The 55,789-nt window shown below is 72.3% G+C and carries 44 protein-coding genes and 2 pseudogenes; 20 read left to right on the top strand and 26 right to left on the bottom strand.

Features of this window, described 5'->3' with window-relative positions; translation table 11 throughout:
• The 9 genes and pseudogenes from AB0N76_RS23715 to dnaA form a co-directional block, all read right to left on the bottom strand.
• A pseudogene (locus AB0N76_RS23715) lies at positions 1-445 on the bottom strand (SAM-dependent methyltransferase); the annotation flags it as partial.
• A 272-nt stretch (positions 446-717) separates the two neighbouring features.
• Positions 718-1,452 (bottom strand): DUF3566 domain-containing protein, encoded by a 735-nt coding sequence (locus tag AB0N76_RS23710; protein ID WP_363560000.1) that lies wholly within the window; start codon positions 1,450-1,452, stop codon positions 718-720.
• 155 nt (positions 1,453-1,607) lie between these two features.
• Positions 1,608-4,244 carry a DNA gyrase subunit A gene (gene gyrA / locus AB0N76_RS23705; protein WP_363559998.1) on the bottom strand — a complete coding sequence of 879 codons (2,637 nt, stop codon included), beginning with the start codon at positions 4,242-4,244 and terminating at the stop codon, positions 1,608-1,610.
• 73 nt (positions 4,245-4,317) lie between these two features.
• A complete protein-coding gene (gene gyrB, locus AB0N76_RS23700; protein ID WP_363559996.1) occupies positions 4,318-6,339 on the bottom strand; it encodes a DNA topoisomerase (ATP-hydrolyzing) subunit B in 2,022 nt (673 codons plus the stop codon).
• Between the two features lie 258 nt (positions 6,340-6,597).
• Positions 6,598-7,137 (bottom strand): DciA family protein, encoded by a 540-nt coding sequence (locus AB0N76_RS23695; RefSeq protein ID WP_363559994.1) that lies wholly within the window; start codon positions 7,135-7,137, stop codon positions 6,598-6,600.
• Positions 7,138-7,423: 286 nt separating this feature from the next.
• Positions 7,424-8,557 carry a DNA replication/repair protein RecF gene (gene recF, locus AB0N76_RS23690; RefSeq protein ID WP_363559992.1) on the bottom strand — a complete coding sequence of 378 codons (1,134 nt, stop codon included), beginning with the start codon at positions 8,555-8,557 and terminating at the stop codon, positions 7,424-7,426.
• Between the two features lie 55 nt (positions 8,558-8,612).
• Positions 8,613-9,542: a phosphogluconate dehydrogenase (NAD(+)-dependent, decarboxylating) gene (gene gnd, locus AB0N76_RS23685; protein WP_363559990.1), complete on the bottom strand. Its 930-nt coding sequence runs from the start codon at positions 9,540-9,542 to the stop codon at positions 8,613-8,615.
• A gap of 121 nt (positions 9,543-9,663) precedes the next feature.
• Positions 9,664-10,794 carry a DNA polymerase III subunit beta gene (dnaN, locus tag AB0N76_RS23680; protein WP_350543088.1) on the bottom strand — a complete coding sequence of 377 codons (1,131 nt, stop codon included), beginning with the start codon at positions 10,792-10,794 and terminating at the stop codon, positions 9,664-9,666.
• Positions 10,795-11,749: 955 nt separating this feature from the next.
• Complete coding sequence (gene dnaA, locus AB0N76_RS23675; RefSeq protein ID WP_363559987.1) at positions 11,750-13,627, bottom strand: chromosomal replication initiator protein DnaA; 1,878 nt, start codon at positions 13,625-13,627, stop codon at positions 11,750-11,752.
• Positions 13,628-13,981: 354 nt separating this feature from the next.
• Between dnaA and rpmH the strand changes: the two genes are divergently transcribed.
• The 9 genes from rpmH (at position 13,982) to AB0N76_RS23630 (ending at position 20,761) form a co-directional block, all read left to right on the top strand.
• Positions 13,982-14,119: a 50S ribosomal protein L34 gene (rpmH, locus tag AB0N76_RS23670; RefSeq protein WP_030059672.1), complete on the top strand. Its 138-nt coding sequence runs from the start codon at positions 13,982-13,984 to the stop codon at positions 14,117-14,119.
• 18 nt (positions 14,120-14,137) lie between these two features.
• A complete protein-coding gene (rnpA, locus tag AB0N76_RS23665; RefSeq protein ID WP_363559985.1) occupies positions 14,138-14,566 on the top strand; it encodes a ribonuclease P protein component in 429 nt (142 codons plus the stop codon).
• Positions 14,563-14,934 (top strand): membrane protein insertion efficiency factor YidD, encoded by a 372-nt coding sequence (gene yidD, locus AB0N76_RS23660; protein ID WP_363559983.1) that lies wholly within the window; start codon positions 14,563-14,565, stop codon positions 14,932-14,934. The genes rnpA and yidD overlap by 4 nt, the downstream gene beginning before the upstream one ends.
• Positions 14,931-16,109: a membrane protein insertase YidC gene (yidC, locus tag AB0N76_RS23655; RefSeq protein ID WP_363559981.1), complete on the top strand. Its 1,179-nt coding sequence runs from the start codon at positions 14,931-14,933 to the stop codon at positions 16,107-16,109. The genes yidD and yidC overlap by 4 nt, the downstream gene beginning before the upstream one ends.
• A 96-nt stretch (positions 16,110-16,205) precedes the next feature.
• Positions 16,206-16,736 (top strand): R3H domain-containing nucleic acid-binding protein, encoded by a 531-nt coding sequence (locus AB0N76_RS23650; protein WP_363559979.1) that lies wholly within the window; start codon positions 16,206-16,208, stop codon positions 16,734-16,736.
• 178 nt (positions 16,737-16,914) lie between these two features.
• On the top strand, positions 16,915-17,730 hold the full coding sequence (gene rsmG, locus AB0N76_RS23645) for a 16S rRNA (guanine(527)-N(7))-methyltransferase RsmG (RefSeq protein WP_363559977.1): 816 nt from the start codon (positions 16,915-16,917) through the stop codon (positions 17,728-17,730).
• A 238-nt stretch (positions 17,731-17,968) separates the two neighbouring features.
• Positions 17,969-18,946 carry a ParA family protein gene (locus AB0N76_RS23640; RefSeq protein ID WP_363559975.1) on the top strand — a complete coding sequence of 326 codons (978 nt, stop codon included), beginning with the start codon at positions 17,969-17,971 and terminating at the stop codon, positions 18,944-18,946.
• Positions 18,943-20,019 carry a ParB/RepB/Spo0J family partition protein gene (locus AB0N76_RS23635; protein ID WP_363559973.1) on the top strand — a complete coding sequence of 359 codons (1,077 nt, stop codon included), beginning with the start codon at positions 18,943-18,945 and terminating at the stop codon, positions 20,017-20,019. The genes AB0N76_RS23640 and AB0N76_RS23635 overlap by 4 nt, the downstream gene beginning before the upstream one ends.
• 124 nt (positions 20,020-20,143) lie before the next feature.
• The gene (locus tag AB0N76_RS23630) at positions 20,144-20,761 is read left to right on the top strand and encodes a GNAT family N-acetyltransferase (protein WP_363559971.1); all 618 of its coding nucleotides are present in this window, start codon (positions 20,144-20,146) and stop codon (positions 20,759-20,761) included.
• 90 nt (positions 20,762-20,851) lie between these two features.
• Here AB0N76_RS23630 and trxA read toward each other — a convergent pair whose 3' ends face one another.
• From trxA to AB0N76_RS23595, 7 genes are all read right to left on the bottom strand, one after another.
• Positions 20,852-21,178, bottom strand: a complete 327-nt coding sequence (trxA, locus tag AB0N76_RS23625; RefSeq protein ID WP_363559969.1) for a thioredoxin — start codon at positions 21,176-21,178, stop codon at positions 20,852-20,854.
• 157 nt (positions 21,179-21,335) lie between these two features.
• Positions 21,336-22,301, bottom strand: coding sequence for a thioredoxin-disulfide reductase (gene trxB / locus AB0N76_RS23620; protein WP_363559967.1), 966 nt, complete (start codon positions 22,299-22,301; stop codon positions 21,336-21,338).
• A gap of 188 nt (positions 22,302-22,489) precedes the next feature.
• Positions 22,490-23,485 carry a hypothetical protein gene (locus tag AB0N76_RS23615; protein ID WP_363559965.1) on the bottom strand — a complete coding sequence of 332 codons (996 nt, stop codon included), beginning with the start codon at positions 23,483-23,485 and terminating at the stop codon, positions 22,490-22,492.
• Positions 23,482-24,243, bottom strand: coding sequence for an RNA polymerase sigma factor SigM (gene sigM, locus AB0N76_RS23610; RefSeq protein WP_363559963.1), 762 nt, complete (start codon positions 24,241-24,243; stop codon positions 23,482-23,484). The genes AB0N76_RS23615 and sigM overlap by 4 nt, the downstream gene beginning before the upstream one ends.
• 40 nt (positions 24,244-24,283) lie before the next feature.
• Positions 24,284-26,212: a protein kinase family protein gene (locus AB0N76_RS23605; RefSeq protein WP_363559961.1), complete on the bottom strand. Its 1,929-nt coding sequence runs from the start codon at positions 26,210-26,212 to the stop codon at positions 24,284-24,286.
• A 246-nt stretch (positions 26,213-26,458) separates the two neighbouring features.
• A complete protein-coding gene (murJ, locus tag AB0N76_RS23600; protein WP_363559959.1) occupies positions 26,459-29,041 on the bottom strand; it encodes a murein biosynthesis integral membrane protein MurJ in 2,583 nt (860 codons plus the stop codon).
• Between the two features lie 58 nt (positions 29,042-29,099).
• Positions 29,100-31,610, bottom strand: coding sequence for a DUF6049 family protein (locus AB0N76_RS23595; RefSeq protein ID WP_363559957.1), 2,511 nt, complete (start codon positions 31,608-31,610; stop codon positions 29,100-29,102).
• Positions 31,611-31,994: 384 nt separating this feature from the next.
• Here AB0N76_RS23595 and AB0N76_RS23590 point away from each other — a divergent pair, with 384 nt between their 5' ends.
• A complete protein-coding gene (locus AB0N76_RS23590) occupies positions 31,995-33,416 on the top strand; it encodes a CCA tRNA nucleotidyltransferase (protein ID WP_363560004.1) in 1,422 nt (473 codons plus the stop codon).
• 66 nt (positions 33,417-33,482) lie between these two features.
• On the opposite strand, the gene AB0N76_RS23585 is transcribed toward AB0N76_RS23590, so the two are convergent.
• From AB0N76_RS23585 to AB0N76_RS23565, 5 genes are all read right to left on the bottom strand, one after another.
• Positions 33,483-34,259, bottom strand: a complete 777-nt coding sequence (locus AB0N76_RS23585; RefSeq protein WP_363559955.1) for a hypothetical protein — start codon at positions 34,257-34,259, stop codon at positions 33,483-33,485.
• A 47-nt stretch (positions 34,260-34,306) separates the two neighbouring features.
• Positions 34,307-34,963: a hypothetical protein gene (locus AB0N76_RS23580; protein ID WP_363559953.1), complete on the bottom strand. Its 657-nt coding sequence runs from the start codon at positions 34,961-34,963 to the stop codon at positions 34,307-34,309.
• Between the two features lie 97 nt (positions 34,964-35,060).
• A complete protein-coding gene (locus tag AB0N76_RS23575; RefSeq protein ID WP_363559951.1) occupies positions 35,061-36,398 on the bottom strand; it encodes an MFS transporter in 1,338 nt (445 codons plus the stop codon).
• Positions 36,399-36,515: 117 nt separating this feature from the next.
• Positions 36,516-37,598, bottom strand: a complete 1,083-nt coding sequence (locus AB0N76_RS23570; RefSeq protein ID WP_313764715.1) for an inositol-3-phosphate synthase — start codon at positions 37,596-37,598, stop codon at positions 36,516-36,518.
• 126 nt (positions 37,599-37,724) lie between these two features.
• Complete coding sequence (locus tag AB0N76_RS23565; RefSeq protein ID WP_363559950.1) at positions 37,725-38,423, bottom strand: helix-turn-helix transcriptional regulator; 699 nt, start codon at positions 38,421-38,423, stop codon at positions 37,725-37,727.
• Between the two features lie 353 nt (positions 38,424-38,776).
• On the opposite strand from AB0N76_RS23565, the gene AB0N76_RS23560 reads away from it, so the two are divergent.
• Positions 38,777-41,530 carry a transglycosylase domain-containing protein gene (locus AB0N76_RS23560; RefSeq protein WP_363559948.1) on the top strand — a complete coding sequence of 918 codons (2,754 nt, stop codon included), beginning with the start codon at positions 38,777-38,779 and terminating at the stop codon, positions 41,528-41,530.
• A gap of 157 nt (positions 41,531-41,687) precedes the next feature.
• On the top strand, positions 41,688-43,226 hold the full coding sequence (locus AB0N76_RS23555; protein WP_363559946.1) for a glycosyltransferase 87 family protein: 1,539 nt from the start codon (positions 41,688-41,690) through the stop codon (positions 43,224-43,226).
• A 3-nt stretch (positions 43,227-43,229) separates the two neighbouring features.
• On the opposite strand, the gene AB0N76_RS23550 is transcribed toward AB0N76_RS23555, so the two are convergent.
• The 3 genes from AB0N76_RS23550 to AB0N76_RS23540 form a co-directional block, all read right to left on the bottom strand.
• Positions 43,230-44,264, bottom strand: coding sequence for an alanine racemase (locus AB0N76_RS23550; protein ID WP_363559944.1), 1,035 nt, complete (start codon positions 44,262-44,264; stop codon positions 43,230-43,232).
• Between the two features lie 61 nt (positions 44,265-44,325).
• Positions 44,326-45,444 (bottom strand): peptidoglycan bridge formation glycyltransferase FemA/FemB family protein, encoded by a 1,119-nt coding sequence (locus AB0N76_RS23545; protein WP_363559942.1) that lies wholly within the window; start codon positions 45,442-45,444, stop codon positions 44,326-44,328.
• A gap of 166 nt (positions 45,445-45,610) precedes the next feature.
• Positions 45,611-45,910: a hypothetical protein gene (locus AB0N76_RS23540; protein ID WP_363559940.1), complete on the bottom strand. Its 300-nt coding sequence runs from the start codon at positions 45,908-45,910 to the stop codon at positions 45,611-45,613.
• A 300-nt stretch (positions 45,911-46,210) separates the two neighbouring features.
• On the opposite strand from AB0N76_RS23540, the gene rpsF reads away from it, so the two are divergent.
• The 4 genes from rpsF (at position 46,211) to rplI (ending at position 47,980) form a co-directional block, all read left to right on the top strand.
• Positions 46,211-46,501, top strand: coding sequence for a 30S ribosomal protein S6 (gene rpsF, locus AB0N76_RS23535; RefSeq protein ID WP_329884829.1), 291 nt, complete (start codon positions 46,211-46,213; stop codon positions 46,499-46,501).
• A gap of 96 nt (positions 46,502-46,597) precedes the next feature.
• Positions 46,598-47,200, top strand: coding sequence for a single-stranded DNA-binding protein (locus AB0N76_RS23530; protein WP_363559938.1), 603 nt, complete (start codon positions 46,598-46,600; stop codon positions 47,198-47,200).
• Positions 47,201-47,279: 79 nt separating this feature from the next.
• Complete coding sequence (rpsR, locus tag AB0N76_RS23525) at positions 47,280-47,516, top strand: 30S ribosomal protein S18 (protein WP_030304537.1); 237 nt, start codon at positions 47,280-47,282, stop codon at positions 47,514-47,516.
• A 17-nt stretch (positions 47,517-47,533) separates the two neighbouring features.
• Complete coding sequence (rplI, locus tag AB0N76_RS23520) at positions 47,534-47,980, top strand: 50S ribosomal protein L9 (RefSeq protein ID WP_363559936.1); 447 nt, start codon at positions 47,534-47,536, stop codon at positions 47,978-47,980.
• Positions 47,981-48,073: 93 nt separating this feature from the next.
• Here rplI and AB0N76_RS23515 read toward each other — a convergent pair whose 3' ends face one another.
• Positions 48,074-49,399 (bottom strand): MATE family efflux transporter, encoded by a 1,326-nt coding sequence (locus tag AB0N76_RS23515; RefSeq protein WP_363559934.1) that lies wholly within the window; start codon positions 49,397-49,399, stop codon positions 48,074-48,076.
• 592 nt (positions 49,400-49,991) lie between these two features.
• Between AB0N76_RS23515 and dnaB the strand changes: the two genes are divergently transcribed.
• Complete coding sequence (gene dnaB, locus AB0N76_RS23510) at positions 49,992-51,488, top strand: replicative DNA helicase (protein ID WP_363560002.1); 1,497 nt, start codon at positions 49,992-49,994, stop codon at positions 51,486-51,488.
• Between the two features lie 4 nt (positions 51,489-51,492).
• Here the strand turns inward: dnaB and manA are convergent, their stop codons facing one another.
• Positions 51,493-52,692: a mannose-6-phosphate isomerase, class I gene (manA, locus tag AB0N76_RS23505; RefSeq protein ID WP_363559932.1), complete on the bottom strand. Its 1,200-nt coding sequence runs from the start codon at positions 52,690-52,692 to the stop codon at positions 51,493-51,495.
• 338 nt (positions 52,693-53,030) lie between these two features.
• On the opposite strand from manA, the gene AB0N76_RS23500 reads away from it, so the two are divergent.
• From AB0N76_RS23500 to AB0N76_RS23490, 3 genes and pseudogenes are all read left to right on the top strand, one after another.
• Positions 53,031-53,792, top strand: a complete 762-nt coding sequence (locus AB0N76_RS23500) for a polyprenol monophosphomannose synthase (RefSeq protein ID WP_363559930.1) — start codon at positions 53,031-53,033, stop codon at positions 53,790-53,792.
• 166 nt (positions 53,793-53,958) lie between these two features.
• Entirely contained in the window at positions 53,959-54,918 is a 960-nt protein-coding gene (locus tag AB0N76_RS23495; protein WP_363559928.1) for an MBL fold metallo-hydrolase, read from the top strand.
• A gap of 23 nt (positions 54,919-54,941) precedes the next feature.
• Positions 54,942-55,789, top strand: a pseudogene (locus AB0N76_RS23490) (NTP transferase domain-containing protein); the annotation flags it as partial.

Here is a 55,789-nt window from a genome sequence, read left to right as displayed (position 1 = left end):
GGTGCTGCGCGGCGTCGCGCACTTCACCGAGCTGCCGGAGATCCGCCTGCTCCGGCTCGGCCGGCGGGGCGGGCTCGGGGCCCAGCGCGCCGGCCCGCAGCAGGGCGCCGAGCGCCCGGCGGCCCCTGGCCCCCAGCACGTCGCCCGGGCCGAACCGGAGCAGGCGGATCTCCGGCAGCTCGGTGAAGTGCGCGACGCCGCGCAGCACCTCGTAGAGGTCGCTGCCGGGGGCGACCTCCAAGTCCCCCGCGACGTAGGCGCGGGCCAGGCCCAGCTCGCTCGGCCGCCAGAGCAGCCGGCGCAGCGCCCGGCGGTTGCGCAGCACCACCGTGGGCGCCCCGGGCGGCCCGGCGACGCTGCCGTCCCAGACCTGCACGCGCAGCGGTGCCGGGACTCCCAGCAGCCCCTCCAGGGCCTCGACCAGCCGTCCCGCGAGCTCCGCCATCGCCGTCTCCGTCCTGCCGTACCTGCACAGCCCTACCGGACCCGGCCGGTTGGGGCCGGGGAGGCCCGTGGCGGTCGGCGACTCGGAACGAGCGGACCAAGCCAAGCCCACCGCGGCGCGGGCCCGTCCGGGCGGCACGCCACGGGGACCGGCTGTCACTCGAACGCCGACGGGCCCCACCGGCTGCAACAGCCGGTGGGGCCCGTCCATTCCGTCCGCGGACGAAAATCCGTCCGGACGAGGGGAACTGATTCCCGGTCAGGTCCGGTGGATCAGTCCTCCTCGGCCAGGGTCAGCTCGATGCCGCCGGTGAAGCCGGCCGCCGCGTTGTAGATGAACGCCGAGAGCGTGGAGAGCGCGGTCAGCAGCACCACGTCGACCACGGCGATCAGCGAGGTGAAGGTCATCACCTTGCCGAAGCCCACGTAATCCATCAGGTTGATGCCACCGGTGGTGTCCGAGCCGGTGACGTCCTTCAGGGTCTTGGTCAGCGAGTCGAAGACGCCGAGCGAGTCCAGCGTCATCCACAGCACCGCGGCCGCGACGATGATGATGATCCCGACCGCCAGCGACAGCAGGAAGCTGACCTTCATCACCGACCACGGGTCGGCCTTGGTGATCCGCAGCCGGGCCTTCCTGGTCCGGCCGAGACCGCCGGCCGGGGCGGCCTGCGGGGGAGCCGGACGGCGGGTGCCGCCGGCCGGGGTCCCGCCGGGCGGCGTGTTGCCGCCGCCGACCCGGGTGCCCCGGGGCGGGGTCGGCTGCCCCTTGGCGTAGGTGGTCGGCTGCGAGAACCCGCTCGGCGCCGGTGCGCCCGGCGGCGGGGGCGTCTGCTGGCCGCCGTACGTCGCCCCGCCCTGACCCGCCGCGCCGACCGGGGGCATCAGCGAGGTGGACGCGGCCGGGTGCTCGGCCGGCGGCTGCGGCACGCCGTACGCCCCGCCGCCCTGTGCCGCGCCCGGACGGCCGCCGCCGGCTCCTCCCGCAGCACCCGTGGCTCCACTCACTGGTCCTCCCGCACTTCCCACCAGGGCGGCCACCGCCCTGCTTCGTCACTCGTCTTCCAGCACCCGGCGGGATTGCCCGGAACTGGTCGGCGGCCGGTACCGGCACGCCGCGCACGGATGCACGGACGTGACGGTACCGGCCGACGCGGTACGACTCAGCCCTGGGCGGTCTCGCCGCCCGGTGCCGTCCCCGTACCCTCGGCCACGTCTGCCACCTCGGTGGTCTCGGTGGTCCCGGTGGCCTCGGTGGGTGCCACCTCGTCCTCCGCCGACTCCTCGTCCTCCGCCTCCGCGTTGCGGGCCATGCCCACCACCGCGTCGCGCTTTCCGAGGTTGATCAGTTGGACGCCCATGGTGTCACGTCCGGTTTCACGAACCTCGGAAACCCTCGTGCGGATCACCCCGCCGGACAGGGTGATCGCCATGATCTCGTCGCTCTCGTCGACGACGAGGGCGCCGACCAGCGAGCCCCGGCCCTCGACGATCTTCGCCGCCTTGGTGCCGAAACCGCCGCGTCCCTGGACACGGTACTCGTCCACCCCGGTCCGCTTGGCGTAGCCGCCGTCGGTCGCGGTGAAGACGAAGGTGCCGGGCCGGACCACGTTCATCGAGAGCAGCTCGTCGTCCTCGCGGAAGGCCATGCCCTTGACGCCGGAGGTGGCGCGGCCGGTGGACCGCAGCGCCTCGTCGGTGGCGGTGAACCGGATCGACTGGGCCTTCTTGGAGACCAGCAGCAGGTCGTCCTCGGCGGAGACCAGCTCGGCGCCGATCAGCTCGTCGTCCCGGCCCTCCTCGTCCTGGCGCAGGTTGATCGCGATCAGGCCGCCGGAGCGCGGGGAGTCGTAGTCCTTCAGCGGGGACTTCTTCACCAGGCCGGCGCGGGTGGCGAGGACCAGGTACGGCTTGTCCTCGTAGGTGCGGACGGCCATCACCTGGGCGATGTGCTCGTCCGGCTGGAAGGCCAGCAGGTTGGCCACGTGCTGGCCGCGGGCGTCGCGCCCGGCGTCCGGCAGCTCGTAGCCCTTGGCGCGGTAGACCCGGCCCTTGTTGGTGAAGAACAGGATCCAGTTGTGGGTCGTCGTCACGAAGAAGTGGTCGACGATGTCGTCCTGCTTCAGCTGGGCCCCGCGCACGCCCTTGCCGCCGCGCTTCTGCGAGCGGTAGAGGTCGGAGCGGGTCCGCTTGACGTAGCCGCCGCGGGTGATCGTGACGACGATGTCCTCCTCGGCGATGAGGTCCTCGATCGAGAGGTCGCCGTCGGAGGGGATCAGGGTCGAGCGCCGCTCGTCGCCGTACTTGTCGACGATCGCGGTGAGCTCCTCGGAGATGATCTCCCGCTGGCGGGTCGGCGAGGCCAGGATCGCGTTGTACTCGTCGATCTTGCGCTGCAGCTCGTCGTGCTCGTCGGTGATCCGCTGGCGCTCCAGGGCGGCCAGCCGGCGCAGCTGCATCTCCAGGATCGCGTTGGCCTGGATCTCGTCGATCTCCAGCAGGCCCATCAGGCCGGTGCGGGCGGCGTCGGCGCTCTCCGAGGCCCGGATCAGCGCGATGACCTCGTCGATCACGTCCAGCGCGCGGAGCAGCGCGCGCAGGATGTGGGCGCGCTCCTCGGCCTTGCGCAGGCGGAAGGTGGTGCGCCGGACGATGACCTCGACCTGGTGGTTGACCCAGTGCCGGATGAAGGCGTCCAGCGACAGGGTGCGCGGCACACCGTCGACCAGGGCCAGCATGTTGGCGCCGAAGTTGGTCTGCAGGTCGGTGTGCTTGTACAGGTTGTTCAGCACGACCTTGGCGACCGCGTCGCGCTTGAGCACGATCACCAGGCGCTGGCCGGTGCGCGAGGAGGACTCGTCGCGGACGTCGGCGATGCCGGCGACCCGGCCGTCCTTGACCAGGTCGGCGATCTTCAGCGCGAGGTTGTCCGGGTTGACCTGGTACGGCAGCTCGGTGATCACCAGGCACTGGCGGCCCTGGATCTCCTCGACCTCGACCACGGCGCGCATGGTGACCGAGCCGCGGCCGGTGCGGAAGTAGTCGTCGATGCCGCGGCGGCCGACGATCAGGGCGCCGGTCGGGAAGTCCGGGCCCTTGATCCGCTCGACCAGCGCCTCCAGCAGCTCCTCGTTGGAGGCCTCCGGGTGCTCCAGCGCCCAGAGCGCGCCGGAGGCGACCTCGCGAAGGTTGTGCGGCGGGATGTTGGTGGCCATGCCGACCGCGATGCCGGTGGCACCGTTGACCAGCAGGTTGGGGATGCGCGCGGGCAGGACGGTCGGCTCCTGCGAGCGGCCGTCGTAGTTGGGCGCGAAGTCGACGGTCTCCTCGTCGATGTCGCGCATCATCTCCATGGCCAGCGGCATCATCTTGCACTCGGTGTAGCGCATGGCCGCGGCCGGGTCGTTGCCCGGGGAGCCGAAGTTGCCGTTGCCGTCCACCAGCGGCATCCGCAGCGACCACGGCTGGGCCAGGCGGACCACGGTGTCGTAGATCGAGGTGTCACCGTGCGGGTGGTAGTTGCCCATGACGTCGCCGACGACGCGGGCGCACTTGTAGTAGCCCTTCTCGGGGCGGTAGCCCCCGTCGTACATCGCGTACAGCACGCGGCGGTGCACCGGCTTGAGGCCGTCGCGCACCTCGGGCAGCGCGCGGCTGACGATGACGCTCATCGCGTAGTCGAGGTACGAGCGCTGCATCTCGGTCTCGAGCTCGACCGGCTCGATCCGCAGGGTGGTGCCCGCGACGGCGGACTCGGGGGTCTCGGGCTGCTCGCCTTCGGGACGGTTGTCGTCGACCACTGGTGGTCAGTTTCCTTTCACGCGGACTGGTACGTGCGGGGCCTGCGGGCGGCGCGGGGCCGGCCCGCGGGCGTCACACGTCCAGGAAGCGGACGTCCTTGGCGTTGCGCTGGATGAAGGAGCGGCGGGCCTCGACGTCCTCGCCCATCAGGACGGAGAACAGCTCGTCGGCGCGGGCGGCGTCCTCCAGGGTGACCTGGAGCAGCAGGCGGTGGGCCTGGTCCATGGTGGTGACCCGGAGCTCCTCGGCGTTCATCTCGCCGAGACCCTTGAACCGCTGGATCGCGTCGTCCTTCGGCAGCCGGCGCCCGGCCGCCACGCCCGCGGCGATCACGGCGTCGCGCTCGCGGTCGGAGTAGACGTACTCGAAGTCGTCCTTGCCCCACTTGATCTTGTACAGCGGCGGCATCGCCAGGTAGACGTAGCCGGCCTCGACCAGCGGCCGCATGAAGCGGAACAGCAGGGTCAGCAGCAGGGTGCGGATGTGCTGTCCGTCGACGTCGGCGTCGGCCATCAGGACGATCTTGTGGTATCGCAGCTTGGACTCGTCGTAGTCCTCCTGGATGCCGCAGCCGAAGGCCGAGATCAGCGCCTGGACCTCGGTGTTCTGCAGCACCTTGTCGATCCGGGCCTTCTCGACGTTCAGGATCTTGCCGCGGATCGGCAGGATGGCCTGGATCCGCGGGTCGCGGCCCTGCTTGGCCGAGCCGCCGGCGGAGTCACCCTCGACGATGAAGATCTCGCACTCGGCCGGGTCCTTGGACTGGCAGTCGCTGAGCTTGCCGGGCAGCGAGGCGGACTCCAGCAGGCCCTTGCGGCGGGTGAGGTCGCGGGCCTTGCGGGCGGCGACGCGCGCGGTGGCGGCCTGGATGGACTTGCGGATGATGTCCGCGGCCTCGTTGGGGTTGCGGTCCAGCCAGTCGTTCAGGTGCTCGTGGACCACCTTCTGGACGAAGGTCTTCGCCTCGGTGTTGCCCAGCTTGTCCTTGGTCTGGCCCTCGAACTGCGGCTCGCCGAGCTTGACCGAGATGATCGCGGTCAGACCCTCGCGGATGTCCTCGCCGGAGAGGTTGTCGTCCTTCTCGCGGAGCAGCTTCTTGTCCCGCGCGTAGCGGTTGACCAGACCGGTCAGCGCCGCGCGGAAGCCCTCCTCGTGGGTGCCGCCGCCGTGCGTGTGGATCGTGTTGGCGAAGGAGTAGACCCCCTCGGTGTACGAGGAGTTCCACTGCATGGCGATCTCCACCGAGATCGCCTTCTCCTTGTCCTCCGCCTCGAAGTCGATCACCGAGGGGTGGACGACGTCGCCCTTGCGGGAGTTGAGGTGGGCGACGAAGTCGGCGATGCCGCCGTCGTACTTGTACGTGACCGAGAGCGGCTTGCCGTCCTCGTCCACGTGCTCGGGGCGCTCGTCGGTCAGCGCGATGGTCAGACCCTTGTTGAGGAACGCCATCTCCTGGAAGCGCCGGGAGAGCGTCTCGAAGGAGTAGACCGTGGTCTCGAAGATGTCCGGGTCGGCCCAGAAGGTGACGCTGGTGCCGGTGCGCTCGACGGCCTCGTGCTGGGACAGCGGGGCGACCGGGGCGCCGGCCTTGTACTCCTGCGTCCAGCGGTGGCCGTCGGTGTGGATCTCCACCGCGAGGCGGGTGGAGAGCGCGTTCACCACCGAGACGCCGACGCCGTGCAGACCGCCGGAGACCGCGTAGCCGCCGTTGCCGAACTTGCCGCCCGCGTGCAGGACGGTCAGCACGACCTCGACCGCCGGCTTGCCCTGGCCCGGCATGATGCCGACCGGGATGCCTCGGCCGTTGTCGACCACGCGCACGCCGCCGTCGGCCAGGAGGGTCACGTCGATGGTGTCCGCGTGCCCGGCCATCGCCTCGTCGACGGAGTTGTCCACGATCTCCTGCACCAGGTGGTGCAGACCGCGCTCGCCGGTCGAGCCGATGTACATGCCGGGGCGCTTGCGGACGGCGTCGAGGCCCTCCAGCACCTGGATGGCGTTGGCGTCGTACGACCGCTCGGACTGGTCGGACTGGTCTGGGATCTGGCTGGGGTTGCCGGAATCGGCCACGAAGCGCCCTCTCTGGCACAGCACGGGCCGCATCCCCACCCCGTGCGGGCGGGCGTGCGACCACGGCGTTTCGACTCGGTTGCCACTAGCAACAGTGTTTGGCCCCCAGTCTACCGGTACGACTGACATCGATGGGCGTTTGGCAGCCTCTGAGGGCAGAAATGCCGCCCTGAATCCCCTCTGGACATGTCCCGATACTCGCCCCGGGGGCTCAGAGCGCCTGGAAGGGCCGTCAGGGGTTCCGGAGGATTACGGTCCGCTCCTTCCCGGAACCCTCCGGGGTCACCCCCAGGTGTCCCCCGGTCCCTTGCTGCCGGGCGCGCGCAGCCGGCCGTAGCCGCGCACCGGGGCGGCCGGGCCGAGCACCTTGATGGTCTTGACCGTGCCGTGCCCCAGCTCGTGGTTCAGGCGGGCCACCAACTGCCGGGCCAGCCAGCGAAGTTGGGTCGCCCAGGCGGTGGAGTCGCACTGCACGGTGAGCACCGCGGCCTCGTCGTCGTAGGAGGTCGGGGTGCAGTGCGCGGCGATGTCCGGGCCGACGATCTGCGGCCAGCGCCCCATCACGCCGCCGACCGCCGCCGAGGACTCCCAGCCCCGCTCGGTCAGCAGGCGGTTGAGCGCCGCCCCCAGCGGCACCGGGTCCCGGCCGTCCGAGCGGGCGCCGCTGCGCAGTCCGGTCCGCTTCGCCTCCCGCTTCTCGCGCACCTGCTCGCCGCGCTGGCGGGCCTGGGCCCGGGCCGCCCGCAGTGCCGAACGGGCCAGATCGGCACCGGTCGGCTCGGGGCCGCCGGGCTGCGCGGGGTGCTCGGCCGGCTCGCTCACGGCGATCTCCTATCCCCAGCCTGTGGACAACGGTGAGCCGTCCAGATTACTGCCGTGACTCGCCCGCTCGCCGCCGGGGCGCTCTGACCCGGCGCCGACGGTCGGCGCTCCCTCGCTCCTTCGTCGCTCCCTCGCTTCTCCCTTTCGGCACCGGCGCGCCCCTTCGGCTCGGGGCGGGGCCCGCCGCCGTACCGGGGGTCCCCGGGGCCGCCCGGGTCCGGGCATGGGGGAGGTAGGGGGATCGGGGGTGGGAATGGTGCGGCGGTGTGGCGCGGGACGCCGGGGGTCAGCCGGAGACGCGCTGGACGGTGCCGTCGGAGACCGTGTAGCGCGCGCCGGCCAGCGCCTTCGGCACGTCCTCGGCGACCGCCGCGGTGACCAGCACCTGCTCGCCGCCGGCCACCAGCTCGGCCAGCCGGTCGCGGCGGGCGGCGTCCAGCTCGGCGAAGACGTCGTCCAGGATCAGCACCGGCTCACCGCCGTCGGCGCGCAGCAGCTCGTACGAGGCCAGCCGCAGCGCCAGCGCGAACGACCAGGACTCGCCGTGGCTGGCGTAGCCCTTGGCGGGCAGCGGGCCGAGCTTGAGCAGCAGCTCGTCGCGGTGCGGGCCGACCAGGGTGACCCCGCGGTCGACCTCCTGCTTGCGGACCGTCTGCAGCGCCTGGAGCAACTGCTCCTCGGCCTGCTCGCGGCTGGTCGGCAGCTCGCCTTCGAAGGAGCTGCGGTACTCCAGGGCGGTCTCGCCGCCGCCCGGTGCGAGCTGCCCGTAGGCGGCCGTGACCAGCGGCTGGAGCGAGGCCACCAGCTGGAGCCGGAAGGCGGTCAGCTCGGCGCCGGCCCGGGCCAGGTGGCCGTCCCAGACCTCCAGGGTGGAGAGGTCCGCGCCCTTGCCGCCGCCGGCCCGGCGGGCCATCGCGGCGGTCTTCAGCAGGGCGTTGCGCTGCTTGAGCACCCGCTCGTAGTCCTGCCGGACCCCGGCCAGCCGGGGCGCGCGGGCGGTCAGCAGCTCGTCCAGGAAGCGCCGGCGCTCCCCCGGGTCGCCCTTGACCAGGGCGAGGTCCTCGGGGGCGAAGAGCACGGTGCGGAGCAGCCCCAGCACGTCGCGCGGGCGGACGTTGTCGGAGCGGTTGATCCGGGCCCGGTTGGCCTTGCCCGGGGTGATCTCCAGCTCGACCAGGGTGCTGCGCCCCCGGTCGACCACCGAGGTGCGGATCACCGCGCGCTCGGCGCCCAGCCGGATCAGCGGGGCGTCGGTGGCCACCCGGTGGCTGCCCAGGGTGGCCACGTAGCCGACCGCCTCGACCAGGTTGGTCTTGCCCTGGCCGTTGGGGCCCACGAACGCCGTCACGCCCGGGTCGAGGGGCACCTCGACCCGGGCGTACGAGCGGAAGTCGGCGAGCGACAGGTGCGCGACGTGCATGGCTGTGGACTGCGCTCGCCTTCTGTGGACGGTGTCAGCCCGGGGGCTGCGGGGACTACTTCGACTCGACCGCGTGGCCGCCGAACTGGTTGCGCAGCGCGGCGATCATCTTCATCTGCGGCGAGTCCTCCTGGCGGGAGGCGAAGCGGGCGAACAGCGAGGCGGTGATCGCCGGCAGCGGCACGGCGTGGTCGATCGCGGCCTCGACGGTCCAGCGGCCCTCGCCGGAGTCGGCGGCCCAGCCCTTGAGCTTGGCCAGGTGCTCGTCGTCGTCCAGGGCGCGGACGGCCAGGTCGAGCAGCCAGGAGCGGATCACGGTGCCCTCCTGCCAGCTGCGGAAGACCTCGCGGACGTCGGTGACCTCGGGGGCCGCCTCCAGCAGCTCCCAGCCCTCGGCGAAGGCCTGCATCATCGCGTACTCGATGCCGTTGTGGACCATCTTGGCGAAGTGGCCGGCGCCGACCGCGCCCGCGTGCACCGAGCCGAAGTCGCCCTCGGGCTTGAGTGCGTCGAAGACCGGCTTGACCAGCGCGACGTGCTCGGCGTTGCCGCCGTACATCAGCGCGTAGCCGTTCTCCAGGCCCCAGACGCCGCCGGAGACGCCGCAGTCGACGAAGCCGATGCCCTTGGCGGCGAGCGCCTCGGCGTGCTTGATGTCGTCGGTCCAGCGCGAGTTGCCGCCGTCGACGACCACGTCACCGGGGGAGAGCAGCTCGGCCAGCTCGTCGACGGTGGCCTGGGTGGCGGCACCGGCCGGGACCATGACCCAGACGACGCGGGGGCCCTGCAGCTTGGAGACCAGCTCCTGGAGGCTCTCGACGTCGGAGATGTCGGGGTTGCGGTCGTAGCCGATGACGGTGTGGCCGGCGCGGCGGATCCGCTCGCGCATGTTGCCGCCCATCTTGCCGAGACCGATGAGGCCGAGCTCCATAGCCAAATCCTTACCTGTGGTGACGTCCCTGCGGGCGGCGCCGTTGCCGCGCATCCTTGAGCCTACGTGCTGGAGCGGGAGCGCCTCCCCGCGGTCGGGGCCGACCGGGGGAGGCGTCCACAGGTTCGTTCACAGGGCTGTGGGCAACCGCCCGCAGCAGGACGTGCCGGCTGGATCAGCCGGAGAGGCGGACCGGCATGATCAGGTACTGGTAGGCCTCGTCGGCCTCCGCGTCCACCGCGGCCTTGCCGCTGAGCAGCGCGGGCTTGGTCGGGGTGGTGAAGCTCAGCTGGGCGTAGGCGGAGTCGATGGCCTTGAGGCCCTCCTCCAGGTAGCCCGGGTTGAAGGCGATCGAGATGGCGTCGCCCTCCAGGGAGGCGTCGATCCGCTCGGTGGCCTGCGCGTCGTCGCCGGAGCCGGCCTCCAGGGTGAGGACGCCCTCCTCGAAGTTCAGCCGGACCGGGGTGTTGCGCTCGGCGACCAGGGAGACGCGCTTGAGGGCCTCCAGGAAGGGCTGGGTCTGGATCGCCGCGATCGCGTTGAACTCGGTCGGGAAGAGGCTGCGGTACTTGGGGAACTCGCCCTCCAGCAGGCGGGTGGTGGTCCGCCGGCCGGCGCCCTCGAAGCCGATCAGGCCCTCGCCCGCGCCGCCCGAGGAGAGCGCGATGGAGACGCTGTCGCCGCTGCCCAGGGACTTGGCGATGTCCTGCAGGGTCTTGGCCGGGACCAGCGCGACGGCCGAGATGTCGGACTGCTCGGGCTTCCACAGCAGCTCGCGGACCGCGAAGCGGTAGCGGTCGGTGGCGGCCAGGGTGATCCGGTCGCCCTCGATCTCGACCCGCACGCCGGTGAGCACCGGCAGGGTGTCGTCCCGGCCGGCGGCCACGGCGGCCTGGCTGACCGCGGAGGCGAAGACGTCGCCGGGGACGGTGCCGGTCGCGGTGGGCATCTGGGGCAGGGCCGGGTACTCGTCCACCGGGAGGGTGGGGAGGGTGAACCGGGAGCTGCCGCAGACCACGCTGACCCGCTGGCCGTCGGTGGAGATCTCCACCGGGCGGTTGGGCAGGTTGCGCGAGATGTCGTTCAGCAGCCGGCCGGAGACCAGGACGGTGCCGGCCTCCTCGATGTCGGCCTCCAGCTCGACCCGGGCCGAGACCTCGTAGTCGAAGCCGGAGAGGGCCAGGCTGCCGTCCTGTGCCGTCAGCAGCAGGCCGGCCAGCACCGGCACCGGCGGCCGTGCCGGGAGGCTGCGGGCAGCCCAGGCCACCGCCTCCGCGAGGACGTCACGCTCCACCCGGAACTTCACCGGTAACCGCCTCCTGGATCGAGCGCTCCCGCTCGCACGTCTGGTTCTTCTGATCTTGGTCGTCGGTGCGGCCGGCCGCCGAGCTCTGCCCGCTCCGCATCCAGTCGCCGAGGACAGTCTGACGTACTCCACCGACAGACGGGGCAGACGGGCGGAAGCAAGTCGAACGGATGTCGGGCAGCGGTTGTCCACAGATTTCGAGCCCACCTGCTTTTGAACCAGTCGAACGGTCTAAAGGTGTAGTGGTAGTAGTAGGGCCTGTGGAAACCGTGGATAACCCTGTTTGCGCAGGTCAGACCCGGTTTTTTGTCCACAGGACCTGTGGATCGCGGCTGTGGACGAACACGCCCCGCTGTGGACGGCGGAGCGTTACCCACAGGGCACGCTGAGTATCCACAGGTTATCCCCAGCGCTGTCCCCAGATCCGGGCCCGGTTATCCACGGGGGCCGGTCAACATTTCGTGACGCCTTTCACACCTGGGGATGAACGAGGGCGGAAGGTTGTCGAACTGTGGACGCATCTGTGGACAACCTGGGGATAACTCGGCCCGGCCTGGGGACAACCGGTGGATAACCCGGACGGCCTACTGACGGCCCGCCAATTGTCCACAGCCTGTGGATAACCGTTGTGCACAAGTCCACAGGCACCTGACCTGCGCGGAAGAGCGTAGCGGTGGCCGCCCTGTGGAGGAATTCTGGATAACTCACAGCTCCCCGGCCTGTGGACGGTGGAGAACCGGCCCGGCCTGTGGATTCCGGGCCCGCGCACCGGGATTGTTCGAATCCCTGGTCAGATGTTCGGCGCGGGCTGTGCACTGGCGGAGCGTCCGTCACCGCCATCCCTGCCCCGTCCGCGGCCGGCGCACACCTGTGGACAGCCGAAAAGGGCGTCAGGATCGCTCCTGACGCCCTTTTCCGGCCACCCGGCGCCGTCCTGTGGACGACCGCCCGGCCGCTAGCTCTTGATGCGGTTGGTCAGCTCGGTGACCTGGTTGTAGATCGAGCGCCGCTCGGCCATCAGCGACCGGATCTTGCGGTCGGCGTGCATCACCGTGGTGTGGTCGCGGCCGCCGAACTGCGCGCCGATCTTCGGCAGCGAGAGGTCGGTGAGCTCCCGGCAGAGGTACATCGCGATCTGGCGGGCCGTCACCAGCACCCGGCTGCGCGAGGATCCGCAGAGGTCGTCCACGCCCAGCCCGAAGTAGGCCGCGGTCTGCTGCATGATGACCTGCGCGGTGATCTCCGGCCCGGCGTCCTCGTCGCCGCCAGGGATCAGGTCCTTGAGGACGATGCCGGCCAGCTCCAGGTCGACCGGCGCCCGGTTGAGGTTCGCGAAGGCGGTGACCCGGATGAGGGCGCCCTCCAGCTCCCGGATGTTCCGGGTGATCCGGGACGCGATGAACTCCAACACGTCGGCGGGAGCGTTGAGTTGCTCCTGGATCGCCTTCTTGCGCAGGATCGCGATCCGGGTCTCCAGCTCCGGCGGGGTGACGTCGGTGATCAGCCCCCACTCGAAGCGGTTGCGGAGCCGGTCCTCCAGCGTGGTCAGCAGCTTGGGCGGCCGGTCCGAGGAGAGGACGATCTGCTTGTTGGCGTTGTGCAGGGTGTTGAAGGTGTGGAAGAACTCCTCCTGCGTGGACTCCTTGCTCGCCAGGAACTGGATGTCGTCCACGAGCAGGATGTCCATGTCCCGGTAGCGCTTGCGGAAGGTGTCCGCCTTGCCGTCCCGGATCGAGTTGATGAACTCGTTGGTGAACTCCTCCGAGGACACGTAGCGCACCCGGGTGCCCGGGAAGAGGCTGCGCGAGTAGTGCCCGATGGCGTGCAGCAGGTGGGTCTTGCCCAGCCCGGACTCGCCGTAGATGAAGAGCGGGTTGTACGCCTTGGCCGGGGCCTCGGCGACGGCCACCGCCGCGGCGTGCGCGAACCGGTTGCTCGCGCCGATCACGAAGGTGTCGAACAGGTACTTGGGGTTCAGCCGGGCGGCCGGTTCGTCCTTGCGGGAGCCGCCGGCCGGGGGCGCGCCGGGCGGCGCGGGCACACCGGGGACCGCCGGGCGGTCGGTGGCGCGCTCGGCGGGGGCCTTCTCCGCGCCGCGGCCGGCGGTCGGACGGGCGGCCGGGGCACGGCGGCCGGCGGCGGTCCGCGGGTGCTCGCCGGGGCCGGGGCCGTAGGCGCCGCCGAAGAGGTCGCCCTGGGTGGTCGCGGGCGGTCCGGGCAGGGCGGAGCGCGGCGCCGGGCGGGTGGCCTCCGGCTCGCGGTACTCGTCCCGGTAGTCCTCGCGGTACTCCGGGGCCGGCGCGGGGTAGCTGTACGGGCCTGCCGGGGGCTCCTGGCCGCCGTACGGCGGGTGCGCGGGGTAGGGCTCCGGGGCGTACCGGTCCGGCGGGCCGTACTGCTGCTCGGGGGCGCCGTAGCGCTCCTGGCCGCCGCCGTACTGGTCCGGCCCGGGCGCGGTCTCGTAGGGGCGCTCGTACGGGGACGGGCCGTAGTCGCCCGCGTCACCGGTCGGCGAGGGGTACGGTTCGGCGGCCGGCGGCTCGGCCGGCGCGGGGGAGGGGGCGACGGCGTTGGCGTCGACCATGACGGCGATCCGGACCGGCCGGTCGAGCTCGCGGCTGAGCGCCTCGGCCAGCTGGGGGAGGAGCCGGCCCTCCAGCACCTGCTTGGCCCGCTCGTTGGGGGCCGCCAGCAGGGCGGTGTCGTGCATCATCCACATCGGCTGGGTGCGTTGCACCCACTGCTTGTCCATCTCCCCGATGTCCGGGTCGGCGACCAGCCGCTGGACGACCTTCGCCCAGACCGGGACGAGGTCGCTGTTGACTTCAGCCACTGGTGCACGCTTTCCGATGAACAAACCAGACAAGTCCTGCAACGGTAGTCAGCGAACAGAGCCGGATCAAGTCGTTGTCCACAGCCTGTGGGTAAACGGCCTCGGGACGGCTGGTTTGACCCTCGTGCCCCGTCCCGCGTACCGTAACCAGGTCGAGTTGTCGATGGCCGCTGCCGCATGTCCGCGGGTCCACCCGCTCCATAAGGCGCGCAGCACGGGCGCCGTGGATTGCCTCAAAACCCAGCCGAACTGGGAAAACGAGGCCGGATTTCCGTACCAGGGGAGATCACGCGGACGCACGGTGACGGCCAAGCGACATCCCGTCATCCTACGATTCACCTCAGGAGCCCCCGAGTGAGCAAGCGCACCTTCCAGCCGAACAACCGTCGTCGCGCGAAGACCCACGGCTTCCGGCTGCGTATGCGTACCCGCGCCGGCCGCGCCATCCTGGCTGCCCGCCGTGGCAAGGGCCGCGCCAGCCTGTCCGCCTGATCCGCACCAGAGTCTGTTGTGCTGCCCTCCGAGAATCGGCTGCGGCGGCGCCAGGACTTCGCGACCGCGGTGAAACGCGGTCGCCGGGCCGGTAGGCCCCTGCTGGTCGTCCATCTCGCCAGAGAGGACGCCCCGGGGGGCCCGACCGACCGGACCAGCGACATCCGCCCGCACGTCGCCGAGGGGACTCCTTCGGCGCGTGCGGGTTTCGTCGTGAGCAAGGCCGTCGGCCCGGCGGTCACTCGCAACCTGGTCAAGCGCCGGCTGCGCCACCTCATGCGTGATCGTCTGTCCCGGCTGCCCGCCGGTAGCCTGATAGTGGTGCGTGCGCTGCCTCCGGCCGCGTCCGCCTCGTACCAGGACCTCGAACGCGACCTGGACGCGGCGCTCAAACGGCTGCTCAAGGTCGAGCACGCCGCCTCGGCGCCGACGGGAGCAGGGCGATGAAGTACCTGCTGATGGGTCTGATCAGGGTCTACCAGTGGACGATCAGCCCACTGCTCGGTCCGGTGTGCCGCTACTACCCCTCCTGCTCCCACTACGGCTTCGAGGCCGTCAAGGTGCACGGCGCGGTGAAGGGCGGCGGCCTGACCGTCTGGCGCATCCTGCGCTGCAATCCGTGGACACCCGGTGGGGTGGACCATGTCCCGCCGCGCAAGCACCCGGTATGGCACCGCCGGTTGCGCGACCTGCTGCAGAGCCGGTCCGCCGCAGACCAGCCGGTGATCATGCCCCCCGCCGGTCCGGACCCAGAGGGCCCGGCGATCATTGGCCCCGTGGGGCCAATCCCACTGTCCAAGGAGCCTGACCGGTGACCTTCTCCTTCCTCAACCCCCTGTACACAGCGGTGTCCTGGATCATCGTCCAGTTCCACTCGCTGTACAGCCACGTCTTCGACCCGAACGGTGGCTGGGCCTGGGGTCTGGCCATCGCCTCGATGGTGGTCGTCATCCGGATCTGCCTGATCCCGCTCTTCGTGAAGCAGATCAAGGCGACCCGGGCCATGCAGGCGATCCAGCCGAAGATGAAGGCCATCCAGGAGCGGTACAAGAACGACCGCCAGCGCCAGTCCGAAGAGATGATGAAGCTGTACAAGGAGGCGGGTACCAACCCGTTCTCCAGCTGCCTTCCCATCCTCGTCCAGGCGCCGTTCTTCACCGCCCTCTACGGCGTGCTCGCCAAGGTCGCCGACGGCAAGCCGATCGGGGTCATCGACGGCACCCTGCTCGACAGCGCCCAGCAGGCGCACATCTTCGGCGCCCCGCTCTCGGCCACCTTCGTGGGCAGCAGCGAGGTCAGCGTCAAGATCGTCGTCGCGGTGATGATCATCCTGATGTCGCTGTCGCAGTTCATCACCCAGCGCCAGCTGATGACCAAGAACATGGACCTCACGGTCAAGACGCCGTTCATGCAGCAGCAGAAGATGCTGATGTACGTCTTCCCGATCATGTTCGCCGTGATGGGCATCAACTTCCCGGTCGGTGTCCTGGTCTACTGGCTGACCACCAACATCTGGTCGATGGGCCAGCAGCTGATCGTCATCCGCAACAACCCGACGCCGGGCAGCAAGGCCTGGGACGAGCGCCAGGACCGCCTGAAGAAGGCCGGCCGGCTGAACCCGGACGGCTCGGTCATCAAGGGCCCGCTGTTCGGCCTGCTGCCGGCCAAGAAGCCGGCCGCCACCGCCGAGGCCGTGGTCGAGGAGTCGGTGCAGGCGCGCCGCCAGCAGCCGCGCAAGCAGACCAAGTCGCAGCGCCAGCAGGGCGGCACCCAGACCACCAGCCTGACCAAGGACGCGCCGGCCGAGGAGCCCGCGGACGCGGCCCCGGCCGATTCCGCCGAGTCCACCGGCGCGGCCGGCGGCACCGGTGCGGCCAAGCAGACCGCGGCCCGGCCGGTCGGTGCCAAGTCCGGTCCGTCCGGACGGCAGGGCGGCGGCCGCCAGCAGCCCAAGCGCGGCGGCGGACAGCGGCCGAAGAAGAAGTCCTGACCCCCTCCTGACCCGTCCGGCCCCGGCCCGTTCCTGCGGCCCCCCGAACCTCGCTACCGGCCCACCACCCGGGCCCATCTCCGAAGGAGTCCATCAGTGACGGAAGGCACCACCTCCGCCGTCGAGGCCGAGGCCGCCGACAGTGCCGACGAGAGCCTCGTCGCCCGCCTGGAGCAGGAGGGCGACATCGCGGCGGACTACCTGGAGGGTCTGCTCGACATCGCCGACCTCGACGGTGACATCGACATGGACGTCGAAGGCGACCGCGCCCTGGTCTCCATCGTCGGTGACGGCAACGACCGCACCCTGCAGCGCCTGGTCGGCCAGGACGGCGAGGTGCTGGAGGCGCTGCAGGAGCTGACCCGGTTGGCTGTCCACCGGGAGACCGGCGAGCGCAGCCGCCTCATGCTGGACATTGCCGGCTTCCGGGCCCGCAAGCGCACCGAGCTCGCGACCATCGGGTCGGAGGCCGCGGAGCAGGTGAAGAGCTCGGGCGAGCAGGTCAAGCTGCGTCCGATGACCCCGTTCGAGCGCAAGGTCGTCCACGACGCGGTGGCGGCGGCCGGTCTGCGCAGCGAGTCGGAGGGCGAGGAGCCCCAGCGGTGCGTGGTCGTGCTGCCGGCCTGACGGCAGGGTGACCAACGGCCGCTTCGGCGGTCGGCATGCGACAAGAGGACTCGACCCCGTCCGCCTCGCGCGGGCGGGGTCGTCGTCCCTTCGCGGGGCGTCGGCCCGGCGAGAGATGTTTCACGTGAAACGTTGTGCGGAGAGCGGGTCGGTGGATCCGGGGAGCGGAGAGGTCGAGATGGACACGGAGAGCGCGGCTGCCGGCGGGCCGGAGACGGGTGCCGGTGGTCCGGGTGCCGAAGGCGCGGCCGCCGAGGGGCGTCCGGCGGTCGAAGCACCGCCCGCGCCGCCGGCCGTCGCCCGGGAGGTCTTCGGCGAGCGGTACGACGCCGCGGTCCGCTACACCGAGCTGCTGGCCACCGCGGGCGTCACCCGCGGGCTGATCGGCCCGCGCGAGGTGCCGCGGCTCTGGGACCGCCATGTGCTGAACTGCGCCGTCCTCGCCGAGCTGCTGCCGGCCGGGACGACGCTCTGCGACGTCGGCTCCGGCGCCGGCCTGCCCGGCATCCCGGTGGCGCTGGCCCGCCCGGACGTCTCGGTGACCCTGCTGGAGCCGCTGCTGCGCCGGACCACCTTCCTGGAGGAGGTGGTCCGCGAGCTCGGTCTGGAGAACGTCACCGTGCTGCGCGGCCGGGCCGAGGAGATGGTCGGCAAGCTGGCGGTGGACGTGGTGACCGCCCGCGCGGTGGCGCCGCTGGAGCGACTGGCCGGCTGGGGTCTGCCGCTGCTGCGGCCGCACGGCCAGATGCTGGCGCTCAAGGGCGACAGCGCGGAGCAGGAGCTGGCCGACTCGCGGGCCGGGCTGGCGAAGCTCGGTGCGGTGGAGTGGTCGGTGATCTCGGTCGGCGAGGGCACCCTGGAGACCTCGACCCGGGTGGTCCAGGTCAAGGCGGGGGAGAGCCCGGGCGGCGTCCGGGCGGCGACCCGGCGGGCCAAGGCAGCCGCCAAGGTGCGCGGCGCCGCCCCGCGCGGCGGCCGGCGCCGCAGCCGCTGACCTTCGGATGACGTCCTGAACGGGCGGGTGGCCTTCGGGTCGCCCGCCCGTCGTCGTCTCGGTGACGCGCGGGCGTCCGGATGGGTGACGTCGGAATACCGGAGTGTCGCATCGTCAGAATTCCGACATTGCGGGCATGGTGTTTCACGTGAAACGTCGCTCTCTCCTCTCGGGAATCCTCTCGCGCAGCCGGGCGGCGACTGTTGCCGCTCCGGTTTCACGTGAAACACTGAGCCCCATGCAGGACTCGGAGACCATCGACCAGATCGATGACACGCCCATCGCGCGTGCTGCCCAGGCTGCGGTCCAGGCCATCGGCCGGGCGGGGGAGGGGCTCCCCAGGCCCGCCGCGACCCGGGTGATCGTGGTGGCCAACCAGAAGGGCGGGGTGGGCAAGACCACCACCACCGTCAACCTGGCCGCCTCGCTCGCCATGCACGGGCTGCGCGTGCTGGTCGTCGACCTCGACCCCCAGGGCAACGCCTCCACCGCGCTCGGCATCGACCACCACGCCGACGTGCCGTCCATCTACAACGTCCTGGTGGAGGGCAAGCCGCTGGCCGACGTGGTGCAGCCGGTAGTCGAGGTCGAGGGACTGTTCTGCGTCCCCGCCACCATCGACCTGGCCGGTGCGGAGATCGAGCTGGTCCCACTGGTGGCCCGGGAGAGCCGGCTGCAGCGCGCCATCGCCGCGTACGAGCAGCCGCTCGACTACATCCTGATCGACTGTCCGCCCTCGCTGGGCCTGCTGACGGTCAACGCCCTGGTCGCCGGCCAGGAGGTGCTGATCCCGATCCAGTGCGAGTACTACGCGCTGGAGGGCCTCGGCCAGCTGCTGCGCAACGTCGAGCTGGTCCGGGCGCACCTGAACTCGGTGCTGCACGTCTCCACCATCCTGCTCACCATGTACGACGCCCGGACCAGGCTGGCCGCCCAGGTGGCGGAGGAGGTCCGGACGCACTTCCCGCAGGAGGTGCTGCACACCGCGATCCCGCGCTCGGTCCGCATCTCGGAGGCGCCCAGCTACGGGCAGACGGTACTCACCTACGACCCCGGCTCCACCGGGGCGCTCTCCTACCTGGAGGCCGCCCGGGAGCTGGGCCTGCGGGCGGTGTCCGCGGAGGGTGGCGGCTCGTTGGTGGGGCAGCAGCGGGACGGCGGTTCGGGGCAGGGTGCCCCGGTGGCACGGCACGGTACGACGGAGGGCAATCGGTGAGTGGTCGCAGGGGTCTGGGACGAGGACTCGGGGCGCTGATCGGCCCCGCCGCCCCGGCGGTCGGCGGGGCGGCGGGTCAGCCCGCGGTGGCCCCGGCGATCGCCTCCGGGACGGTGTCGCCGGCCGCGGTGCCGGTGCTGCCGTCCGGCCGGGGGACGTTGGCGGCCAAGGCGGCCGCGGAGAGCATCCGGGAGCAGGCCGCGGCGGCGGCTGAGCCCGTCCAGGTGGCCGGCGCCCACTTCGCCGAGCTGCCGCTGGACGCGATCACCCCGAACCCGCGCCAGCCGCGTGAGGTCTTCGACGAGGACAAGCTGGTCGAGCTGGTCACCTCGATCAAGGAGGTGGGCCTGCTCCAGCCGGTGGTGGTGCGCCAGGTCGCCCCCGAGCGCTACGAGCTCATCATGGGCGAGCGGCGCTGGCGGGCCTCCCGGGAGGCCGGGCTGGAGCGGATCCCGGCGATCGTCCGGGCCACCGAGGACGACAAGCTGCTGCTGGACGCCCTGCTGGAGAACCTGCACCGGGCCGAGCTCAACGCGCTGGAGGAGGCGGCCGCCTACGACCAGCTGCTGCGGGACTTCTCCTGCACCCACGACGAGCTCGCCGACCGGATCGGCCGCTCGCGCTCGCACGTCTCCAACACGCTGCGGCTGCTGAAGCTCCCGCCGGGGGTGCAGCGCCGGCTGGCCGCCGGAGTGCTGACGGCGGGGCACGCCCGTGCCCTGCTCGGCGCGCCGGACACCGAGCGGCAGGAGGAGCTGGCCAAGCGGATCGTCGCGGAGGGCCTCTCGGTGCGCACCACCGAGGAGCTGGTCATGCTGATGGAGGGCGAGGACGCCAAGCCCAAGCGCTCGGCCGCCCCCAAGGCGGGCAAGATCCTCTCGCCGGCCTTCAACGACCTGGCGAGCCGGCTCTCGGACCGCTTCGACACCCGGGTGAAGGTCGAGGTCTCGCAGCGCGGCGGCAAGCTCGGCAAGGGCAAGGTCGTCCTGGAGTTCGGCTCGGTGGAGGACCTCAACCGGATCCTGGACAGCCTGGCGCCCGGTGAGGACGGGCTGCGGCTGTCGCAGGGCTGAGCCTGGGCCGATTGCGGTACGCGATGGGTGCATGGTTCACGTGGGCGCTGTTTCACGTGAAACATGCACCCGTCGGCGTTCGGGGGGAATGCTCGACTGTGACGTGGACGAGGAGGTGCGGGGCATGGGACGCCGGATCGTTCCGCTGACGCTGGACAACCTCGCGGACCTGCCGTCGACCTGCCGCTCCTGCGTGTTCTGGGAGCTGGACCCGGTCAGTGGCCGGGCGGCGGTCGAGTCCGGCAAGCCGGAGCTGGAGAAGGAGGGGTGGATCTCCGCGGTCCTGCTGGAGTGGGGCTCCTGCGGCCGGATCGTCTACGTGGACGAGCAGCCGGCCGGGTTCGTGCTCTACGCCCCGCCCGCGTACGTCCCGCGCTCGCAGTCCTTCCCGACCAGTCCGGTCGCCTCGGACGCCGTGCAGCTGATGGTCAGCCGGGTGCTGCCGGGCTTCCAGCGGCAGGGGATCGGCCGGGTGCTGGTGCAGACGGTGGCCAAGGACCTGCTGGGGCGGGGGTTCCGGGCGATCGAGGCGTTCGGGGCGGTGGGCCGGCAGCCGGTCAGCTGCGTGCTGCCCGCCGAGCACCTGCTGGCGGTGGGCTTCAAGACGGTCCGCCCGCACCACCGGTACCCGCGGCTGCGGCTGGAGGCCCGGACCACGCTCTCCTGGCGCGGGGACGTCGAGGGCGCGCTGGAGCGGCTGCTGGGTGGCGGACGGAAGGAACCGGCGCTGCGGCCGTTCTGAGGAACGGCGCTTCCCGGGTGGCGACGAACGACGAGGGCGGGGCTCCCCGGTGGGGGAGCCCCGCCCTCGTGGCGTGCCGGGGAGTGGGGCCTAGTAGAGGCCGTCCAGCTCGCGCAGCAGAGCGGCCTTCGGACGGGCACCGGTGATCTGCTTCACCGGCTCGCCGTTCTTGAAGAGGATCAGCGTCGGGATCGAGATCACGTTGTACGCCGCGGCGGTTTCCTGGTTGGCGTCGACGTCGAGCTTGGCGATGGTCAGCTGGTCGCCGTGCTCGGCCGCGATGTCCTCGAGGACCGGGGCGACCTGGCGGCACGGGCCGCACCATTCGGCCCAGAAGTCGACGAGGACGGGCTTGTCGCTCTTGAGGACGTCCGCGTCGAACGTCTTGTCGGTCACGATGGTGGTGGCGCCGGCCACGGTCACTCCTAGGGGTCAAGCGGACGGGGGCTGCCAGGTCTACAACAACGAACGGGGCGGTTCTGTTTCGGCCTGGCGGGGTGGGTGTGTTTCACGTGGAACCAACCGGGATCGCGGGGACCGCGCGGCGCACACCCACCCGAGGGCGGTGGAGGGATCAGACCGCGACGGCGGCGGCCTGGGTCTCCAGGTCGTCCAGCGCGGCCAGGTAGCGCTCGGCGTCCAGGGCGGAGGAGCACCCGGTGCCGGCGGCGGTGATGGCCTGGCGGTAGGTGTGGTCCACGACGTCGCCGGCGGCGAAGACGCCCGGGATGTTGGTCCGGGTCGAGGGGGCCTCGACCTTGAGGTAGCCCTCGGCGTCGAGGTCCAGCTGGCCCTTGAAGAGCTCGGTGCGCGGGTCGTGGCCGATGGCGATGAAGAGGCCGGTGACCGGGAGCTCGCGGGTCTCGCCGGTGGTGGTGTCGCGCAGGGTGACGCCGGTCAGCTTCGGGTCGCCGTGGATGGCCTCGACCGCGCTGTCCCACTCGAAGCGGATCTTCTCGTCGGCGAAGGCGCGCTCCTGCATCGCCTTGGAGGCGCGCAGGGTGTCGCGGCGGTGGATGATCGTGACGCTCTTGGCGAAGCGGGAGAGGAAGGTCGCCTCCTCCAGCGCGGTGTCGCCGCCGCCGACCACCGCGATGTCCTGGTCGCGGAAGAAGAAGCCGTCGCAGGTCGCGCACCAGGAGACGCCGCGGCCGGAGAGGGCGTCCTCGTTCGGGAGGTCGAGCTTGCGGTGCTGCGAGCCGGTGGTGACGATCACCGCGCGGGCCTTGTGGACGTTGCCCTCGGAGTCGGTGACGGTCTTGATGTCGCCGGTGAGGTCGACCGCGACGATGTCGTCCGGGACCAGCTCGGCGCCGAACCGCTCGGCCTGCGCCCGCATGTTGTCCATCAGCTCGGGGCCCATGATGCCGTCCCGGAAGCCCGGGAAGTTCTCGACCTCGGTGGTGTTCATCAGCGCACCACCGGCGGTGACGGCTCCCTCGAAGACCAGCGGCTTGAGGGAGGCACGGGCCGTGTAGAGAGCGGCCGTGTAGCCGGCCGGGCCGGAACCGATGATGATCACGTTACGGACGTCGCTCACTGCATCTCCTGGTTCGCATCGCGACCCGCGTTTGGTGCGGGGAGGGCGGTCCTGCTCCGCCGCCCGGGACAACGACTGACCAGTGTCTCGCATTCCCAGGCGGATCCGTACCAGTCGCCCGCACTCCGGGAGTGTCGGACGGCCCGGGGCGTCGATCGCACGGGAACCACCCCTGGAGCGGCACCCGGTCAGCGGGCCGGGACGGTGCGGTGCAGCAGGACCGGGCCGCAGTCGGGGGTCCGGAGGTAGACGTCGAGCCGGTCGGGCCGGCCGGGCACGCCGTAGACCAGCACGTCGGCGGGCGCGCCGGCGTAGCTGCCGCGGTCGGCGGCCAGCAGCGGGCCGGTGGCGGGGGCGGGGCAGGCGGGGGTGGAGTGGCTGCCGCCGGTCAGGCCCTGGCCGGCCTCGGGGCCGTCGGCGGGCGGTACGGCGGTCGGGCCGGAGGCCTCGGCGCCCGCACCGGAACCCGTGCCCGCGCCGCTGCCCGCGCCGAGGGAGGGCAGGCCGGGGACGCCCGAGGCGCCGGTCCCGGCGGTGGCGACCAGCCGCTGGATCTGGGCGGCCAGCTGCTCGTCGTCCCGGTAGACCGTGCCGCCGGGGGCCTGGTCGGCCTTGGCGGCGCCGGTGGCGGCGGCCGAGGCACCGGGGACGGCCCGGTCGGCGACGGCGGTGGCGCGCTGCTCCTGGGCGTCCGGGGAGGAGCGGGCCAGGAAGGTGCCGCCCAGGCCGAGGACGAGCAGCGCGGCGGCCGAGCCGAGCAGCAGGGCGGCCCGGCGGCGCCGGGGGCGCGGTCGGCCCGGTCCGGTGGCGCCGCCGGCGCGGGCGGGCGGGGCCTTGGGCGGGGCGGTGGCGGCCGGGACGGCGGCGGCCGTGGCGGACTGGGTGGACTGGGCGGGCAGCACCGGGGGCGGCGCCGGGGCCCGCTCGGCGGCGGCGGCCGTCAGGGCGGCGTCGATCCGGGCGGCGACGTCGGCCGGCATGGCGGGCGGCTCGGCGGCGCCGAGCAGCTCCCGCACCTCGGCGAGCGCCTCGACGGTCTCCCGGCACTCGGCGCAGCCGGTCAGGTGCCGCCGGAGGGCGTCCGCCTCGGCGGGCGGGAGCAGCTCCTCGGCGAGGTCGGCCAGCTCGTCGACGGAGGGGTGCGGTCCGGTGGCGGGGTCGGGGGAGGAGAGGGGGGCCGTCATCGCGTGCTCGCGTCTCCTTCCAGAATCGGCCGGGTGGTGTCCGGGACTGCCCCTTGGACGGAACGGGGGCCGGGTGGGTTCCCGGGGGGCCGTCCGGGCTCGGGGGCGGGCGTTTCACGTGAAACATCGGGCCCCCGTGAAGCGTCGGGCCGCCGCCCGCCCGTGTCGGCCTCCTCGCGCAGGTGCCGGACGAGCGGCAGCAGCCGGGCCCGGCCCCGGGCGCAGCGGCTCTTCACGGTGCCGACCGGCACCCCCAGCAGCTCGGCGGCCTCGGCGACCGGGTAGGCCTGCATGTCGACCAGGACCAGCGCCGCCCGCTGCTCGGCCGGCAGGGCGGCGAGCGCGGCGGACAGCTCACGGTTCACCTCGGCGCGCACCACCGGGGAGTCGGCCGGCTCGGCGGAGCCGACCAGGGCGTCCAGCCGCTGCGGGTCCTCGTCGAGCGGCTTGGTGCGGCGGGTGGCGGCCCGGCGGGCGCGGTCCAGGCAGGCGTTGACCACGATCCGGTGCAGCCAGGTCGTGACGGCCGAGCGGCCCTGGAAGGTGTGGGCCGACCGGAAGGCGGAGACCAGGGCGTCCTGGAGGGCGTCGGCGGCCTCCTCGCGGTCGCCCAGGGTGCGCAGGGCGACCGCCCAGAGCCGGTCCCGGTGGCGGTTCACCAGCAGGCCGAAGGCCTCCCGGTCGCCCGCGACGTGCCGGGCGAGGAGCGCCGCGTCGTCGTCGGTCCGGTCCGGTCCGTCCGGTCCGTCGTCCGCCACTGTCACCCCTCGCCGTTCGGGTCCCGTCGTCGCCGGAAGGTCAGCCGAAGACCTTCACCTCGGCGATCTGGCCGCGGAACTTGGCGCTGTTGTCCGGATCCTTCGGCAGGCTGGTCAGCCAGATCAAGAGATAGCGGGTGGTGGCCGGTTTTTCCAGGGTGTACTCGACGCTGGTGCCGCTCTTCTTCCCGGCGACGGTGAAGTCGGTCGGCTTGGCCGACTGCGGGTTGCCGGCGACCGCGTCGTTGGGGATCCGCAGCTCGGCTCCGGTGGCCCCGAGGAACTGGACGTTCACCGAGCTGACCGACTGCGGCGAACCGAGGTCGAGGAGCAGCCCGGTGCCCTCCTTGAACTTCGAGCCGAACTGGTCGTCGTAGCTGAAGGTGGTCCAGGCGCTGGCCGGATCGCCGTCGAAGGCCTTGGGGAGGGCGTACTTGCTCTCCGGGGTGGTGCCGTACGGGTTGTAGGAGAGCGCGTCCTTGACCGGGATCGCCACCGGGGCGTGGGTGGCGGCGTGGGCGCTGGGGGAGGCCGAGCTGCTGCTGGGCTGGGGGGTGGCGGAGGCCTGGCTGCCGGTCCGCAGGTTGTCGACGAGGTGCCAGGAGGCGACGCCGATCGCGCCGAGCGCGACCGTCCACGCGGTCACCTTGACCACCCGGCGCAGCCGCAGACCGGCGCGCCGCACCGGGGCCGCCACCGGGGTGGGCGCGGTGCCGGGGGCGGCGACCACCCGGGTCGGGTTGGGCGCGGTCGGCAGCGCGTGGGTGTTGTGGCGGGGCGGGCTGAAGGACGGCAGCTCGGGCTCGGGCTGGCGGATGCGCGGCATCAGCGCGATCGCCTTGGCCAGCTGCTCGGGGGTGGCGATCGGCTCGGCGTGGTGCGGCGGGTGGTCGAACAGGGCCCGGGCGGCCAGCTCGGAGAGGCCCTTGTGGACCCCGGCCCGGACCTGGTCCGGCGCCACCTCGCGGAGGTCGCGGGGCAGGCCCTGGAGGTCGTAGCGGTCCTCCGGGTAGGGCCAGCGGTGGGTGAGCGCGGCGAACAGCAGCGCGCCGATGGCCCGGGTGTCGGTCCGCTCGGCGTCCTCGTCGGCGCCGTCGGCGGGCAGGCCGCGCAGCGCGGCGTCCACCGCGATGCCGTTGATCCGGTACTGGCCGCTGTCGGTGCGCAGCACGCAGCGCGGGGTGAGCCGCAGGTGGGCCTGGCCGCGCCGGTGGGCGGCGGCCACCGCGTCGGTGACCTGGCGGACCATCTGGTACGCCTCGTGCGGCTCCAGCGGGCCGTCGGCGAGCAGCTTGGCGAGGTCGGAGGCGTGCGGCAGCCACTCCCGCACGACGTAGACCAGCTCGCCCTCCTGGACGGCGTCCAGCACCTGGACGAAGCGCGGGTCGCCGAGCAGGGCGGCCGACTTGGCGGCGGCCAGCACCTTGCGGGCCCGCTGGTGGCCGGAGGCCATCAGGTGGACGCCGACGGCCCGGCGCAGCTTCTCGTCGACCGCGCGCCAGCTGCTGAAGGTCTCGGTCGAGGAGATGCACTCCTCCAGCCGGTACCGGTGGCCGATCATGTCGCCGCTGTGCCGCAGCGGGGCCGGCAGGGTCTGCGGCAGGCTGCCGGTCTCCCGGGGGTCGTGGGTGGGCTGCGGGTCGCGCGGCGGCCGCTTGGCGGTCCGGCCGGCGGGCGCGGGGGTGCCCGGGCGGCGGGCGGCGGCCTCGCCGGCGGCCAGTTCGGCGGCGATTTCGGAAGCCGACAGCGGAGCGGTGATCTCCGAGGTCTCCTCGCTGCCGGCCGGGGCCCCGTCGGTCACCGCCTCGTCGGCCGGCCCGTCGTCGTCGGACCCGTCGTCGGGGGAGCCGGCCGTGGTGGCCCGGGCCGTGCCGTCGGCGAGCTCGTCGATCGCCGCGGCCAGTGCGGCCTCGTCCGCCGCCTCGTCAGCTGCTGACGTGTCGACGACCGCCTTGGTGCCATCAGCCACCGTGGTCCTGCCTCCCCTTGTGTCGCCCCGGGCCTGAGAGAGAGTCTTGGAGTCCGGCGGCCGGTGGGGGCCGTGGTGCTCCGGGACAATTGTGCCCACTCTTTCCCACCGGGTACGACCGCCGAGAGGTCCGCGCGGTTGCCTGCTGGTGGAGAGATGTGGTGCAGATCCGACGCCGGGCCGCCGTGCCCGGCCCGGGACGGTCCGGGGCTTCGGCGACGGCCCGACGCGCGGTCAGGGTGTGCGCTAGCGGCCCAGTCGGCCGCGCACCATACCCAGCATGGCGTTCAACTCCTCGATCCGCAGCCGCTTCGCGATGAGCACGAAGACGGCCAGCTGGAGGCCGCCGGCCAGGACGACGGTCAGCACGCTGCCGGTCCAGCCGCCGAGGACCTTGGAGACCCCCAGGCTGACGCCCAGGCCGACCAGGGCGGCCGGCACGCTCGCCGCCGCCAGCCGGGAGTAGGTCTTTCCGATCCGCTTGGTGTCCAGGCCGCCGATCTTCTTCTTCAGCTTGGGCACCGCGACCATCACTCCGACGGCGTAGGCGAGGCCGTAGCCGAACGCCATCCCGGTGACCGTCCATTCGGCGGGCAGCAGGAACCAGCAGAGCAGCGAGAAGCCGGCCTGCAGGGCGGCCACCCAGACGGTGTTGGAGAACGGCGTGCGGGTGTCCTCGTAGGCGTAGAAGCCGCGGAGCATCACGTACTGCGCCGAGTAGGGGATCAGGCCCAGGGCGAAGGCGGAGAGCATCAGGCCGACGTTGCGCGCGTTGTCGAGGGCCGTGTCGCCGCCGCCCACCGCGTAGATCGCCTGGCCGATGGCCGGTCCGAGGGACAGGAAGAGGAAGGCCGCCGGGACGACCGCCACGGCGGTGGTGCGCAGCCCGTAGGAGAGGTCGTCGCGGACGGCGCCGGCGTCCTCGTCGGCGGCCGCGCGGGAGAGCCGGGGGAGCACCGCGCTCATGATCGAGACGGTGATCACGGCCTGCGGGAGCTGCCAGATCAGCAGGGCGTTGGAGAAGGCCGCGAGGCCGACACCGCCGTGGCCGCCCTTCTCGGCGGAGCTGCCGGCGGCGGTGGCCAGCTGGGTGATGACCAGGTAGCCGGCCTGGTTGGCGAGGACGAAGAAGAACGTCCACTTGGCCAGCCGGGCGGCCTTGCCGAGGCCGTGCCCGCGCCAGTCGAAGCGCGGCCGGAACCTGAAGTCGGCCGCCCGCAGGTACGGGATCATCGCCAGCGACTGCACGGCGAGGCCGACCAGGGTGCCGATGCCGAGCAGCCGGACGCCCTCGGGGGTGATCGACTCGGGGGTGACGTGGGTGCCGTCGTAGCCGCCGTAGACCCAGATGTAGGCGCCGAAGGTGAAGATCACCACGATGTTGTTGAGGACCGGGGTCCACATCATCGCGCCGAACCGGCCGCGGGCGTTGAGGATCTGGCCCATCACCACGTGGATGCCCATGAAGAAGATGGTCGGCAGGCAGTACCGGGCCAGGGCGACGGTGGTCTCCGCGCGCTCCGGGGTCTCCATCATCGGGTGGGCGATCAGCTGGACCAGCACCGGTGCCCCGAGCACGGCCAGGAAGACCACGCCGGCCAGGCCGACCATCACCAGGGTGAGCAGCCGGTTGGCGTAGGCGGTGCCGCCGTCCGCGTCGTTCTTCATGCTGCGGACCAGCTGCGGCACGAAGACGGCGTTCAGCGCGCCGCCGCCGATCAGGATGTAGAGCAGGGTCGGCAGGGTGTTGGCCGCGTTGTAGGAGTCACCCATCACGGCGATGCCGATCGCGCCGGCGATCACCATGGTGCGCAGGAAGCCGGTGCCCCGGGAGACCAGGGTCCCGGCCGCCATGATCGCACTGGAGTTCAGCAGCGAGGCGACCTTGCCGCCGCCGGAAGCCGGTGCGGCCGGCGCGGCCGGTTCGGCGGCGGGCGCGGGGGCGGCGTGCTGCTCGGCGGCGAGGTCCGCGAGCGGCTCCACCGCGGGCGGCAGCTGCACCGCCGCCACCTGCATGGTGGCCTCCTCCTCGGAGAGCGGCGGGTCGAACTCGATCGGCGGCACGAACGGGCGGGGCCCGTCCGGACCGTGGCCGTGGCCGTGGCCGCCGCCGTGCGGCTGCCCCGGGTACGCGCCGGCCGGGGGGAACGGCGCGGCCGGGGCGGGCGGCACCGGCGCGGCGGGCGCCTGGGCGGCCACCGGCTGGACCGGGGACTGCCGCTCGGGGGACTGCTGGGCCGGCGGGCGGGGCGCCTCGGCGGTCGCCTGCCGGCCGCCGAACAGCCCGTCCACGCCCACGTACTCGGTGGACTCGGAGTCCCAGGCGGAGTGCGCCGGGCCGGGCTGCCACTGCGGCGGGGCGCTCCACCCCTCGGCGGGGGCCGCCGGAGCCGCGGGCGCGGCCGGGGCGGCGGGCACGGCGGACCCGGCCGGGGCGGCGGCGGGGGTGCCCGCCTGCTGCTCCCAGGCCGGACGGCCCTCCCGCCACTCGCCCGCCGGGGTGTCCCAGCCGGGCTGCACCGGGGGGACCGGCGGGGAGAACTGCGCCGGCGGGACCGGCGCCGGGAAGTCGCCGCCCTGCGGCGGCAGCTGCGGCGGCACGTCGTACGCGGCCACCGGCTGCTGCGCCGGCTGCGGTGCGGTGGGTCCGGCGGGTCCGGCGGTCCGCAGGCCGTACGGGTCCTGGTCGCCCGGACCGCCCTGGTACGCGTCGGCCGCGTAGGGGTCCTGGGCGTAGGTGTCGGCCACGTACCAGTCGCCGGACGGCGACTCGGCCCCCGGACGGCCCTCTCCGCGGCCCGGAGGCCGCTCCTCGCTGCGCCCGGTCATGTCACCTCTTCGCTGTCGTGGGGGGAGGCCGCGCCGGAGTCGGGCGGTATCGGCGGTGTCAAGGACCAACCTTCTCATCACTGGCGGCCTGATCCCGGCCATCCGCGCTGGGGTCGCGCGGTGTCCCCACCGCCCCGTCGGGTCCGGCCCCGTCGGCCCGGTCCCCGGCGGGTGTCCCGCCGGCCCCCTCCGGGGCGGCCGGGTCGCTCGGGTCGCCCTTGTCGCCCTTGTCGCCCGGCTCGCCGGCCGGGGCGAGCGGCTCGTCGCCCTCGTCGTCGTGCGCCACCCGCCGCTTGCGCTGGCGCATGAACCGCAGGGCCGCCAGCAGGAGCAGCAGCAGACCGCCGCCGAAGACGTAGAGCACGCCGTTGGTGACCGAGGTGACCTCGACGGTGAACTGCACCGGTTCGCCGTACGGCTGCGGGTTGGGGCCGGTGGTGAAGAGCTGGGCGGTCATGTTCACCGGCCCGTTGTTCTTCGCCTCGGCGGGGAAGCGCAGGGTGACGCTCTGCGAGGCGGGCAGCACCAGCTCCTCGGTCGGCAGTTCGACCCGGAGCCGGTTCTGCTGGCTGGGGATCAGCACCAGCTTGAGGTTGGTGACCGTCTGGGTGAGGTCGTTGCGGACGCTGACCTGGAGCACGCCGGTGTCCCCGGCGAAGGTGATGACCCGCTTCGGCGGCACCTTCACCGCGCCGGTGAGCTCGTTGAGGTAGTTGGTGACGCCCGCCCGGTAGACGCTGCCGGCCGGGGCCTCGGTGCGCCACTCGGTGGACAGCGAGCGGACCATCGCCGCGCTGAACGGCCCGCGCACCCGCTGCGGCAGGGTCAGCACCCGCATCAGGGTGTCCAGCTTGGTCTGGATCCGGGTGGTGGCGGTCAGGTCGGCGGCGGGCAGCTCCGAGTCGCGGACCCGGGCCGGGTAGTCGGTGGCCGCCGGGACGGCGGCGTTGGCCTTCGGGTCCGCCGCGAGCTGGGTGAGGGTGTCCAGCTTGACCGGGTCCACCCACTTGCCGTCGGTGGCCGCCTGGAGCGCGGTCGCCAGCACCTTGGCGGTGGCGGCGGTGAGCTCGCGCGGCGGCAGCACCAGCAGGCCGCGCGGGTTCTGCGGCTCCTGCCGGGAGATCACGAAGGTCTCGGCGAGGAACCGCTGGACCGCCCGGCTCTGCGCCTCCGGGGTGACCAGGTCGTCCTCGAACAGGCCGGAGACCAGCTCGTCGGCGACCACCGCGGTCTGCCCGTTGCCGATCGGGCGGGTGGCCGAGGGGGTGTACTTCAGCGCGTCCGACTCGGGCAGGCTGGCACCGTTCACCAGCACGGTGCCGGCGCCGGTGCGCTGGGCGACCGAGGCGATCCGCTGGTCCAGGTAGCCCTGGTAGGGCCAGGCGACGTCGGCCCGGGTGTCCACCGAGAGCCGGCCCTCGACGGTCAGCTGACCGGCCGTGGCGGCCTTGCCGAGGGCGGTGTCGATGCCCTCCAGCTCGGCGGCGTTGTGCGCGATCGAGGCGAGGTCCGGGTCGGCGTACGGCAGCGCCACCACCTGGCTGCCCGGCTTGGCGACGGCGGCCCGCAGCTTCTCCAGCCAGGCCGTGGCGGCCGCGGTGCCGGTGCCGGGGACGGTGTTCTCCTCCTTGGCGGCGTTGCCCGCGGTGCCGGGCTTCTGCACCTGGTACCGCTTGGTCATCGCGAACGCGGTGTCCAGCAGGTCGGGGTCGACCACCCAGGTCAGCCCGGGCAGCGTGGCGCCGATCTCGACCAGCGAGTACAGCCGCCCGCCGGGGGCGAACTCGGTGGCCAGGCTGTCGTCGCGGAGCACCGAGACGGTCTGGTCGTTGTCGGAGAGGGTCTGCGCGGCCAGCACCGGCGCGTGCACCAGCGGCCAGACGGTGGTGACCTTGGACGGCTGGGCCTCGGTCGGGCTGGGGTCGTACGGCAGGAACGTGCGGGCGATGCCCAGCGGGCGGTCCTTCTGGTTGTCCGCGGTCGAGCCCCAGACGTCCACCGCCAGCTCGTACACGCCCTCGGTGGAGAACAGCAGGTCGGCGACGGCGACGCTGAGCGTGTACGGCTGGCTCTGGCCGGGGCCGAGCTCGTTCAGCGCGTACTGCGGGCTGTCCAGCGAGATGCCGTCGGCGCCGAGCGGGGTGGTCCGGGCGGTCACGTCGGCCAGCTGGCTGCGGGTGGTGAGCGGCTTGCTCGACCAGGGCTTGCGGACCGCCGCGTGCGCGGACTTGAGCACCGACTTGCCGCCGTTGGTGACGTGCCCGGTGATCGTCACGGTGCCGTTTTGGGCGGCCACCGGCTTGTTCACCGACTCGATGGTCATCACCACCGGGTACTCGGCCGAGACCGTCGACTCGGCGACCGGTCGGGTGCCGCCGGCCGGGGCCGCGGTCGCCGGGACGCCGGGCAGCCCCGGGACGAGCACCAGCGCGGCGCCCAGCGCGCCGGCCAGTCGTCGGACGGCCCGGGCCGCCCGGCCGGGGCCGCGCCGCCCGGCGGGCCGGGCGCTTCGTTCCAGGGCCCGCCCCGGTAGACCGTTCGCCTCCAGGCCCGGTGCCGGCTCAGTCACGCGGTCCGCCCTCGCTCGCTGCTCGCTGCTTGCTGCTGAATGCTGGTGCTGCTGAATGCTGTGCTGCTGCGGATGTTCCATCGGCCGGAAAAGGGAGGCCGTGCGGAGCAGCCGTGAAGAAAAGGTGGTCGTCCATCGCCCGAGGGGCCGTGACGGCGCACGGCACCGCGGCCCGCCGTCGGTGCCCCGGACTCGTTCCACCGGCATGGTAACGATGTGGCGAGGGGTGCGGTGTTGCGGGCCGGGGGGTGAGGCGGTGGAAACGCGCGGGCGGGGGTGCCGCCGGGCCACGTACCCTTGTGAGCCGTGTCCACTGCCAATGAGCCCACCGCCCACGAGTCCGGCGCCCATCATCCCAGTTCCGCCGTCCAGGTCGTGCCCGGCCTGAGCGAGGCGCAGACCCTGGGTCTGCAGGAACTGCTGCGGGTCTCCCCGGTCGCCGACGAGATCGCCGGCCGCTTCCAGGCGGCCGGGCACCGGCTCGCGCTGGTCGGCGGCTCGGTCCGGGACGCCCTGCTGGGCCGGCTCGGCAACGACCTCGACTTCACCACCGACGCCCGCCCGCAGCAGGTCCTGAAGCTGGTCAAGGGCTGGGCGGACGCGGTCTGGGACGTCGGCATCGCCTTCGGCACGGTGGGCGCGCGCAAGGACACCCCCGAGGGCTCGTTCCTGATCGAGATCACCACCTACCGCTCCGAGGCGTACGACCGCACCTCCCGCAAGCCCGAGGTGACCTACGGCGACACCATCGAGGAGGACCTGGTCCGCCGCGACTTCACGGTCAACGCGATGGCCGTCGACCTGCCCGGCCGCGGCTTCGTCGACCCGCACCAGGGCCTGGAGGACCTGGAGGCCCGGGTGCTGCGCACCCCCGCCACCCCCGAGGAGTCCTTCTCCGACGACCCGCTGCGGATGATGCGGGCCGCCCGGTTCGCCGCCCAGCTGGACTTCGAGCCGGCCCCCGAGGTGATCGCGGCGATGACCGCGATGGCCGAGCGGATCACCATCGTCTCCGCCGAGCGGGTCCAGGCCGAGCTGAACAAGCTGCTGCTGGCCAAGCACCCGGTGAAGGGCCTGCGACTGCTGGTCGACACCGGCCTGGCCGACCACGTGCTGCCCGAGCTGCCGGCGCTGCGCCTGGAGCGCGACGAGCACCACCGGCACAAGGACGTCTACGAGCACTCGCTGACCGTCCTGGAGCAGGCCGTCGACCTGGAGCAGGACGGCCCCGACCTCACCCTGCGGCTGGCCGCGCTGCTGCACGACATCGGCAAGCCGCGCACCCGCCGCTTCGAGTCGGACGGCCGGGTCTCGTTCCACCACCACGAGGTGGTCGGCGCCAAGATGACCCGCAAGCGGATGCGCGAGCTGAAGTACTCGAAGGAGCTCACCGAGGACGTCTCGCGCCTGGTCGAGCTGCACCTGCGGTTCCACGGCTACGGCGGCGGCGAGTGGACCGACTCGGCGGTGCGCCGCTACGTCACCGACGCCGGCCCGCTGCTGGAGCGGCTGCACAAGCTGACCCGCTCCGACTGCACCACCCGGAACCGGAAGAAGGCCGCGGCGCTCTCCCGCACCTACGACGGTCTGGAGACGCGGATCGGCGAGCTCAAGGAGCAGGAGGAGCTGGACGCCGTCCGCCCCGCGCTGGACGGCAACCAGATCATGGAGCTGCTCTCCCTCAAGCCCGGCCCGATGGTCGGCAAGGCGTACAAGCACATGCTGGAGCTGCGGCTGGAGCACGGCCCGATGGAGTCCGAGGAGGCCGTGGCCGCGCTGCGCGCCTGGTGGGACGCCCAGCAGTAGGCCCGAGCGGACCGGAAGGGGTGGTCCCGGGCGCTCCGGGACCACCCCTTCCGCCGTGCCCGGGGGTCAGAGCTTCTTCAGGCAGAGCACGAAGCTGAGCGCGGACGTGGTCGACTCGCGGGTGTAGGTGCTCTCGGCGTCGGTGACGTTCTGGCAGGCCTTGTCGGCGTCGCTGGTCGCGTAGACCTTCTTGAGCACCTTGTACTGGGCCCGCGGGTCGGTGCAGGGGAGCATGGTGATCCGCGGGTTGGCGTCGTGGGTGGCCGTGGTGCCGTTCTCGTTGCGCAGGCAGTCGCCGGCCTTGGCGTCGTCGATGTCGCTGGGCGTCTTGGGGGTCGGCGTCGGCATGGTGACGGTCGGCACCGGGACCGCCGGGGCCGAGTAGCTCGGTGCCGTGTAGGTCGGCACCGGGATGGTCACCGAGGTCGGGGTGGGCAGCACGATCGGGTGGCGGTCGCTGTCCTTCCGGTCGCTGACGAACACCCCGGCCGCGATCAGCGCGACGACCGTGCCGATCAGGAGCACCGGCACCAGCACCAGCAGGACCACCAGGAGTGGCCGCTTGGTGGGCGGCCCGCCCGGGCCGCCCTGCGGTGCGTACCCGGCCTGCGCCGGGTAGCCGGCCGGCGGCGGGTACGCGTAGCCGCCCGCGGGTGCCTGGGCGGGCACGCCGTAGCCGGGCGCGGCCGGCGGCGGGGCGGCCGGGTAGCCGTAGCCGGGCGGCGGTGGGGCGCCCGCCGGCTGCGGGGCCTGCGGGCCGGCGTACGGGTTGCCGGTGGCGTACGGGTTGGCGCCGTCGGGCGGCGGTGAGCCGTACGGCAGCTGGGGCGGCGGAACGGACAAGGGGATCCCCCGGGAAGGTCAGCGGTGGCGGGCGGGCAGGGCTTCGGTCAGGGCTTCTTCACCGGCGGGGTGCCGGCGAGCGGGCCGAGGCAGAGCACGTACCGCTTCTTGTTCCAGCGGCGGCCGCTCTTGCCCGAGACGGTGCTGGTGGTGCCCACGGTCTCGCGGCACCGGGTGGTGTCGGTGGTGGACTCGAACTTGGCGAGCACCTTGTAGTTCGCCTTGCTGTCGGTGCACTTGACCACGGAGACGTCGCGCGAGCCGTTCGCCTTGACGCAGTCGCCGGCCTTGGCGCTGCTGACGCTGGGGCCGGTGACGAAGTAGAGGACGGCCAGCACGATCGCGCCCAGCACCGCGCCGACCAGCTTCAGCCGGCCCTTGCTGCCGCGCTTCGCGGCCGGCGGCGCGGGCACCGGTGCGGCCGGCGGGTAGCCGTGCTGGGGCGCCTGGCCGTAGGGGGCCTGCTGGTACGGGGCCTGCTGGTAGGGACCCGGCGGGTACGGGGCCTGCGGGTACCCGGGGGCCGCCGGGGGCGCGGGCTGGGCGGCGGGGTAGCCGTAGCCGGCCGGTGGCGGCGGCGGGGCGCCGTAGCCGCCGGGCGCCGGCTGCGGCGGTCCGTAGGGCTGGGGCGGCGCGCCGTAGGGCTGCGCCGGCGGATGGCCGTACTGCGGTGGGGCCCCGTACGGGCCGGGTGGTGTGCTCATCAGATCGTCCCCCGAGACGTGGTGCTGTCGCTCCGACAGATCTGACGTACCTTAGCGACTCCTCCTGACGGTTTCCGGTCGCAGGGGGCGCGGGGCCCTAGCCGGCCTGGTCACCGGGGACGGGGCCGCTCCGGCGGGCCGCGCGCAGGTAGAGGAGGGCGGCCGCGGCGTACACCAGGGCCACGCCCACGACCACGGTGACCGAGCGGCCGGAGAGCGGCAGCACCAGCGCGGTCACCAGGGCGGCGGCCACGAAGGCGACGTTGAAGAGCACGTCGTAGATGGCGAAGACGCGGCCCCGGTAGTCGTCCTCGACCGATCCCTGGACCACGGTGTCGGCGCAGATCTTGGTGCCCTGGGTGACCACGCCGAGCAGCAGCGCGGCGATCAGGCAGGGCACCAGGGTGAAGCCGAGGCCGAGCGCGGGCACGAAGACCACCGGGGCGGCCAGGCAGAGCGTCATCCAGCCGGCCAGCCCGAACCGGCGGGTGCACCAGGGGCTGATCACCGCCGCGATGAAGAAGCCGGCGGCGGAGAGGCCGACCGCCTGCCCCAGGGTGACCAGCCCGGCCGCGCTGTCCGCCGGGTCGTTGAAGGTGTACCGGGCGAGCATCACCACGACGACGATCAGCACGCCGTAGCAGAACCGGGCCGCGGTGACGGCGGCCAGCGCGTGCACCGCCGGGCGGCAGTCCCGCACCAGGTGGTTGACGGCGGCGCGCAGTTCGCGGGCGGCCTGGACCAGGGCCTGGCCGAGCGGCGGCCGGCCCGGGTGGTGCTCGGGGCCGAGCAGGTCCTTGTCCATCCGCAGCGCGGCCAGCGCGGCCGACAGGTAGAGCAGGGCGGCGACGGTCACCAGGGCGGCGTCGGCCCTCGGCCCGGGCGGCATCACCTGGTGCAGCAGGAAGCCCACCCCGCCGCCGGAGGCCGCCGCGACGGTGCCCAGGGTGGGGGAGAGGGCGTTGGCGGTGACCAGCTGTTCGGGCCGGACCACCCGGGGCAGGGCGGCCGAGAGGCCGGCCAGGATGAACCGGTTGAGCGCGGTGACCAGCAGCGCGGAGGCGAAGAACAGCCAGGTCGGGGCCTGGAGCAGGAGCAGCGCGCCGGTGACCAGGCCGAGCCCGAAGCGGCCCAGGTTGCCCAGGTAGAGCACCTGGCGGCGGCGCCAGCGGTCCAGCAGCACGCCGGCGAACGGGCCGATCACCGAGAACGGCAGCAGCATCACGGCCAGCACCGAGGCGATGTCGGCGGGGGAGGACTGCTTCTCGGGGGAGAAGACCACGTAGGCGGCGAGCGAGACCTGGAAGACGCCGTCGGAGAGCTGGGAGAGCACCCGGGCGGTCAGCAGCCGGCGGAAGTCGCGGCCGCGGAGCAGGTCGAGGAGCGTGGCGCGGTGCGCGGCCTGGTGGGTGCTGCCGTTCTCGGTGATCGCCACCTGCCCAGGGTGCCATGGAACCGGTCGGTGTTTCACGTGAAACATTCGCCGGGAAAAGGTGAACGGGCCCACGGTGCTCGACCGTGGGCCCGTTTCAGTGCCCGGGGTGAATCAGGCTCAGCGCTCGACCTCGCCGCGGATGAACTTCTCGACGTTCTCCTTGGCCTCGTCGTCGAAGTACTGGACCGGCGGGGACTTCATGAAGTACGAGGAGGCCGACAGGATCGGGCCACCGATGCCGCGGTCCTTGGCGATCTTCGCGGCGCGCACGGCGTCGATGATGACACCGGCGGAGTTCGGGGAGTCCCAGACCTCGAGCTTGTACTCCAGGTTCAGCGGGACGTCGCCGAACGCGCGGCCCTCGAGGCGGACGTACGCCCACTTGCGGTCGTCCAGCCAGGCGACGTAGTCCGACGGACCGATGTGGACGTTCTTGGCGCCCAGCTCGCGGTCGCGGATCTGCGAGGTGACGGCCTGGGTCTTGGAGATCTTCTTGGACTCCAGGCGCTCGCGCTCGAGCATGTTCTTGAAGTCCATGTTGCCGCCGACGTTCAGCTGCATGGTGCGCTCGAGGATGACACCGCGGTCCTCGAACAGCTTGGCCATCACGCGGTGCGTGATGGTCGCGCCGACCTGGGACTTGATGTCGTCACCGACGATCGGCACGCCGGCCTCGGTGAACTTGTCGGCCCACTCCTTGGTGCCGGCGATGAACACCGGGAGGGCGTTCACGAAGGCGACCTTGGCGTCGATGGCGCACTGGGCGTAGAACTTGGCCGCGGCCTCGGAACCGACCGGCAGGTAGCAGACCAGGACGTCGACCTGCTGGTCCTTGAGGACCTGGACGACGTCGACCGGGGCCTCGTCGGACTCCTCGATGGTCTCCAGGTAGTACTTGCCCAGGCCGTCGAGGGTGTGGCCGCGCTGGACGGTGACGCCGGTCGGCGGCACGTCGCAGATCTTGATGGTGTTGTTCTCGCTGTTGCCGATGGCGTCGGCCAGGTCGAAGCCGACCTTCTTGGCGTCGACGTCGAAGGCGGCGACGAACTCCACGTCACGGACGTGGTAGTCACCGAACTGGACGTGCATCAGCCCGGGGACCTTGCCGGCCGGGTCGGCGTCCTTGTAGTACTCGACACCCTGCACCAGCGACGCGGCGCAGTTGCCCACACCCACGATGGCTACGCGAACCGAACCCATTTCCGGTTGCTCCCTGTGATCTCATGAGCGCCGCCGAGGATCGGCGGTGCTCGTCCTGCTTCTTCGATGACTGCTGACGGGCGCGAGGCGCCCACTCCTGCCGCGTGGCACAGGGCTGACGCGGTGTCAGCGCTCCTGGTCGGAGCGCCCCGGGCGGTCGTGCGGTGGCCCGGACGGGTCCGCGGACCCGTCCTCCCGGCCTCGGCCGTCCGAAGTCTTGGGTACTGCGGGGTCGGTGGCACCGGCGGACGTTCCGGTCCGTCCGGTGCGGTTGGCCCGCTCGGTCTCGATCAGCTCGTTGAGCCAGCGGACCTCGCGCTCCACCGACTCCAGTCCGTGCCGCTGCAGCTCGACGGTGTAGTCGTCGAAGCGTTCGCGGGCCCGGGCCAGCGAGTTGCGCATCCGCTCCAGGCGCTCCTCCAGCCGGCTGCGGCGGCCTTCCAGGACGCGCATCCGCACCGCCCGGTCGGTCTGGCCGAAGAAGGCGAAGTGCACACCGAAGTGCTCGTCCTCCCAGGCGTTCGGGCCGGAGTCGGCGAGCAGCTCCTCGAACCGCTGCTTCCCCTCGGGGGAGAGCCGGTAGACGATCTTGGACCGCTTGCCGTTGAGCGCGGTGGCCGGGACGTACTCGACGTCCGGGTTGTCCTCGACCAGGAAACCCTGGGCCACCAGGCTCTTCAGACAGGGGTAGAGCGTCCCGTACGAGAACGCGCGGAACGAGCCGAGCAGGACGTTGAGCCGTTTGCGCAGCTCGTACCCGTGCATCGGGGCGTCGTGGAGGAGTCCGAGAACGGCGAACTCCAGCACACCCGAGCGCCTGCCCACGTGTCCTCGTCCTCCCTTCCCCGATCGGTCCGCGACCTGCCGCTGTCGGCAGTATGCCGTTCCGATGTATCGGCTCGATATATCGAGAACAGTAAGCCTGGGTCACCGAACGAGCAAGGGGGGCGCGCGTGAATGTGATCACAAGGCGGCGCGCGGCGGCGCTTGGCAACGGGCGTGTAATGATCTTCCGTCGATTTGCGGGTATTGGCGTTTGATGCCCGATTAGTTCGGTTTCAGGGCTGCGTACGCTGTCGCGTGTGCACGAGGACCACCTCCGGGGTTAGGGCGGTTGCGGGCATCGGACGTGGACCCTGCCTTCAGGCTCGACCAGCCTGGCGAGGAGTAGCTGGAACATGAGCGAACGACGGCGGAGGTCGCCGGGCGGCGACGGTCGCCCTCCGGGCGACAACGGACGCGCCGGTGGAGCAGGCGGCGACGAGCTCGGCTCGGACGGCCTCGGCCGGCGGCGTCCCCCCGGCATGCGGGAGACCGCCCAGCAGCCCAAGATGACCCGTGCCGAGATGCGCAAGGCCGCCCAGAAGGGCGGTGGCCGGCGGGCCGGCGCCGCCGGAGCCGCGGCCGGTGCGGCCGCCGCCGCACCCGGGAAGAAGCGATTCATCGACTACCCGCGGTTCGGCAAGCAGGGCGTCCGCCGCTGGCTGCCGTCCTGGCGGCAGTGGCTGACCGCGGTGCTGCTCGTCGTCGCGGCCTGCGTGGGCACGGTCTTCTACATCTACCAGTCGACCAAGATCCCGCCGCTGAACGCCCTGGTGAACGACCAGAACAACATCTACTACTGGGCCGACGGCACCGAGATGGTCCGCAAGGGCGAGACCAACCGGCAGATCGTCGAGCTCGGCGACATCTCGCCCAACCTGCAGAACGCGGTCATCGCGGCGGAGAACGAGACCTTCCGCACCGACAGCGGCATCGACCCCAAGGGCATGCTGCGCGCCGTGATCAACATGGCCAAGGGCGGCGAGACCCAGGGCGCCTCGACCATCACCCAGCAGTACGTCAAGAACGCCTACCTGACGCAGGAGCAGACCCTCTCCCGCAAGGTGAAGGAGTTCTTCATCACCCTGAAGGTCAACCAGGAGTACGAGAAGCCCGACATCCTCAAGGGCTACCTCAACACCAGCTGGTTCGGCCGCGGCGCGACCGGCGCCCAGGCCGCCGCCCAGGCCTACTACGGCGTCAACGCCAAGGACCTGGACCTCTGCCAGAGCGCGATGCTGGCCGGCCTGCTCAAGGGCGCGTCGTTCTACGACCCGACCATCAAGGCCAACCAGGGCCGCGCCGAGGAGCGCTGGAAGTGGATCCTGGACCGGATGGTGGAGACCAAGAACGCCACCGCCGAGGAGCGGGCGAAGTGCACCACCTTCCCCGCGCCGATCAAGCAGGTCCCGCCGGCCAACATGAACGGCCAGATCAGCTACCTGGTGGAGACCGCCAACAAGTACGTCATGGTCAAGGACCCGACGATCGACCAGCGGGCGATCGACAAGGGCGGCTTCAAGATCTACACGACCTTCCAGAAGGACAAGGTCGAGTACCTGAAGAAGGCCGTCGACGACGTCAAGGCCGAGACCCTCAACCCGCAGAAGCGCCCGAACAACGACAACTTCATCCAGTTCGGCGCGGCCAGCATCGTCCCCGGTGACGGCGCGATCGTCGCCATCTACGGCGGTGAGGGCGCGGAGAACGGCCGCTACGAGAACAACGCGGACGCCCAGGGCGTGCAGGTCGGCTCGACCTTCAAGCCCTTCGTGCTGGCCGCCGCGATGCAGGCCGGTGTGCAGACCCAGAAGGACAACACCGGCAAGCCGAAGCGGATCAACGCCGACAGCCGCTACCTCTCCGACGACATGTCGGAGATCCGCAAGGCCGACGGCTCGCTGCTGATGGGCGACGACGGCAAGCCCTACAAGCAGAAGAACGAGGAGAAGGGCAAGCGCGGTTACGTCTCGCTGCGGATGGCCATGCAGTGGTCGTACAACGTGCCCTTCGTCCAGCTGAACCAGGACGTCGGCGGCGCGGCCGTGGCCGAGACCGCCAAGGCGATGGGCATCCGCGAGGAGAGCATCGCCAAGGAGTCGAAGGTCGCCACCTTCCCGCTCGGCGTCTCCACCATCAGCCCGATCCGGATGGCCGACGCCTACGCGACGCTCGCCGCCAGCGGCAAGCAGGTCGACCCGTACTCGGTCACCAAGGTCCTGGTGGACGGCAAGGAGCGGCCGCTCTTCGCCAAGCACGACGTCAAGCAGGCCCTGGAGCCGGCGGTCGCCGACAACGTCACCGACGTGCTGGTGAACGTGGCGAAGAACGGTACCGGTTCGAAGTCCAACGCGCTGGGCCGCCCGGTGGCCGGCAAGACCGGTACCACCGACGAGAACAAGTCGGCCTGGTGGGTCGGCTACACCCCGCAGCTGACCACCAGCGTGGCGATGTGGCGCGAGGACCCGGTGGCGAAGGAGCGGCTCTCGCTCAACGGCACCGGCGGCAAGGACTCGGTGCACGGTGGTGACACCCCGACCGACGTCTTCACCCGGTACATGAAGGCCGCGCTGGCCAACGAGAAGAAGCTGGACTTCCCGACCCCGCAGCCGGTCGGCTCCCAGGTCGACTCCTCGGGCGCGCCGAGCACGGCCAGCGCGGTGCCCACCCCGACCGCGACCGAGACCGTGACGGTCCCGCCGGTGGACCCGAACGCCCAGCAGCCGACCCAGCCGCCGGTCACCCAGGGCCCGGCCTGCGTCCCCGGCGTGGACTGCCCGGGCACCGTGCCCACCCAGCCGGCGCCGACCAAGACCAACCCGGGCGGCACCGGCGGCGGCACCGGCGGTGGCGGAACCAACGGTGGCGGCACCACCGGCGGCGGTACGGGCGGCGGCACCGGCGGTGGCGGCACCACCGGTGGCGGCACCGGCGGCACCACCCCCTCGCCGGGCTGCCTGCCCGTCCTCGGCTGCACCACGCCGACCACCCCGCCCAGCCCGACCCCCGACCCGGGCGCCGGCGGGACCACCGGCATGCCGACCAGCAAGCCGCCCAAGCCGAGCACCTCGCCCTCGGCGACCACCACCGGCAGCGCCGTGGCGCCGTAGGACGCCCGGACGACGACGGCGGTGGGGAGCTCCACGGAGCTCCCCACCGCCGTTTCGCCGTATTCGGAGGGATTCGTGCCGCCGCCCGGGCCCCGGCGGCCGGGCCATCCCGGGGTCCTCCTCGTCCGGACGGGACCGGTGCGGCAGGATGTCCGCCATGACGTCCAGCGCTCCTGACGAAGAGCCCGCGCCCGCGCCGGCCGGCCCGCAGGTCAACACCGTGGTGGTGCCGGCGGACGAGGACCCGGTCGCGGCGGCCGGCAGCGAGGTGATCGGCGGCCCGCCCGGACGGCGCGCGCTGCTCGGCGTCTCCTGGTGGATCCCGGCGCGATTCCTGGCGCTGGTGGTGATCGCGGTCTCGGTGCTGGGCATGGCGCAGAAACTGCCCTGCTACAACGCCGCCTGGTTCCAGCCGGGTTCGCCGCAGTACGTGCACGCCTGCTACAGCGACATTCCGCACCTGTTCTCCGGGCGCGGCTTCGCGGCCGGCCTGCACCCGTACGTGGACCGGATCCCGGGCACCTCCGGGGACCTCCAGTTCCTCGAGTACCCGGTGCTGACCGGCCTGTTCATGCAGGTCTCGGCCTGGCTGACGCCCGGCGGCGGCACCCTGCAGGACCAGGAGCGGTGGTTCTGGACGATCAACGCGGGCCTGCTGATGGCCTGTGCGGTGGTCGCCGTGGTCGCGCTCTCCCGCACCCACCGGCGCCGCCCCTGGGACGCGCTGATGTTCGCGCTGGCGCCCACCCTGCTGCTGAACGCCACCGTCAACTGGGACCTGCTGGCGGTCGCGCTGACCGCCGTCGCCCTCGCCTGGTGGTCCGGCTCGCGGCCGGTCTGGGCCGGGGTGTTCATCGGCCTGGCCACCGCGGCCAAGCTCTACCCGCTGCTGCTGCTCGGTCCGTTGCTGGTGCTCTGCTGGCGGGCCGGCCGCCGGCGCGACCTACGGGCGCTGCTCGGCGGCGCGGTCGGCGCCTGGCTGCTGGTCAACCTGCCGATCATGATCGCCAACTGGCAGGGCTGGTCGACCTTCTACGTCTTCAGCAAGCACCGCAAGGAGGACTACGGCTCGCTCTGGCTGATCGTCATGCAGGACCGCGGCGTCGGGCTGGAGAACCTCGACACCTTCATCGCCGTCCTGATGGTGCTGAGCTGCGCGGGGATAGCGTGGCTCGGCCTCTCGGCGCCCCGCCGGCCGCGGGTGACCCAGCTGGCCTTCCTGGTGGTGGCCGCGTTCGTGCTGCTCAACAAGGTGTACTCGCCGCAGTACGTGCTCTGGCTGCTGCCGCTCGCGGTGCTGGCCCGGCCACGCTGGCGGGACTTCCTGATCTGGCAGGCCTGCGAGGTGCTCTACACCCTGGGCATCTGGTCCCACCTGGGCTTCGTCACCGGGCCCAAGCAGCACGGGATCGGCGAGTCCTGGTACCACTTCGCGATCGTGCTGCACCTGCTCGGCACGCTCTACCTGGTCGGGATGGTGATCCGGGACATCCTGCTGCCGGACCGCGACCCGGTGCGCTGGGACGGCAGCGACGACCCCTCCGGCGGGGTGCTCGACCAGGCCCCGGACGTCTTCGTGCTCGGCACCGCCCGGCGGCTGCGCGAGGAGGAGAGCTACGCCGGGTACGCGCCGGCCGGCCCCGAGGCGTGGCTCAGCGAGCCGCCCGCCCCGGAACCGGCCGAGAAGGTGCGGTAGCCGTCAGCGGTCCACCACGCGGTCGAAGTGCGTGGTGGTGTGCCGGACCTGGAGGCCGAGCTCGTCGCCGACCGCCGGCGGCTTGCTCTCCCCGTCCAGGAAGAGCAGCGAGACCTGCATGTGCGGCGGCTCGGCGAACCAGAGCTGCTTGCCCGCCCAGTGGTACGGCGACTTGGTCTTGTTGACGGTCGCCAGACCCGCCCGGGCGATGCCCTTGGCCCGCGAGGACATGCCCTGGACGTACTTGGGCGCCTCCAGGCCGATGCCGTGCGCGGTGCCGCCGGCCACCACCACCAGGTGGCCGTCGGTCGGCGCCGGGTGCTGGCGGTAGCCGTACCGGTCGCCCTTCTTCACCGGGGTGACGTCCAGCACCGTCGCCCGGACCTCCAGCGCGCCGTGGTCGCCCAGCCAGAGCCGGGTGCCGATCCGGGCCCGGAAGACGGTGTCCGGGTAGCGCTGGGCCAGCTGCTCCATGCCCGCCGCGCCGAGGTGGCTGACGAAGACGGTGTGCACCGCGATGCCGGCGGCCCGGGCGGTGTCCACCCAGTACGCGACCTCCTCGACCGGGCTGGAGCCGTCCGGCCGGTCCATCGGCAGGTGCAGCGCCAGGCCCTCGAAGGAGACGCCGTCCAGCTCGGCGGCGACCGTGCCGAGGTCGGCCGCCGAGACGCCGTGCCGGCGCATGGTGGTCATGCACTCCAGCACCACCCGGGCACCGTGCAGCGCCCGCAGCGCGTCGACGTGCGCCACCGTCCGGATCACCCGGGCGTGCGGCAGCGGCAGCGCCTCCTCGCCGACCCGGTACGGGGTCAGCACCAGCAGCTCGCCGCCGTACCAGTCGGCCGCGTCGGCCGCCTCGTAGGCGGTGCCGACCGCCAGGACGCCGGTGCCGAGGAGGGTCGCCTCCTCGGCCAGGCGGTGGTTGCCCAGTCCGTAGCCGTTGCCCTTCGCCACCGGCACCAGGCCGGGGAACTCGGCCAGGACGGAGCGCTGGTGGGTACGCCAGCGTTCGGTGTCGAGGTAGAGCGACAGCGTCATCGGGTCATCTCCCAGAGGGTGTTGGGCACGGCGGCGGCTCGGTGGCTCGGCGGGGCGCTGCTCAGCGGCGCGACATGTAGAGGTCGAGGGCCTTGTGCAGCAGCTTGTTGAGCGGGAAGTCCCACTCGCCGAGGTACTCGGCGGCCTGGCCGCCGGTGCCGACCTTGAACTGGATCAGGCCGAACAGGTGGTCGTTCTCGTCCAGGGTGTCGGAGATGCCGCGCAGGTCGTAGACCCCGCCGCCGAGCGCGTAGGAGTCGCGCATCATCCGCCACTGGATCGCGTTGGACGGCTTGACCTCGCGCTTGTGGTTGGCCGAGGCGCCGTACGAGTACCAGACGTGCTCGCCGACGACCAGCATCGTGGTCGCGGCCAGCGGCTCGCCCTCGTGGTACGCGATGTACAGGCGCATGCGGTTCGGGTCCTCGGCGGTGAGGGCCTTCCACATCCGCTGGAAGTAGGCCAGCGGGCGCGGGGTGAACTTGTCGCGCTCGGCGGTCACCAGGTAGAGCTGGTGGAAGATCGGCAGCTCGTCGTAGCCGCCCTGGATCACCTCGACGCCGCTCTTCTCGGCCTTCTTGATGTTGCGGCGCCAGAGCTGGTTGAAGCCCTTCTGGATGTCGTCCAGCGAGCGGTTGGCCAGCGGCACCTGGAAGACGTAGCGCGGCTGGACGTCGCCGAAGCCGGCCCCGCCGTCCTCGCCCTGCAGCCAGCCGGCCTTGCGCAGCCGGTCGGCCACCTCGAAGGCGCGCGGCTCGTACCAGTCGGCCTCGATGTCGCGCAGCCGCTTGGCCTGCTTGGCGGCGATCGCCTCCTTGATGGTGGGGGCGTTCCAGCGGCGGATGACCACCGGCGGGCCCATCTTCACCGAGAAGGCGCCCTGGGACTTCAGGTGCGCGAGCATCGGCTGCAGCCAGCGGTCGAGGTCGCGGTCGAACCAGTCGATGACCGGGCCCTCGGGCAGGTACGCCAGGTACCGCTTGACCTTCGGCAGCTGCCGGTAGAGCACCAGGCCGGCCCCGACGAGCTGGTTGTCCTGGTCGAACCAGCCGATCGACTCGGAGCGCCACTCGGCCTTCACATCGCCCCAGGACGGCACCTGCATGTGGCTGGCCGAGGCGCGGCTCCTGATGAAGGCGAGGTGCTCCTCGCGGGTGATCGTCCTCAGGCGCAGGCTCATGCTCGGTGCTCCTCGTCGGTCGGGCTGCGGTGGGCCCCGTGTTTCTCCCGGTGACCTTATCGTCCGGGGCCCCGGCGGCTGTGGGCGCGGCGGAGCCCCCGTCGCGCACCGGTCTCCATGGACAGATACGCGACGGGGGCCCGGGGGGTTCCGCGCGGTGACGGGGCTAACCCCAGAGGCCGCCGCGGGCGATGCCGAGGTAGAAGCCGATCGCCGAGGCGCCGAGCGTGACCATCAGGACGAAGCGCTCGGCCGTGGTCACCGAGACGTACATGCCCACGAGTCCGGAGACGATCCCGAACAGGCCGGTCCACGAGGTGAGCAGGTGGAGGTTGTAGAAGAACGAGGTGATGAAGGAGATCGCGCCCAGCACGGCGGTGAGGCCGACCAGGGCGTTCTCCCTCGGGTGCGGGTGGCCGTCGGTGTTCAGGGTGAGGGCGGGGATCCGGGGAACGGTCTGGGCCATGTGTCCCACCTCCTGGCGTGGAGACGAACGAGCAGGAAACCCGTTCCGTCCAGATTGCGGCGGTTGCGCGGGTCTCACAACCCCTATGCGTTTTGTTCGGCCGTCCGGGTGCGGGTAGGCTGTGCCGTCTGCACTGGTGTAGTTGTGCCTCCCTCTGCCCACTTCCGGGTGAGCGGGGGTCCGGCTGTCAGACCCGACCACTACGGTGGCCGGTGTCGTCACTACTCCGGTGCCGACGCTGCACAACCCTCCTGCCACGGAGAGACCGTGGCCGCTGAGTCCAAAGGAGGTGGGTTACTCATGCGTCACTACGAGCTGATGGTCATCCTCGACCCCTCGGTCGAGGAGCGCGCTGTCTCCCCCCTGATCGAGAGCTTCCTCGCCGTCGTCCGCAACGGCGGTGGCAAGGTCGAGAAGGTCGACACCTGGGGTCGTCGCCGCCTGGCTTACGAGATCAACAAGCAGTCCGAGGGCATCTACTCGGTCATCGACCTGCAGGCCACGCCTGAGGTCGTCAAGGAGCTCGACCGCCAGCTGGGCCTGAGCGAGTCGGTTCTCCGGACCAAGGTCCTGCGCCCGGACACCCACTGAGCCACCTCTGAGGCCTTCGGGTCTCGGGTAGCTCGCGACCGCTGTTTCACGTGAAACAGCGGTGAACGGCAATCTTCCCGAGAGGTCATCACCACCATGGCAGGCGAGACCGTCATCACCCTCGTCGGCAATCTCGTCGACGACCCCGAGCTGCGCTTCACCCCGTCGGGTGCGGCGGTCGCGAAGTTCCGCATCGCGTCCACCCCCCGCACCTTCGACCGCCAGACGAACGAGTGGAAGGACGGCGAGAGCCTCTTCCTCACGTGCAACGTCTGGCGGCAGCCGGCGGAGAACGTGGCCGAGTCGCTCCAGCGCGGCATGCGCGTCATCGTGCAGGGCCGACTGCGCCAGCGGTCTTACGAGACCAAGGAAGGCGAGAAGCGGACGGTCTTCGAGGTCGAGGTCGACGAGGTGGGCCCGAGCCTGCGCTCGGCGACCGCGAAGGTCACCCGGGCCAACCGGTCCGGCGGCCCGCAGGGCGGCGGCTTCGGCGGCGCCCCGCAGGGCGGCGGCGGCCAGGGCGGCGGTAACTGGGGCGGCGGTGGCGGCCAGCAGGGCGGCGGCTGGGGTGGAAACTCCGGCGGCCAGTCCGGCCCGTCCGACGACCCGTGGGCGTCCAGCGCTCCCTCTGGTGGAAACCAGGGTGGCGGCTGGGGTGCCCCGTCCGGTGGCGGTTTCTCGGAAGAGCCCCCGTTCTAAGAGCTGACAGATTTCGTGCGGCCGGGCCGCCGGCGTCGTGAGACGCCCGCCCGGCCGTGAACCCCACAGGGAGCACACAATGGCGAAGCCGCCTGCTCGCAAGCCTAAGAAGAAGGTTTGCGTCTTCTGCAAGGACAAGGTCAACTACGTTGACTACAAGGACACGAACCTGCTGCGGAAGTTCATCTCCGACCGCGGCAAGATCCGTGCCCGCCGGGTCACCGGCAACTGCACCCAGCACCAGCGTGACGTCGCCACGGCCGTGAAGAACAGCCGTGAGATGGCGCTGCTGCCCTACACCAGCACCGCGCGCTAAGAGAGGGTGACCGAATAATGAAGATCATCCTCACTCACGAGGTGCCGGGTCTCGGTTCCGCCGGCGAGGTCGTCGAGGTCAAGGACGGCTACGGCCGCAACTACCTGGTCCCGCGCGGCTACGCCATCCGCTGGACCAAGGGTGGTCAGAAGGACGTCGACGCCATCCGTCGCGCCCGGAAGATCCACGAGATCCAGACCCTTGAGGCCGCCAACGAGGTCAAGGGCAAGCTCGAGGGCGTCCAGGTCAAGCTGGCCGTTCGCTCGGGCGAGGCCGGCCGTCTGTTCGGCTCGGTGACCCAGGCCGACGTCGTCGAGGCCATCAAGGCCGCCGGCGGCCCGGTGGTCGACAAGCGCGCCGTCGCGATCGCCTCGCCGATCAAGACCGTGGGCACCCACAAGGTCTCGGTCAAGCTGCACGCCGACGTCCAGGCCAACCTCGACGTCGCCGTCGTCGCCGCCTGAGCTCGGTAGCGACAGCTCCGTAGCAGTGGCCCGAGGGCCGGTCCCCCCGTCCGGGGGGACCGGCCCTCGGTCGTTTCCGGCGGCAACCCTCGGTCAGCTCCGGACCGCCCCGGTGACCAGCCACTTGCCGCCGCGGGCCCGTCCGGCCAGGAAGCCGCCGCGGACCAGCATGAACAGGTTCATCGCCCACCAGAGCCCGGCCAGCCCGGTGCCGCTGGCCGGCACCGCCAGCGCGGCCGGCGCGAACACCGCCAGGGTGCCGAGCATCGCCCAGGCCAGGTACGGGCCGTCCCCGGCGCCCATCAGCACCCCGTCCAGGACGAAGACCAGCCCGGCGACCGGCTGGCAGAGCGCGAGCAGCAGCAGGACGGTGTCCAGCTGCTGCTGCACCGCCGGGTCCGGGGTGAACAGCGGCACGTACAGCGGCCGGGCCAGCACCACCAGCAGGCCCAGCAGCACCCCGGCGCCGATGCCCCACTCGATCATCCGCCGGGCGGCCGCCCTGGTCCCCGGGACGTCCCCGGCGCCCAGGTAGCGGCCGATGATGGCCTGGCCGGCGATCGCGATGGCGTCCAGCGCGAAGGCGATGAACAGGAAGACCGTCATGGCGATCTGGTGCGCGGCCATCTGGTCGTCGCCGAGCCCGGCGGCCACCGCGGTGGCGATCATCAGGACGGCGCGCAGGCTCAGGGTGCGGACCAGCAGCGGGCCGCCGGCCCTGGCGCCGGCCCCTATCCCGGCCGGGTCGGGCCGCAGCGAGGCGCCCTCCCGGCGGGCCCCGCGCACCACCACGAACAGGTAGACGGCGGCCATGCCGGTCTGCGCGAGCACGGTGCCCCAGGCCGAGCCGGCCACCCCGAGACCGGCGCCGTACACCAGGCCGAGGTTCAGGCCGAGGTTGGCGGCGAACCCGGCGACGGCCACGTACAGCGGGGTCCTGGTGTCCTGGAGGCCGCGCAGCACCCCGGTGGCGGCCATCACCAGGAGGATCGCCGGGATGCCGAGCGCGCTGATCCGCAGGTAGGTGACCGCGTACGGGACGGCCGTCGGCGAGGCGCCGAGCAGCCGGGCCAGCTGCGGGGCGAGCAGCAGGACCAGCGCGACCACCGCGGCGGAGAGCCCGAGGGCCAGCCAGATGCCGTCGATACCCTGCTGGATCGCGGCCCGGCGGTCCCCGGCGCCGATCCGGCGGGCGACCGCGGCGGTGGTGGCGTAGGCGAGGAAGACGAAGACCCCGGTGGCGGTGGTGAGGACGGCCGAGGCCACGCCGACGCCGGCCAGCTGGGCGGTGCCGAGGTGGCCGACGATGGCCGAGTCGGCCAGCAGGAAGAGCGGCTCGGCGACCAGGGCGCCGAAGGCCGGGACGGCGAGGGCCAGGATCTCCCGGTCGTGGCGGCGGCGGTCGGTGGTGACGGTCATGCGGTCAAGGCTACTCATCCACAGGTAATGGGCGAAAGTGTGGTTGGTCGCTTACTCGTACGTGTGGGCGACCGGGCCGTCCGGGTCTGTGTCCACCACCACCCGGCTGTGTGTGAAGAATTTCTCATGCACAGCCCCTGGAGGAGGGAATCGCAGGTCAGCGAGTTGACGGTGGATCGATGGTCCGGTTATCCACAGGGCTTTCCACAGGGGCGTCCACAGGTTTGCCGTACTTCTCCACAGCCGTGGGCCGCTCGTCCACACCCCCTGTGGATAACCGCCTTGGCTGAAGGGCTCCCGGCGCCTTAGCGTGGGCCCTCCGGCCGACACTCCCAGCCGCCCCGGCGTCCGATTTGTCGGTGTGGTGGCGTAGAAATGCGGTGGCGCGGAGTCGGACTCCGGGCCGCCCAGCCACCGGCAAGGCCCGCTCCAACTCGCACCACTCGCTGATCGGGGAACACGCGTGACCGGCCCCCAGTACGACGACCACGACGCCCCGCCGCCGCCGGAGGACGACTGGCAGAACGCCGACGACCCCTTCCCGGCCGGCGCCTTCGCCGACGACCCCTTCCCGGCCGGTCCCGGCGACCGGCTGCCGGTCTCGCGCGGGCGCGGCGGAGGTCAGGGGCAGGGCGGCTCCGGTGGGTCGGGCGGTTCGGGCGGCTTCCAGAAGGGCGGCAAGGGCGGCTCCGGCGGCTTCCAGCGCGGTGACGGCAAGCGGCGCCAGGGCGGCGAGGAGGACCGCGGCGAGGGCGGCCTCGAAGGCTTCGAGCGCGTCCCCCCGCAGGACCTCGCGGCCGAGCAGTCCGTCCTCGGCGGCATGCTGCTCTCCAAGGACGCCATCGCCGACGTCGTCGAGGTGCTCAAGCCCGCCGACTACTACCGGCCCGCGCACGAGCTGGTGCACGGCGCGATCCTCGACCTCTACGCGCGCGGCGAGCCGGCCGACCCGATCACCGTGGCCGGCGAGCTGACCAAGCGCGGCGAGCTCCAGCGGGTCGGCGGCCCCGGCTACCTGCACACCCTGGTCAACTCCGTCCCGACCGCCGCCAACGCCGAGTACTACGCGCAGATCGTGCACGAGCGCGCGGTGCTGCGCCGGCTGGTCGAGGCGGGCACCCGGATCGCCGGCATGGGCTACGCCGCCGAGGGCGACGTCGACGAGATCGTCAACGCGGCGCAGGCGGAGATCTACGCGGTCACCGAGCAGCGCACCAACGAGGACTACGCGCCGCTCGCCGACATCATGGAGGGCGCCCTCGACGAGATCGAGTCGATCGGCTCCCGCAACGGCCAGATGTCCGGCGTCCCGACCGGCTTCGCCGACTTCGACGCGCTGACCAACGGCCTGCACCCCGGCCAGATGATCGTCATCGCGGCCCGCCCCGCGATGGGCAAGTCCACCCTGGCGCTGGACTTCGCCCGGGCCTGCTCGATCCACCACAAGCTGCCGAGCGTGATCTTCTCGCTCGAAATGGGCCGCAACGAGATCGCCATGCGCCTGCTCTCCGCCGAGGCCCGGGTCGCGCTGCACCACATGCGCTCCGGCTCCATGACGGACGACGACTGGACCCGGGTCGCCCGCCGGATGCCGGACGTCAGCGAGGCCCCGCTGTTCATCGACGACTCGCCGAACCTGTCGATGATGGAGATCCGGGCCAAGTGCCGCCGGCTCAAGCAGCGCAACGACATCAAGCTCGTCGTCATCGACTACCTCCAGCTGATGCAGTCCGGCGGCTCCCGCCGGGCCGAGAACCGTCAGCAGGAGGTCTCCGACATGTCGCGAAACCTGAAGCTGCTGGCCAAGGAGCTGGAGGTGCCGGTGATCGCGCTCTCCCAGCTGAACCGTGGTCCCGAGCAGCGCACCGACAAGCGGCCGATGGTCTCCGACCTGCGTGAGTCCGGCTCGATCGAGCAGGACGCCGACATGGTCATCCTGCTGCACCGCGAGGACGCCTACGAGAAGGAGTCGCCGCGCGCCGGCGAGGCCGACCTGATCGTCGCCAAGCACCGTAACGGCCCCACCGCCACCATCACCGTGGCCTTCCAGGGCCACTACTCCCGCTTCGTCGACATGACCCGGGACTGACGGGTCAGATGGTGACGGTGGCCCGGAAGAGGGTGGCGGCGTCGCCGTCCAGGCGGGTCGGGGTGCCGGTGGCGGGCAGGAAGGCGGACTCGCCGCGGGCGAGGTCCAGCACGGTGCCGTCGGCGCCGGTCAGCCGGACGGTGCCGGCGGTGCAGAGCAGGATCTGCGGGGCGTCGCCGTCGACCGCGCGCTCCCGGCCGGCCAGGACGAACCGGGAGAGCCGGAACTCGTCGATCGGGACGGGGTAGAGCTCCTCGCCGGGCGTCCCCCCGACCGGGACCGGCAGCAGCGGCTCCGGTGCGCAGGCGGCGAACTCGACCACCCGGAGCAGCTCCGGCACGTCGATGTGCTTGGGGGTGAGTCCGGCCCGCAGCACGTTGTCCGAGTTGGCCTGCAGCTCGACGCAGACCCCGTGCAGGTAGGCGTGCGGGACGCCGGCGCCCAGGTAGAGCGCCTGCCCGGCGCGGAGCCGGACGTGGTTGAGCAGCAGCCCGGCGATCAGCCCGACGTCGCCGGGGAAGTCCCGGCTGATCCGGGTGTACGGCGCGTACGGGCCGTCCGGGTCGGCGGCGGCGGCCTTGCCGACCGCCTCGGCGGTGTCCCGGACGGTGGCCGCCGCGGCGGGCCCGTCCAGGGTGAGGACGGCGGCCAGCGCGCGGCTGAGCGCCTCGGACTCGTCCTCGGCGCGCAGCAGGGCGATCACCGGCTCCAGCGCGGGCACGTCCAGACCGGCCAGCAGCGCGGCCGCCTCGGCGGGCCGGCGGAAGCCGCACAGGCCGTCGAAGTCGCCCAGCGCGCAGATCAGTTCGGGCTTGTGGTTGTCGTCCCGGTAGTTCCGGTGCGGGGCGTCCAGCGGGATGCCGAGGGCGTTCTCGGCGGCGTACCCGGCCCGGGCCTGGTCGAGCGAGGGGTGGGCCTGGATGGAGATCGGGATGCCGGGCGCCAGGACCTTCAGCAGGAACGGCAGGGCCGGGCCGAACCGGGCCACCGAGCGGGCGCCGAGCTCGCCCTCCGGGTCGGCGGCGATCAGCTCGTCCAGCCGGCGCGGCCCGTCGCCCCGGTCGGCCCGGGAGGGGTCGCCGGGGTGGGCGCCCATCCAGAGCTCGGCCTGCGGTTCACCGGTCGGCTCCTGCCCGAGCAGCTCGGGCAGCGCGGTGACCGACCCCCAGGCGTACGGGCGGACGGTGTTGACGAGCTTGTCCATGGGCGCGGTCCTGCTCCTTTGCTGCGGTGGCTGCTGGGCCGCGCCGCCGGGCGGCGGCCGCCGGCGGGCGGGTGGTCCGGGCAAAGGCCGGGCTTCGAGCCGGGCATCGACCCTAGCCGACCCGTGCCTCCCCGGGGGAAACGGCGGGTGCCGGCGGGGAGTGCCCGGGCGGCTTCCGGGGCAGCGGGGCGGCTCGACACCGCAGTAGTAGGATGCCAGGACGCAGTGTTTTCCACAGTGGCTCCGGGGGCCGGCGGGGTGCCGGACGGGGCCGCGTCTTCTGATGAGTGCGGGCAACGGTGACTGGCACTTCCCGCCACCGGCCGAGAGGTTAGTACGTGACCGTCAACCAGCAGAGTTTTGCTGATCTCGGCAGGGTCCTGGTGATCATCCCGACCTACAACGAGGCGGAGAACGTCGAGCTCATCGTCGGCCGGGTCCGTGCCGCGGTGCCCGAGGTGCACGTCCTCGTCGCCGACGACAACAGCCCGGACGGCACCGGGGACCTGGCCGACAAGCTGGCCGCCGAGGACCCGCAGGTGCACGTGATGCACCGCAAGGGCAAGGAGGGGCTGGGCGCCGCCTACCTGGCCGGTTTCCGCTGGGGCATCGACGAGGGCTACGACGTCCTGGTCGAGATGGACGCCGACGGCTCGCACCGCCCCGAGGAGCTGGACCGGCTGCTGACCGCGCTGCGCGGCGCCGACCTGGTGCTGGGCTCGCGCTGGGTGCCCGGCGGCCGGGTGGTGAACTGGCCGAAGTCCCGGCTGCTGCTCTCCCGCGGTGGTTCCACCTACTCGCGGCTGATGCTCGACGTGCCGATCCAGGACGTCACCGGCGGCTACCGGGCGTTCCGCAAGGAGACCCTGCTCGGCCTCGGCATGGACCAGGTCGCCTCGGCCGGCTACTGCTTCCAGGTCGACCTGGCCTGGCGGACGGTGAAGGCCGGCTTCAAGGTGGCCGAGGTGCCGATCACCTTCGTCGAGCGGGAGCTGGGCGCGTCCAAGATGAGCCGGAACATCGTGGTCGAGGCGCTCTGGCGGGTCACCTCCTGGGGCATCGCCGAGCGGGTCGCCAAGCTGACCGGCGGCAAGGGCTGAGCGTCCCGGCCCGACCCGGACACGCGATCGGGAAGGCGCGCCCCGTCGGGCGCGCCTTCCGCGTTTTCGGCGCGCCGTCCTCCCATGCTGTAGGGCGCGGGATCCGCCGAGCCCGAGACCCCGAGCAGGACCGAGACCGGGACCGCCGAACCAGAAGGAGCAGCCAGTGACGTCGTCCCCGCCCGAGGAGAACGCCGCCGCGACCCCGGCGGCCCCCGCGGACGCGGCAGCCGGCCCCGCCGAACCGCCGGTCCGGCCGCTGGAGGTCGCCGTCTTCACCGGCCCCGAGTCGGCCTTCTTCGCCACCTCCACGCTGATCCTCGGCGAGCACACCGCGATCCTGGTCGACGCCCAGCTGACCCGCAGCGCCGGCCGCGAACTGGCCGAGTGGGTGGCTGGCAAGGGCCGCCGGCTGCTCGCCATCGTCATCACCCACCAGCACCCCGACCACTACTTCGGCGCCGAGGAGGTGCTGCGGCTCTTCCCCGAGGCGCAGCTGCTGGCCGCGCCGCCGGTGGTGGACGGCATCCTGCGCACCGCCGCCGCCAAGGTCGCCCAGTGGAAGCCGGTGTACGGGGACGATATCCCGGACCACCCGCTGGTCCCGGCCCCGCTGCTGCCCCAGCCGCTGATGCTCGACCGGCAGCTGATCCCGGTCCTGCTGCTCGGGCAGGGCGACTGCGGCGCCTCCACGGTGGTGCACGTGCCGAGCATCCGCACCGTGGTCGCCGGCGACTTCGTCTACAACGGCACCCACGTCTGGACCGCCGACACCACGCCGGAGCAGCGCACCGAGTGGAACCGCAACCTCGGCCGGATCGCCGAGCTCGGCGCGGACCGGGTGATCGCCGGCCACCGGGCGCCCGAGCAGGGTGACGACGCGGCCCGGGTGCTCGCCTTCACCGGCGAGTACCTGCAGGACTTCGACCGGCTGCTGGCCCTGCACCCGGACGACCCGGAGGCGCTGGTCGCGGCGGTCAACGAGCGGTACGGGGAGCTGACCCTGCCGGCCGTGCTGGAGCTCAGCGCCGCCGCCAACACCGCCCGGGCCGCCGCGGAAACCGAGGCCGCGGAAACCGACGCCACCGAGGACGAGAGGTCCGAGGACGACGGCGGCGCGGCCTGACCCGTCCGGCGGATACTGGCGGCATGACGCCGTACGACGTGATCGTCCCGGCCGGCGGCGCCGCCCGGCGGCTCGGCGGGGCGGACAAGCCCGGCCTGACCGTCGGCGAGACCACCCTGCTGGACCGGGTGCTCGCCGCCTGCGCCGACGCCCGGACCACGGTGGTGGTCGGCCCGGCCCGGTCCACCGCCCGCCCCGGGCTCCGGTGGACCCGGGAGCGCCCGCCCGGCGGCGGACCGGTGGCCGCCGTCGCCGCCGGCCTGGCCGAGGTGACCGCCGACCTGGTGCTGCTGCTGGCCGCCGACCTGCCGTTCCTCGACGAACGCACCGTCCACCGGCTGGTCGCCGCCCTCGACGGGGCCGGCGCCGACACCGAGGCGGCCGTCCTGGTCGACGCCGGCGGCCGCGACCAGCCGCTCGCCGCCGCCTACCGCACCGCCGCCCTGCGCACCGCGCTGGCCGCCGCCGGCGACCCCGCCGGACTCCCGCTGCGCCGCCTCACCGGCGGCCTGCGCACCCTCCGGCTGGCCGACACCGACGACGTCACCTACGACTGCGACACCTGGGAGGACCTCGCCCGGGCCCGCGAACGCGACGGCGGCTGACCCCTCGCTCACCACGGGGAAGGCCCGACGTGAGCGAAACGACGCGCGCCGCTCACCGGGCAAACATCCCGGGGAAACCGCCGATCAGGCAGCATGTTCGCATGGAGCGCACGCTGGATGACTGGATCGCCGAGGTCCGCGCCGAACTGGACATCGACCTGGACGTCGACGTCCGCGGCCTGCTCGACCTGGCCCGGGTGGTCGCACACGGGGTGGACCGCCCGGCCGCCCCGCTGACCACCTTCCTGATCGGCTACGCCGCCGCC

The sequence above is a fragment of the Kitasatospora sp. NPDC093806 genome, assembly GCF_040683335.1.
Taxonomy (GTDB): Bacteria; Actinomycetota; Actinomycetes; order Streptomycetales; family Streptomycetaceae; genus Kitasatospora.
This window is presented reverse-complemented; position numbering and strand designations above follow the sequence as displayed.

Excerpts from the sequence above, each read along its gene's own strand:
- recF (WP_363559992.1), bottom strand. The coding sequence starts at position 8,557 with ATGCACGTCGCGCACCTGTCGCTCGCCGACTTCCGCTCGTACGCCCGG.
- gnd (WP_363559990.1), bottom strand. The coding sequence starts at position 9,542 with ATGCGCGGCAACGGCGCCGCCCGCAGGGACGTCACCACAGGTAAGGAT.
- yidD (WP_363559983.1), top strand. The coding sequence starts at position 14,563 with ATGAAGTACCTGCTGATGGGTCTGATCAGGGTCTACCAGTGGACGATC.
- rsmG (WP_363559977.1), top strand. The coding sequence starts at position 16,915 with ATGGACACGGAGAGCGCGGCTGCCGGCGGGCCGGAGACGGGTGCCGGT.
- AB0N76_RS23640 (WP_363559975.1), top strand. The coding sequence starts at position 17,969 with ATGCAGGACTCGGAGACCATCGACCAGATCGATGACACGCCCATCGCG.
- AB0N76_RS23630 (WP_363559971.1), top strand. The coding sequence starts at position 20,144 with ATGGGACGCCGGATCGTTCCGCTGACGCTGGACAACCTCGCGGACCTG.
- AB0N76_RS23615 (WP_363559965.1), bottom strand. The coding sequence starts at position 23,485 with ATGACGGCCCCCCTCTCCTCCCCCGACCCCGCCACCGGACCGCACCCC.
- murJ (WP_363559959.1), bottom strand. The coding sequence starts at position 29,041 with ATGACCGGGCGCAGCGAGGAGCGGCCTCCGGGCCGCGGAGAGGGCCGT.
- AB0N76_RS23580 (WP_363559953.1), bottom strand. The coding sequence starts at position 34,963 with ATGAGCACACCACCCGGCCCGTACGGGGCCCCACCGCAGTACGGCCAT.
- AB0N76_RS23570 (WP_313764715.1), bottom strand. The coding sequence starts at position 37,598 with ATGGGTTCGGTTCGCGTAGCCATCGTGGGTGTGGGCAACTGCGCCGCG.
- AB0N76_RS23560 (WP_363559948.1), top strand. The coding sequence starts at position 38,777 with ATGAGCGAACGACGGCGGAGGTCGCCGGGCGGCGACGGTCGCCCTCCG.
- AB0N76_RS23555 (WP_363559946.1), top strand. The coding sequence starts at position 41,688 with ATGACGTCCAGCGCTCCTGACGAAGAGCCCGCGCCCGCGCCGGCCGGC.
- AB0N76_RS23550 (WP_363559944.1), bottom strand. The coding sequence starts at position 44,264 with ATGACGCTGTCGCTCTACCTCGACACCGAACGCTGGCGTACCCACCAG.
- AB0N76_RS23545 (WP_363559942.1), bottom strand. The coding sequence starts at position 45,444 with ATGAGCCTGCGCCTGAGGACGATCACCCGCGAGGAGCACCTCGCCTTC.
- AB0N76_RS23540 (WP_363559940.1), bottom strand. The coding sequence starts at position 45,910 with ATGGCCCAGACCGTTCCCCGGATCCCCGCCCTCACCCTGAACACCGAC.
- rpsF (WP_329884829.1), top strand. The coding sequence starts at position 46,211 with ATGCGTCACTACGAGCTGATGGTCATCCTCGACCCCTCGGTCGAGGAG.
- AB0N76_RS23530 (WP_363559938.1), top strand. The coding sequence starts at position 46,598 with ATGGCAGGCGAGACCGTCATCACCCTCGTCGGCAATCTCGTCGACGAC.
- rpsR (WP_030304537.1), top strand. The coding sequence starts at position 47,280 with ATGGCGAAGCCGCCTGCTCGCAAGCCTAAGAAGAAGGTTTGCGTCTTC.
- rplI (WP_363559936.1), top strand. The coding sequence starts at position 47,534 with ATGAAGATCATCCTCACTCACGAGGTGCCGGGTCTCGGTTCCGCCGGC.
- AB0N76_RS23515 (WP_363559934.1), bottom strand. The coding sequence starts at position 49,399 with ATGACCGTCACCACCGACCGCCGCCGCCACGACCGGGAGATCCTGGCC.
- manA (WP_363559932.1), bottom strand. The coding sequence starts at position 52,692 with ATGGACAAGCTCGTCAACACCGTCCGCCCGTACGCCTGGGGGTCGGTC.